We start from the raw sequence: 48879 nt of genomic DNA on the forward strand, positions 1-48879 counted from the left end.
AATGATGAGGCCATTGGCTTTTCAACAAGTACATGCTTGCCATGATTTAAAGCTGCAATGGCAATATCCGCATGGGTGTACGGGGGAGTGCAAACAGATACCAGATCAATATTCTCTTGTTTTACCAATTCCTGATAATCACTAAAAACAGCTGCGTCTAGATTAAATTCCTTTGCCTGTTTCTCCGCTTTTTCTGGATAAATATCACACATCGCCACAATCTTACAACGATCCTGGAATTCCAAGTACCCTCTAATATGAGCAGTTGAAATAGCTCCTGTACCTATAATCGCAACATTCATCATTTTTACACTCTCCTATTCTTTTTCATTATTCATTTTTCTTCCTAAAATGGATATGTCGTAATATCTGGAGATCATTAGAGCTTCCTGGAGTAATATTCAAACACCGAAAGGAAACGCTGTCATTTCCCTCATTAGAATATATGCTTTCCATACCCACCAGCAAACCAATTCAGGCCAAATGCCTGTTAGCGTTTTCAATTCTGGTCAAAAATTTTACGGAATAAAATCTGCCAACCCTTTGCTGATAAACTGTAAATCATGTAAGCATACTATCTTGAATGGAGGTTATTCACTAATAAATTCCACCTCACTTTTGTTTTTAGAATCAACATTTAATATACTAGTATGGTAATGTGGTTACATTATATTAGCTAGAAATGTATTTTTCAACTGATATACAATAATTTAATAAAATTTTAATATCCAATCATGTGAATATCAGCATAAATGATAGGTTATAATCTTACCATTCTCCTTATTATTAAAAGTGCTGTCACTATTAATTTTGACAGCACTTTTGCTTTTTTTAGCAGCATTTTCGTTTCAACATAAAATTTGTGCAGCGGCCATCAGTCAAACCTGATCTCCTTTTGCTCTTGACTGGACTGATAAACTCCTGTAAGAATTTTCATCATCTCAACACCGTCTTCTACTGGCGCTATTGTTTTTTCTTCCCCTTTGTTACAGCGGATAAAATGATCAATTTCATTTTGGAAGCCTTTTTGAAAATTAAAGCTTAAATGATCGATCTGTGGTGTGCTGTTCAGCATAATGTTATTTTTCTCTGTGAAAATTTCCAGTGATGGCTCAATATCCGCCCCTCCTTTATCTCCATAGAGGCTTACACTGATTTCATTCTTCTTTGTATGTAAAGCAAAACTAACATCCACCATTAATGATGCCCCATTCTCAAAACGGATGAGGGCATTTGCAGAGTCCTCCACCGTATTTTGTTCGGCATTATAATCTGCTGCTTTGTAAAAAGATTTGAATTCCACATTGGAACGGTTCCCTAATTTCTGATAAGCATTGCCGCTGACAGACTTGACCTTCGGCTTCCCCATTAAATACCAGCACAAATCGATCACATGAACCCCCAGATCGATCAATGGTCCGCCACCGGAGCGATCTGTATCAGCAAACCAGCCGCCAGGATTCCCTAATACCCTTAGACAGGAAGCTTTTGCATAATAGATTTCACCTAATTCTCCATTATCAATGAACCGCTTTAATACCTGTGTATTGGTACCAAATCTTCTGACATATCCAACTTGCAAAAATTGATCTGGAAACTTTTTCACTGCTTCCTCAACCGCTAAAGCTTCTTCCACCGTTTTGCACAGCGGCTTTTCTGTTAACACATTTTTTCCTGCATGAAGTGCGGCAATTGCTATTTCAGCATGTGAATTATTCCATGTACAAATACTGACAGCATCAATCTCATTATTCTGAAGCAATTCCCGATAATCGGTATAATAGTCGGTGATGTTCAGTTCCTCCGCTTTTTGCTTCGCACGTTCTTCATTGATATCTGCAACAGCGATTATTTCTGCATCCTGATTATGGAGATACCCTTGGATATGCTGCTTAGAAATCGACCCTAATCCAATTACACCAACTTTAATTTTACCCATCTGCTTTTCCCCCTGTAACTGATCTGTTTTTCTTTTTCATCATAGTCACTTGGGGGAGATTGTCGCAATATGTGGTTTTTGTTTATAGTTGGTGGAATTGTTTTTTGTCACCCTGTTTTAAAGCCAAAACAATATGTGAAATTTTGAAATATGTAATTTTTGATTAATACTCTTTTACTAATACAGCTGCAAGTAAAAAGCGAAAGACCCTTCTTGATTGCGAAGGGTCTTTGTGACCAAATCAACTTATTATCAATAAACATCTTTCCATTCATCAATATTGTCCGGATCAAATTTAAATGGATCTCCTAGTAAAACTTCTGTGCCATCCTCTGTTTCGGTTACTTCAAAGTTCCCAAGATCTCCTGCTTCAAATGTGTCACCAACTTCACCACTGATTTCTTCATCAGCTAAAGCTTTTGCCGCATAACCTGCAAGATAACCTAAGTCGATTGGATTCCATAAGTACATCCATGGACTTACACCATTTTCAATGTATTCTGCCATCTCACTTGGTAAACCAAGACCTGTAACAACAACTTCTCCCTGTAAACCCTTATCTGAAATTACTTTTGATGCCGCTGCAATTCCTACAGTTGTTGGTGCAATAATTGCTTTTAAATCTGGATATGATTGCAATAAAGCTTCTGTCTCTGAAACACTTTTATCTCTTAAATCATCACCATATGCAATTTCCACCAGTTCGATATTTTCATAATCAGGCTTTTCCAACTCTGTTTGCATCCACTCGATCCATAAGTTTTGATTGGACGCTTGCGATGTAGCACTTAAAATGGCAATTTGGCCTTCATGGTCAATCATTTCCGCAACCGCCTCAATTTGAATTCTGCCTATTGCCTCAGGGTCTGCCTGGTTGATGTGTACCAATCTGCTGGCTCCATTAACAGCAGAGTCTGCAGAAAGTACTTTAATTCCTCGATCCATTGCTTTAGTTAATACAGGCTGCAATCCATCATAATCATTACCAATAATCGTAATACTATCTACCTGCTGGGAAATCAGTTCCTCAATAATTTGGATTTGCCCCTCTACAGTCGGCTGATCTGGAGCTCTAAGAATCGCTTCATCTCCTGCCTCCGTTATCGCAGTTTCAAATCCTTCCATCAGTTTTTCTCCAAATGGGTTACCTGTACTTTTGAAAATAACGGCATGTCTCTGTCCATCATTGCCCTCACTGCCAGAATCCCCGCTGTTATCTTCATTACTGCCACCAGTTTGTTGTCCGCATGCTACTAGTACTGTAAGAAAAATCACCAATAAAAAACTAAAACTCCACCATTTTCTCATTACTAATTACCTCCCTATAATCTTAATTATGTTTGACTGTTGGAAAACTCAGCAAACCCTATCCATCAACCACTGGACTATTAACTGCAGCTGGCATTCCAATAGTTATGAAACCTTTTCCTTGCTGTCACTCTTACTGGACGTTTTAAATTTACCTTTCACTCTCAGGTTCGTTACTGTTACAGAAGCGATTAATAGGACACCAATCACAATCAGTAACATTTGGGCAGGGATATTAATTAGACCTAATCCATACTGTAAGTAACCAATCACAAAAACAGCCAAGATAGCCCCAAGCATTTTTCCTTTTCCCCCAGCGGTACTAATTCCTCCCAGAGCTACCATTGCAATCACATCCAATTCATACATATTGGCCACATTCGGTCTGGTACTTCCCATTCTGGCCGTCAGGAAAATGGCAGTAATTGCTGCCATCACTCCAGCTAAAGTAAAGACAATCAGTTTGATGCGATCAACCTTTACTCCTGAAAATCTGCTGGCGGTTGTATTACTTCCTATCGCATACACTTGTCTTCCAAATACTGTTTTATGCAATAATAAGGCAAAGCCAATTGCTAAAATAACAAATAATAAGAGGATAAAAGGAATTGGGCCGATGTACCCCCATCCAAAATAAGAGAACCAGGACGGGAAGCCGCCAGATGATTGATCTTCTAAAATCATATAGGCAATTCCCCGGTAAAGAATCATAGTAGATAATGTGACGATAACTGCTGATAATTCTCTGTACTTAACAAGTAAGAAACCGTTGAAGAAACCACATAAAGCACCGACTAATAAACAAACTACAATGGCTAATTCCATCGGCAGACCTGCATTAAAGGTTGTTGCCATTACAACAGAAGCCAAGGCAACTGTAGAGCCGACTGAAATGTCAATTTCTCTCATAATCATGATCATTACCATTGGAAAAACAATAAATGCTTTATCTAAAAAAGTCATTGTTGCATCTGATATACTGGTAAAGTTGAGAAAATAGGGTGAGATGGAGCTATTTACAATAAAGATAATGATTATTAAAGCGATAAGCATCCATTCCCATTGCAACATAAATCGCTTCCAGCTAAAGTTCTGTACATTATTTATGGTTCTTGTACTCATCGTCAAATCACCCTCCTCAACCGGTTATTCTTTTCAACCTTCTTTTTAATCTCTGTATTAAATAACACGGCTACCAGAATAATTACACCCTCAATGCCCATTTGCCAGAAAGGTGAGACATTTATTAAAGGTAAACCGTTATCTAGTACTCCAAGCAAAAATGCTCCTAATAAGACACCAATAACTTTACCAACACCACCATTAATGCTAACACCGCCAAGTATACAGGCAGCAATAACAGTTAATTCATAGCCGCTGGCCGTATCGCCTTGTGAGGAGGCGAATTTTGACACCCACAAAACTCCTGCAAGTCCTGATAGTCCTCCCATCAGTGTATAAACAAGCATATAAACTTTATTAGCATTGATACCGCTTATTTTCGCTGAGTCAGGATTGCTTCCAAGTGCATAAATTTGTCTTCCAGTGATCGTATTGTTGACAAAATAATAGAAAAACAGAAAAATAATAATCGCAATAAATACTAATGTATTGATACCTAATATATTGCTTGTTGCAATACCTTTAAAAGAATCCGGCATTTGATAAGCACTGACCCAATCACCACCGCCTACCCAAAAGGTCATTCCCCGAAAAGCGTTCATAAGGCCTAGTGAGGCAATAATCGGCAGGATGCCTACTTTTGATACCAATAACCCAAGAATAACTCCACATGCACTTCCTACTATAATCCCCAGTAATATCGCTAAAAATGGTGATAAACCCGGGTAAGCACTTACTGTTAATGCTGTGATCATCCCTGAAAGGGCAAGTGTAGCACCAATTGATAAGTCAATTCCTCTCGTCACAAGTACAAGCATCATACCTAAAGCTAAAATACATAAGATCGCTGTATTTTTAAGCATATCGCTTAAATTACCTAATGTTAAAAATGCTGGATTTAAGAACTGAATGACAATTGCAAGTATGATAATAAACCCAAGTAAACCTAATTCTCGAAATTTGGATACATATCTTATCAGGTTGCTTTCCATCATATTTTCACCTCTCATCAAACTACTTGGCTTTTACTTGTCTGCTTTGACATGGCAGCTTCTAAGATTGCTTCTTGGGTAGCTTGATCTTTATCTAAGAACCGGGTAATTCTTCCTTCACACATCACCGCTATCCGGTCACTAAGCCCAATCACTTCTGGCATTTCAGATGAGATCATAATAATGCCATATCCCTCACTTGCAAGATCGATCATAATTTGATAAATCGAAGATCTTGCCCCAATGTCGACACCTTTTGTTGGCTCATCAAATATAAGTACTTTTAAATCCTTTGTCAGGAGTTTTGCGACAGCCACTTTTTGTTGATTTCCACCTGATAGGGAACTGGCTAAATTAAAAATACTGTTTGTTTTCACACCAACCTGTTCTGCCAGTGTTTTTGACATTTTTCTTTCCTCTTGGTTATTAAGCCATCCTTTATGTGAAATCTTATCTAATGATGACAATGTAATATTTTGCGAAATGGACCATTGCAAGATTAAACTTTGAGTCTGACGGTCCTCTGGCAAGTAACCAATACCCAGGTTCACTGCATCTGCTGGTGTTTTGATCGTTACCTTCTCCCCTTCAAAATACACAGCACCTTCATCATATGGTTCAATCCCGAAGAGTGCCTGGCATAACTCACTTCTTCCTGCACCAACTAATCCAGTAATCCCCAGTATTTCACCTTTATGGAGTGTAAATGATATATCTTTAAACATGCCAGCCTGGCCTAATTTCTCTACACGCAGTAACTCTTCATCAATCAGCACTTGCTTTTCAGGAAAAAGCTGTTTTATCTCTCTGCCGACCATAGCTACAACTAATTTGTCATTACTGATTCCGTCAACGTCCCATGTGCCGATATACTGTGAATCTCTTAATACGGTTACCCGATCTGCAAGCCGGTACATATCTTCAAATCTGTGGGAGATAAAAATGATAGCAACGCCTTCATCTCTTAATCGTTCTGTAATTTTGTACAGCTCTTCACTTTCTCTGTGTGTTAATGCGGCAGTTGGCTCATCCATAATAATTATCTTTGCATTTGCTGATAATGCTTTGGCAATTTCTACTATTTGCTGTTTCGCAACACTCAGCGATCCCATCTCCGTTTTTGGGTTTAAATCAGAGCCAAGACTCTCTAATAATGCCTTTGCATCTGCATGCATTTCTTTCCACTGAATTTTCCGTGTGGATTTCTTGATTTTTTCATGGCCCATAAATATATTTTCCGTTACACTTAAATCAGGATAATTCGTCACATGCTGGTAAATTGCCGCAATCCCGACCTTTGTAGCCTCTTTCGGATTATGAAACACCACTTTTTCTCCATTTAGATAAACGTCCCCTTTATTTGGCAAGTGTACGCCGGTTATTACTTTAATAAAGGTTGACTTCCCAGCACCATTTTCACCCATCAAGGCATGGATTTCTCCAGCCTTTAAATTGAAATGAACATTATCTAAGGCTTTTACACCAGGGAATTCCTTTGTTATCGCTTTTAATTCCAGAACATAGTCAGACATAATTTCACCCCTCACAAACCTTTGGTAAGAAAATCTTTTTAACGTATACGCTTTCATAAACTTAGTTTATTTCATAAGATTGGTAACTTGTAGGAGATAAAATTCGGTTAAGGGGGTTATTCTTCTCTTTTCATTTCGGAGTATCTCAGCCTCTTATAGACGATGAATAAGAAAATAAAAAAACTCCCTGTATCAGGAAGTCAGATTTGATCATGCATCATTCTGTTTTTGTATTTTGAAGGTACTTCTCCATAAAATTTTTTGAATAGTTTGCTGAAATATTTTGTATCTGAATAACCTACTTTCACGGAGACTTCATTTATCTTACAATCACTGGTTAATAAAATCTCTTTTGCCTTCTCAATCCTTACTCTTGTTACATAATCAAGGACAGTTTCTCCAGATTGGGTTTTGAAATATTCACAAAAATAGGTTGGATTCATGTAAACTTGACTGGCGATCTTTGGAATCGTTATATTTTCATTAAGATGATTACGGATCCACTCTTTAGCAATTTCCATCGAATCAAGCTGCCTTATTGCTGTTTGCTTTTCCAATAACTCGAGCATTTTTTTTGTCCATTCATAAACTTCAATTTTCAGTTCACTGATCGTGGATGTTTTATTCGTTAGGTCAAATACTTCCTGTATATGATCAAATTCATGCTTCCCGCCAATTTTCGTAATGAAAAAGTTGGTCATCCTTATCCCTAATAATTGAACCGCTTTTTTAATATCAGCAGGAGAATCTAACTTTTCCACATTGCTAAGAAAACTGTTCATGTTCTTCCATACTTTATTTTTATGATTACTTTCCAATGTAAAAATGATTCGATCTATTTCATTTCCAATTGCGGTTATTTCAATAGAGGGTGTATCTTCCTTTGCATTCTCCAATAAACTTTTAGAAAATATTCTGCCACTTCCATACAATAAACGGAACTGCATATAGGTTACCAATTCATCCTTGATACTTGAAAGCACGGAAAGTTCATTAAATTGTTCGCTGACAGCAATCGAGCATGTAAAAGGAGTAAAAGCTTTAATCTTATCTTTTAAATGTTTTGCAAATAAAACTGACTCATTGACACCATCTGACTCATGATGAACAAGAATCCAAAAAGACAATTCTCTGCCTTTCCATTTCCATGTTTTCGTTCCAGCACTATTTGTCAATATTTCATCTATAATGTTTTCTACTGCATAAAACCAGGCATTCCAATCCTTTTGATCAAATGTCTTTGATTTACTCAACAAATGATCAATACTTACATACATAAGCGTGTAGGTTCCTTGTGGAAATTCTTTTGTCCAGTCCATATGGGAGATATCTATCTCATTTTGCCACATTATTTCACTAAGCTTTTGCGTTTGCTGTACATAAGAAAGTTGTGAAGCTTTCCATTTTATTTCTGCATACTGTTTCGCTTTCCCCCATTGTGTATGGATTTCTTCTTGTATTCTATCAAGCTGCTTTTTAAAATCATAGCGATCAATTGGTTTAATAAGATAATCGCTTGCTCCTTCGCGAATAGCTGTCTGGAGAAACTGGAAGTCGTCGAAACCACTGATAACAATAGAATAGAATGATAACTCTTTTTTCAACTCTTTGATCAATGTCAGGCCATCCATTTCCGGCATTTTCACATCCGTAATTAATAAATCAAAAGACTGGTCTGTTTGCTTAATTGTTTCCAGACATTCTTTCCCAGACATATAAGTACCGATTACTTCCCAGCTGTCTCCACAAGATAAAACCAGTCTTTCGATTCCTCGTCTTAACCGTGGTTCATCATCAACGATCACTACTTTTATCACTTTATCTACCATTCTCCTCAACCCCTTTATCCAATTTCTCTATTCGTTGAAGCCGGTATCTTTATAATAACTACTGTTCCTTTTTCCTTTTCACTTTCCACCCTGATTCCGTAAGCAGACCCATAGATCATTGCAATTCTCGCATGGACATTAATTAATCCAAAATTGGAACTTCTCTTTGCCATTGGATTTTGTCCAAGGGAATGATTCAGTTTTGTAAGAACTTCTTTCTCAATACCTGGACCATTATCTTCTATACGTATATGTAATTCATCATTGTTCGTTTTCTTAATGGAAATACTGATAAGAGTTGGTTCCAGTTTCTCGAGACCGTACTTGATCGAATTTTCTATGATTGGCTGCATAACAAATTTAGGCATATAAAAGATACTTGTATCGATCTGTTCATCAAAGTGAAAATCAACCCTGTCTTCAAATCTGAATTTTTGAATCGTTAAATAATCATTGATATGGTCAAGTTCCTGTGAGATAAGAACCAGCTTTTCTTTATTGTTTAATGAATACCTCAACATTTTGCCAAGCAATGTAACCATCTTGGTAACGGTTTCTTTATCTTCCTCGTCTACAGCATAACCTATTGTTTCCAGAGTGTTGTACATAAAGTGGGGATTAATTTGAGACTGCAGGGCATATAATTCCGCATCTTTTTGACGTAACTCAATTTGATAGTTTTTCTTAATTAGTTGATTGATTTTTTGAATCATAGAATTAAAACTGTTTGCTAAAATTCCAATCTCATCATTTTTATTAATCGGCAAGTCTACATTAAAGTTCCCTTGTTCCACCCGCTTCATCAGTCTGGTTAATTTATTCAGCGGACTGGAGACATTCCATGCTAGAAAAATAGAAATAATCGTACTAAGCAAAACGAAAATAATAAAAACGATAATCGTTCCATTTCTCACCATATCTGTTTCTTTGGTAAGATCTTGTAAGGCTACACTATGAAATAATGTCCAGTCCGTAGCAGATAATTCGTTTCTGCTAATCAATTGATTTTGTGCTAATTGTGTTGTTCTGAAACTTCCATTGATATTTGGGTAATTGGAATAATTTTCATCACTTTCCCCAATTAAATCCGAGTTCGTATGATAAACATTTTTTCCATTCTGATCTGCTATCCATATACTTGAAATATGATCCTTATCAAGGCTTTTTAGTGCCTCATCCAGGAAAGACAGCTGAATAGCAATAAACACTGCCCCCAATGTCTCCTGATTCTCATAATCTCTTAATTCTCGCATAAACAGAATAAATGGAACATTATTTTCGAAGGTAATATCTGTTTGAGAAGGAAGTATAATTTCTACCCTTCCTTGCAAATCAACGTCATCCCCATATATCATCGGAAAGGAATCCTTATTAAAGCCTTTATAATTCATTTTTGCACTTTTGAACATTCGTCCTTTCGACAGTACAAACACACCTAAAATGTCATTATTCCCATTATTTATATAAGTTCTTGATAAATAGCTGTTTACGATAAACTCGTCTTGTAATAAGGTTGACTTTGTCTGATAAGCGTCCTTTCGTAATATTTCAATTACCTGTGATGAATTGTAAACAGCATCAGGCAAATTTTTGAAATCATTTATTTGGTTATCAATATTGTTGTTTGCCTGTTCCAGTAATTGAGGAATATACTTGCCAACTTCGTCTTCAATTGATTTTGTATACTGACTATAGGCAATGTAACCTAAAACCGAGATCGGAATAACTGTCAGTAATATGTAAGTAAGCATCAACTTCGACATTAATTTGCTGTCTCTGAATTTTTTAAAAATCATATTGATCCACATTTTCTTTTACAAAATCAATCGGTTCCCCCATAATCACCATATCATTCATCATCCGGATTTTTCCTACTCCTGGTATATCCTGATTATCGTAAGGCAAATAATTGCTAAGAATATTCCGACTTAAAGCAACCGTTAAGTAACCGAGTTTCTTGGGACTCCATAATGTGACTACCTGAGCAGCATCATTTTTCAAGTATTCATTCATATCGTTAGGTGGTGATAAGCCAACAACCGCAATCTCGCCATTCTTACCTGCTTCTTGAACTGCCTGTGCAGCTGCCGGGGGACCTACTGAGGAATTTCCGATAATCCCTTTTAGATTGGGATAGTCTGCTATAAGCCGTTTGGCAATCGTGTAAGCCTTATGGGGATCGTCATCTGTTGCCGCAACTTCAACCAGAGACATACTAGGATAGTATTCCTTGTGCTGCACTTTTATCCATTTTAACCACTCATTCAAATTCGCTGCTGAATTAGCTCCTGTCATAATGGCAAATTCTCCTTCTTCGCCTGTGTTCCATGCAAGCGTATCCATTAAATGCCTGCCTAATGTCTCAGGGTGAACCATGTTGATAAAGAATTCTCTCCCCTCCGGCATTGTATCAGCGTCCCAAGTAATCACTCTAATATTATGCTGTTTCGCTTTTTTTAAGACAGGAACTAATTTTTCCGGATCATTAGCGGAAACAGCAATCACATCAACTTCTCCTCCTTCAATAAATTCGTTGATTATTTGTATTTGCTGGGAGGGTTCTGCAGTACGAGGACCTTTATAGATAACATGAACACCGAGATCCTTTCCTGCCTTTAGTGCCCCCTCTTCGACTGCATTAAAATAAGGAATATTAATAAGTTTTGGAATGATAGCAATAGAATATTCCGTATTCTGCTTATCCTCCACCTCTATATCGACTTCCTCACTTTTATACACAACTTTGTAGAGATCTTCTTCAGCGCCTTTGACGCAAGCGCTTACAATTAACAGCATTATAATTGAACAAAGCATCGAAAGTCCTCTTTTCATCAGCTCCCTCCATTCATTTACCTTTATCTAATCCCTAATATAATTATATCATACTCCTAAATAAATATATGTATTCACTTTTCCTGCTGCAGAAAATTAACTTGGAAATGGATGGAATGAAACAAACTGTAATAATGCAGGCATATAGTATTTAAGATGTCAAAATTAGCCCCTTTTAGTGGAGAAATCCTTCTGTGACAAATTAATTTGCCACAGAAGGGTATTAGGAATGGTTTTTGATCAATTCACCTTGTTGTCTATACTGCGCGCAACAATGGCATGTAATTTTCACTTATTCCACTTTATCTTTTGTCTGAATCAGTTATAAATCCGTCCAGTAACTCTACAGTAAGAACTCCATCAACTATCTTGAATTTGTAGCCGCCAGCCTGCAGTTCAAATCGAGCGACTTTAATTCCATGACGGTTTAATGTTTCTATAAATTTGACACCTGGAATATCTTCTGCAACAGAGACATCATCAATTGGTAAGTAAGCTGTTGCACTAGTATTGGCAGGAATCACTGCTTCATAACTGTTCAAATTCCCTTGCTTTGCTGTCCATTTTGATACAATTGTTCCATAATAGGATTCAAATTGTGATTCTACCGTATTTATACGCTCTTGATTATTATATTTTTCACCAGTATCCATTGTTGGCTGTAAAATAATGTGTTTAAAACCTGGATCTTGTTCACTTTTCTGAATTCCAGCCATATATTCAACCATCCACTCCACTACAGAGCCATAAGCATAATGGTTGAAGGAGTTCATTCCTGCGTCATCAAAGCCGTATTCAGATGTATAAGCATTCCAGCGTTCCCAAGTTGTTGTTGCTCCGAGTTTTACATGATTCAGCCATGAAGGCATTTCATCCTGCAGCAGCAAGTCATAAGATTTATTCGAAAGCTCATTTTCAGTAAGAACAGGTAACAATTCGTTCACACCCAAGAAGCCAGTAGACAATGTATTTTCACCTGCATTCTCTCTTTCTGATCGATTCTCATTCGCTATGTTTTTCAACAAATTCTCAATAAGTATCTGCTTCTGTTCTTCAGAATCATAGAGTCCCATCTTAAGTGCCCAAATAATACTTGTTTGGGAATTGTCTTTGAACAAATCAATCAGGAACGCACTCGAGAAATCATCAACACTTACAGATAGAAGGTTATTATTTTCATCCACATATTTTTCTTTTGCTAAATCTATTACACGTTGTCTTTCTTTGGCATACATTTCTGCATCAGCAGTGTGCCCTAGCAATGAAGCAATCTTCTCCATTCTCTCAGCATCAAGTGCCTGGTACATCACTGCCATAAATTCTGGAGCGGTACCTTCCATGGCAACCCAATCCCCGTAACCTGCATTCATTCCGTCTCTTATCACATTTTCCATATACTTCTTCATTGTATCGTAGGTTTCTTCCAGAATGGATACATCTCCTGTATGCATGTAGATGTCCCAAGGTAATGTAATGATGACATCAGACCAGCCTGCATTTGTTGTTGTCTTCTCATTAATTGTCGGCAAATAATCGGCGATATAGCCATTATTATTTTTTGCATAATCCTTGAGAATATCTACATAATTGTTCAGGAATGCCACTGAGTCAAAGTTGTACAGTGCAGTATCTCCAAACACCTGGATATCACCCGTCCAGCCTAAACGCTCTGATCGCCCGGGAGTATCTGTTGGTATGGAAAGGAAATTACCCCTCTGTCCCCAAAGTGCATTTTGGAATAACTTGTTCACATTCTCATTATTTGTTTCAATAGATAAGGTGTTATCAATAGAAGAAGTAATTGGCTGTCCATATACATCATGAATAACGATATCTTCTGTTGCCGTTATTTCAAGGTACTGAAACCCATGATAAGTAAACCTTGGCTGGTAGTTCTGAACTTCCTTTTCATTTAATGTATAGTGATCGGTATACCAGTTCTCATCCTTTTCTCTTCCACGTGTAATTCCTGACCAGTAAAGCGTTCCTTTCGGGCCGTCACTGCCAAAGCTGCTGTTTTCGTGGTCTCTGCCATCATTCAGCATTTCTGCTCCACGCATAGAAACTGTTGTTCCTTCTGCACCAGAAACAGAAATATGTTGAACGCCAGCGATATTCTGGCCAAGATCAATCATTAACGTTTTGCCTTTAGGAAGCTTTATATCCTCTGTTGGATCTATCACTGTACGTTTCACTTCACCTAGTGCAAGATCTTCATTGGAATAATCTATATCATTTGGATCATAGATAAAAGTGTTTTCTCCCTCGGCTGGATAAACTCTATTTTCCTCAAGCATATAGGCTGCAGCTTCACTGCTTGCTACCAGTTCACCTTCATAGTTAAAGATATCTACCTTATTCCATTCATCATCATTAAATTCAACATTATTCCAACCTGCAATATTTTCCTCAAGACGCGCATCATAAACTTCACCTTTAAAGAAATCATTCATTTTAACAGGACCGTCTGTTGTTACTTTCCACTCATTATCATTCGTCGTAATAACTTCCTGTTCGCCATTTTTATAGGTGATGACCAGTTTGGATAATAGTGCCAATTCCTTTTCTAATTCATCTCCGATTTTATAGTAAATGTTTCCTCCACCGTTACTTCCAGCTTCCCCTCCATAAAAACCGGTACCAACCATTACACCTAAGGCTACTTTGTCCTCTTTAATGTAATCTGTTACATCATAAGATTGATAGTTTGTATATTGATGGAAGTCTGTCCAGCCAGGATTAAATGTATCATCAAGTTTCGTACCATCATCTTTCTCTAACATTACCTCTTGCCCGTTAATATAAGCTTCGTATATACCCAAAGAGGTAATATACAATCTTGCTGAAGCAATTTTACCTTTCCCGTCGAGTTGTTTTTCTGTCCGGAATAACGGCAGTGTCGAAGGATCAGCCATGTATTCTACAGCTTCTCCCTGGTAATTCTTTTGAAAAGCCGTCACACCACTCAGTTCTAAAACGCCAGCGTTCAATACTGCTCCATCAAACTCTGTCACTGACTCTTGTTCTCCATCTACTTCCAGTACGATGTCACTAAAATGTGCTTCTTGCTTCGGACTCCTTCTTGAACCTTCACTCGCAGTCAAAGCGATAAATGGACCTTCTATTGCGTGACTCTTTGGTACAGTACTCACTTCTTCTCCATTTATAACTGTGACAATGTTTTCCTTGTCGGCTGATACTTTCAGATCAAAGGCTTTATTCAGGTCTACTTCTTCCGATATATCAACTGATCCAATTTCCTTTGCAACACCATCTTTTTTAATACTCTGTGTTAGTGTTGTGTCAGTCAAACTCCATACATATCCTGTGTTTTTATTCTTCATGCCCCAATCCAGGATAAAGCCGCCTTCCACGATTGTTGCATTAAGCGAAACCTCTACCTTCTCCTTAAAATAGTCCTCCGATTTATTTTTATGATAAATCCATTCCGCGCTCTCGAAATCCGTTCCTGTTTCAAAGTAAGCTGAATTTGAATTCACTTTTTTTCCATTGGAAAGGGACACTTTCACATCCCATGTGTAGCGTGACTCTAAATCAAGGGCCGGACCATCATATGGTATGCCTACTGATTTTGCATCTTCCACAACACCACTGTCCCATACTTTCTTCCCACCTGATTCTTTCACAACAATCTGGTATGATGTCTGATTGATACCAACAACATTAGATGTTAGCTTCCAACTGAACTTAACATCATCCAATTCAATTCCAATCGGGTTTTTCTGATAGTTGACCTTTAAATCTGTCAACTCTGTTTCCCCCTTACTTGCTGCATTTGAATAATTTGCTGGTTTAACGTCCATCATTGCAAGAGAAAGTACCATCATGACACATAAAAACTTACACAAGGATTTTCCAACCTTCATTTTTTTACCTCCCTTTAAAGTGTATAATACTATTAGATTTCCAGGGTTATAGAAGAAAACTGCGGAACTCAACTCCTTTTTCAAAAAGATAAGTGACTAAAATACCAACATACCTTTACATAAAGCCTTTATAGTTTTAGAAAATAACCCCCTCCTTTACAATTAAATCAGCGGTAAATTAACGGGTTTATTATTTCAGAAGTATAAGAAATATAATGTTAGCGTTGTCATTTTGAGGTGAGATAATTTTTACTATTTTCTTGTAGCTTTTGAAGATGGGTAAGTTAACTATAATAATCACATAATAGGAGATTTGTAGATAGGGGATAAGATTCTGATTAGGGGGTCAATCTTAGGAAATAATCTTGGTTATGTAAATGGCACTGCCAGAATTAAAACTGTCAGGTTAATTCCGGCAGTGCTTTTTGTAACTATTGATTAATGTATATACGATCAGGTCAATGGTATATTCAGAACACAAACAAACTTTTAGATGAGCGTTGAGAGCAAAAGATGGCAATCTTAATTATTCTTTTGAAACGCAGGTCCTTGAATAACTATTCATTTTCCCCCACCCCATCCATATAAGGCATCCGCTCATTTGTATTGATCTGCCCTTTCACTTTCCTGACCCAGCTGTCCTTGCCTTGCAGCCAGTCCCCAAATGAAAAGATAGTTGGCATCCGATTGTGACCTAATGCAATGCCCGCTTCCAGTGAATTGGTATCATATATTGATGTATGCAAAGTTCCTGCTGACTGGAGATATTTCTCTGCAAACAATTCTTTTTCTATATTATTCAACAGTTGAAAAGCTTCAGGTTTTGATAGCTGCTGCTTTTGATTTCTTAAGATGGCCATCCGTCTTTGGGAGTCTGCCAGGTGGTGACGGTTTGCTTCTGTCAACAGATCAAAGTGATTGGTGCTTCTTGTATCTTCTTTGACACGGACTGCCTGTGAAGTTGCTTCCACCACATGACGGTTTCCAAATCGATCTGCCAGCACATAGTTAAAAGCCACACGGTGTGGTACTTCTTTAAGTAATGCGATCGCTTCTTCATTGGATTGGCATTTTTCCAATATCATTCTTGTTATGATTGTCGGAATAAAACCATCGCCGGCATTTCTGCGATTAACAAAATTATAACCAGTCATCAATCCCTTTTCATTCATACCGTCTGCTCTTCCAACAATTCGCTGTGACGGGCCGATGGTTGCATATCCATTGTCTGGCTGAAATAAAACAAATCTGCCTTCATATGTTTTCGGATGATAATCGTAATTGCGAACAAGATAATGATCACCGGTTAAAATAGTACAGCCAGACTTTTTCCACTCCTGCTGATAGCCACTGAAATGCATAATAGCCTGATCAAAGGTAAGGTCCAAGCCCTCAGCAAGCCCTTGAAGCTCTTCCAGAAATGCAGGAAACAATGCCTTTATCCATTCTACCGCTTCACTAAGATTAATAGAAAAGCGTAATTTTTTTGCAATATCAGGGTTGGTATAAATCGGATGCAAGGGTGATTGTTTCAACCATTTCCCCTGCTCAAAACCGAAGGAAGCACGATCGCCTCTATATTGAATTACATCTATATAATATTTTTTCATTGTCATTTCCCTTATTTCGTTATGGTTTTGCTATAGAATGATAGCATGAATTATCTCGAATCCAAAGTTAATTGCCTATTTATGAAAATTCAGTTAGGCACTTTTGATTTCTGCTACCAGTTTACGCTACAATAGATGAGAAAAAAGTTTACCTAGTATCTGAATAGGTAGGAGGATGTATTTTGAGTTTAGACAATAATGATATATTAATTCGAATAAGATATGCACTAAATTTAAAAGACGCGAAGATGGTAGAGGTCTTTGAACTTGGCGGTGTGAACCTGACAATGGAGGAAGTACTAAAGCTGCTGATTAAGTCAAAAGACAGCTATGATGAAGATACAAATGATGACCAAATCAAGTGTAATAATAAAATGCTCGAATCCTTCTTAAATGGTCTGATTACGTATAAGAGAGGGAAACAAGAGCCAAAGCCTGGTCAAACTGAACAGCCGGCTCTTTTAACGAAAGGCAATGCAAATATCAATAATGTATTGCTGAAAAAATTGAAGATCGCCCTATCCCTGACAAGTGAAGAAATGCTGGAAATTTTTCAGATAGCTGGGGTTACGGTAACGAAAGGCGAATTAAGTGGCCTGTTACGTAAAGAAGGACACAAAAACTATAAAGAGTGCGGCGATCAATTCGCACGTGACTTTTTAAGAGGTTTAGCTTTGAAATTAAGATCATGATTTAGGATAAGGGAGACCCCAATTGTTTTTGGCAATTGGGGTTTGGTTTTGTATGAAGCAAAGATTATAAACATAATTCAATATGGCCAACTTCTTTTCCGTTATCATTTTTTATAGTGGAAGATTTCAAATCATATAATCTTTGAATCGTCTGCTCGTTACTGTAGTTTATTTTCTTTAAAATCTCTGCAATTAACAAAGGCCATAATAACTCTGTTCCGCTGTAAACCTTCAAGGCAATACTGATTTTTTCCTTTTTCAGAGCCAAGCAATAAACACCTTGAGCTCCACCTTTTGCCACAATATTTTCGTCTTCCAATAAAGTGGTGCAAATAAAATGATGAGATGCTACGATATGCGGAAAGCTGTTCATTACCTTTGCAATTTTTTCTACAGCTATTCTTGTAGTGGCATTTTGGATGCTTTCTGGATTCGCAAATTTGAGATAGGAAACAGCCATGTTATATAACGATACGGCAAAAACTGGAACACCACATCCATCGATCCCTGTGATTACTTGATCTGCCGGGGTCTCAGACAGATCTGAGACAACTGCTAAAATTTCCTGCTGGATCGGATGGTTTAGTTCATCATAATCGCTATTGAAATTTTTCTCTCTCGCATATGCCAGGAATCCCAAGTGCTTTCCGGCACAATTATGTATAAGCGCTCTCTTTTCTTTATTTGATTTAATATAGTCCATTCTTGCCTGCTCGTTTAAAGGATAGCTTTTGTTACAAATTAATTGGTTTTCGTTTAGAGACAATTTTTCTGCTAAACGTAACAGCGCCTGTTCATGATATTGTTCTCCTCGCTGGGAAGCTGTAAATAATGCCGCTTCTTCCCCTGTCAACTGATATTTTTCTATAACATTACTGCTGAAAACAGGAATTGCCTGCAGCGGCTTCATTGCTGACCGATAGTACGTTGGGTTTTGTATATCACCTTTCTTGTAAATGATCTGCTTCTCTTGATCGATTACACATATTGCTCCCTGATGTGTATTTTCAAGTGTATGATTCCGAAATTCTTTTGCAATAACAGGGAAATCCATAGCATTTCCATCCTCTCTGTAATAATATTTATTGTTAATGAAAAGTAGAAAAGAACTCTCCATAAAGATTTTTTGACTCTTGCAGACGATTGGAGCATTAACGGGAAATCTCGCTTGATGGGTACTTTGTTTTCCTCTTTATTTGCGGATTAACGGGAAATTCCGCTTGCTCGGTCCTCCGTTTTCCGCTTTATAATCGGATTAACGGGAAATCCGCTTCCTGCGTTCTCCGTTTTCCGCTTTATCGGCGGATTAACGGGAAATCTCGCTTGCTACGTCCTCCGTTTTCCGCTTTATCGGCGGATTAACGGGAAATTCCGCTTCCTGCGTCTTCCGTTTTCCGCTTTATACCCGGATTAACGGGAAATCTCGCTTGCTGCGTCTTTCGTTTTCCGCTTTATAATCGGATTAACGGGAAATACCACTTCCTGCGTCCTCCGTTTTCCGCTTTATAATCGGATTAACGGGAAATTCCGCTTCCTGCGTCCTCCGTTTTCCGCTTTATACCCGGATTAACGGGAAATCTCGCTTACTACGACTTCCGTTTTCCGCTTTATCGGCGGATTAACGGGAAATCTCGCTTGCTACGTCCTCCGTTTTCCCCTTTATACCCGGATTAACGGGAAATCTCGCTTCCTGCTTCCTCCGTTTTCCGGTTTATAATCGGATTAACGGGAAATACCACTTGCTCGGTCCTCCGTTTTCCGCTTTATATCCGGATTAACGGGAAATCCCGCTTGCTACGTCCTCCGTTTTCCGCTTTATATCCGGATTAACGAGAAAACCCGCATACTACCACTTCCCTTTTCCGCTTTAAATCCGAATTAACCTGGAAAACTACCATTTCTATTCAAAAACAAGGGTTGCACCATCTCCTCTGTGCAACCCTTCCGCAACAATCAACGCTTTATTTATACAAAATCATACATAGACTTAACAACTAATCCCTCCGGCAATTTAATCTGAGAAAAATCAACATTATCGATCACTGATTCTGTGAACAGGACTCTCTTTTTCTGACCTGGCAGCAAACTGAAATTGTTTTGATCGAAATAGCCGTCTTCCTCTGTTTCTAACCAGACATTCATCGCAAAATGCTGGCATGTTAATTCAATTGCATCCTCCACATACTCGACTGAAATTCGCGGATTCTCCAGCTCTACATCCTTTGGCTTCACTAATAAATGTTCTACTCTATCAAGCACCCTGTCTCCTGTTTTCAATGATGCCAGCAGAACAACATCGCTCCGCCCCTCAGCAATAGCAGACACGTCTTCTTGATAAATGACAACAGAGCTGTTGCCTTGTACCTCAACATTTTGCCTTGTCTCGTCAAGGAGATTTCCCTCAAAATCAAATACCTGGAAGATCAGTTCTGCCGCCTGATTTTCCAATTGATCGGAAACTGCATAAAGTGTTAACTGATCGTTCCCCTGATCCGCAATAACAACTGTCTGCTTGAAGCGGTCTTTCATATCATATTGAACCGCTTTCCATCTGCCGTAATAATCCATGCTGGACCATGAAGCAACAGGCCAGCAATCATTCATTTGCCAGTATAATGTTCCCATACATTGAGGCATATTCATCCGATGTGCTTCAACAGCCATCCGAATGGCATTTGCCTGTAGAATATGACTTAAATGCAAAAAGGCGGCAAAGTCTTTCGGCTCTTTATAGTAGAGATCCATATATGTTTTGATCAGGCGGTTGCCGGCACCATTTTTCTGGTGATGCAGCATAACCGGTGATTCCAGCTCAAAGTCTTTTTCCTCCGCATATGTCCGGACTGTCTTCTCTTCAGGGAATGACTGAAAGCCATACTCACTCATAAAGCGGCCGACATGCTCTTTATACGCTTCGAGCGGTTTTTGGCCATGCCACACATCCCAATAATGAATGTCGCCTTTTTTTACTGTATTTGATCCGGCATGCTGCTCTTCATCGGAAGAGAGTGCCTGCATCGGTGAACTTGGCCAGTAATCTTTTAACGGATCATATTCCTTTAACACATCTGGTAAAATCTGATGGAATATCTTATCATATGCCTGCCAGATTTCTTCTCGCTGTGTCATGTTATAACGCTGTTTCCAGCCCCATCCAGCTTCCTCCTGATACTGTGACCATGCTGCATCCATTTCGTTATTGCCACACCAGAGCGCGATACTGGCATAATTTCTCAAGCGTTTGACATTATCAATCGCTTCTTGTCTGACACTGTGTAAAAATGGTTCGTCTCCCGGATACATACTGCAGGCAAACATAAAATCCTGCCAGACGAGAATGCCGTGTTCATCACATAATTGATAAAACTCGTCATATTCGTAAATACCGCCTCCCCACACGCGAAGCATATTCATATTCGAAGCAGCAGCTGTGGCAATTTCATGCTGATAATTTTTCTTATCCAATCTTGTCAGAAAACTGTCATTCGGGATGTGATTGGCCCCTTTCATAAAAACAGGCACACCGTTTAATTCAAAATAAAAACTTTTTCCATACTGGTCATCTTCCTGTACCAGCCGAATGGAACGTAATCCTGTTTTCACCTTTTTACTGCTTAAAACCGTATCCTGTTCAGCAATATCGATGGAAAACTGGTACAAATAAGGATCACCTAAACCGTTACTCCACCACAAATTCGGTTCTGCAATGGAAAAAGGCACTTCCAGCGTCTGGATTCCTTTCGCTATCGAAAATTGCTCGACACGTCTGAAGCCATGTTGATCGGATACAACCAAATCTATATCCTTTTCCGCTTGTGACTCTACTTCTACAATTGCTTGTAGTTCAGCCAGATCTGCCGCAACCTTATTTTGTTTAATATATACATCTTTTATCTTCACGTCAGACCATGCTTCAATATATACCTCTTTCCAGACCCCGCTTGTGACAAAACGAGGGCCCCAATCCCAGCCATAATGATATGGCGCTTTGCGGGCAAACACACTTAATTTCTTCTCACCAGTTCCGCCATCTTCAGAATGATCATTATCTGCAGGTAAGTTGTAGCCAAGCTGATCTGGCTTATCTATGTCATGTAAAATCGGAGAATGGAAATATATCAATAACGCATTTTCACCTTCATGCACATATGGCTGTATATCAAGGTTCCATCTGCGGAACATGTTATCAGCTGTCAGCACTTTTTCATTGTTGATATACACATCTGCATAGGTGTCCAGTCCTTCAAACACTATTTCCAGCACATCTTCCTCCATATCCTGTTTGGAGAGCTGGAAGGTTGCTGTATATTCCCAGTCTTTTTTATCTACCCATTGCACATCCAATTCGTTTTTGGCGTAAAAAGGATCAGGAATCAGATTGTGTGCTAACAAATCAGTATGAACACACCCTGGAACCGTTGCTTGTCTCCAATTTTCCTCATCGGCTTGTGAGAATTGCCAATTCTGTAATACTATTTTTGCCATGTTAAACACCTCCGGACATTAATCAAAACGGATTTCTGCTTGTTTTTCACTGGACTTGTAAACACCTGTAAGGATTTTCATCATCTCGACACCATCTTCTACCGGGGAGATCGATTTTTCTTTTCCTTGGGCACTTGCAACAAAATGATCAATTTCGCTTTGGAAGCCATTGTTAAAATCAAATGTTAAGTGATCAATTTGCGGTGTGCTGTTTAACATTATGTTGTTTTTCTCTGTGAAAATTTGCAGTGATGGCTCAATATCCGCACCGCCTTTATCCCCATGCAAGCTTACACGGACTTCCTCTTTATCCGCATGCAATGTGAAACTGACATCAACGAATAAGGAAGCGCCATTTTCAAACCGGATTAATGCGTTCGCCATATCCTCTACCGTATTTTGCTTGCTGTCATAATCGGCTGCTTTGTAAAAAGATTTATATTCTATATTGGATCGGTTTCCTAATTTATTATAGGCATTGCCGCTGACAGATTGGACCTTTGGTTTTCCCATTAAGTACCAGCACAGGTCAATCACATGGACACCAAGATCGATTAACGGCCCTCCGCCTGAGCGTTCTTTATCCGCAAACCAGCCGCCAGGGTTTCCCAGAACTCTTAAACAGGATGCTTTTGCATAATAAATCTCACCTAAATCACCATTATCAATAAAGCGTTTTAATACTTGAGTATTTGTACCAAAACGTCGCACATAACCAATTTGCAAAATTTGCTCAGGGTGTTTTTTGGCTGCTTCTTCAATTGCCAATGCTTCTTCCACTGTTTTACATAAAGGCTTTTCAATTAAGACATGTTTTCCTGCTTCCAATGCTGCGATGGCAATTTCGGCATGAGAGTTATTCCATGTACAAATGCTTACCGCATCAATCTCTTTGTTTTCAAGCATTTTACGATAATCTGTATAATAAAGGTCGATGTTTAATGCTTCCGCTTTTTGTTTGGCACGACTTTCATTCATATCGGTAACTGCGATTAATTCGGCGTCCTGGCTTTTCAAATAGCCTTGAATATGCATTTCAGAGATCGAACCTAGTCCAATCACACCAACTTTGATTTTGCTCATTTCGCTTCCCTCCTAAATTTGCTCCCAAATGTTGCGGACATTTTGTATCGATATTTTGCTCGCTTTCTTGCATTCTTCCAATCCCTCGAATTCAATCGACAGATAGCCATCATAGCCGTATTCTTTGATAGTCTTCAAAATATCTTTTATATCAATGTCGCCTTGCCCTGTAATCGCACCGCGTAAATATTTGCCGCCAGATGACGAGAACCATCCCTCTCCAGGATTGTGCCAGGTAGCTGGACGAACATAGAAATCTTTGGCATGAATCATCGTCGCATTGCTGATACATTTTTTGATTGCCACTGTCGGGTCTTCATCTACACAGACAAAATTGCCGATGTCCAGTGTATGGCCGAAATTCGGGCGATTCACAAGGGAAACAATCATGTTGACCCGATCACTTGATTGAATATAAAAGCCGTGGTTCTCAATGCTTGTCACAATATCATATTGTTTCGCATAATCAGCAATCTCCTGGCACGCTTCCACGATCTTTGGCAAGTCCTGATAAAATTGTTCTGCTCCTGTTTCAGTCGGTGGCTTAAACGAAACATCATGCCTCATTCTCTTCACACCTAACGCATTGGCAATATCCACTTCTTTTTTGACTCTTTCCAGTTCTGCCGCGAAATGCTGATCATCTCCTGCTAGAAAATCTGCTCCGATCGCATAATTGGATATCTCGATACCCAGCTCTTTTGCTTTTACCACAATATCCTGAACAAGCTCTGGATTGTCCGTTAGTGTATAGCCAATCGGCACAATTTCAATATGCTCGCCGCCCTGATCCTTTGTCCACTGGATCACATCAAGGATGGTCATCTCGCCTGAATGGATCGCGTTTGCTAAACTGTAAGAACTCATTCCTAATTTCATCTTTTAGCCTCCTCCACCATAATCAATCTATTTCACTTTCGAAACGTGAAATGTACTAATTTCATAAGGTTTTAACTTGCGCTCTAAGCTGTCCATTTGTTCCGAACCAGCAACAGGTTTTTCCAATAAGTTCGTTTCTGTAATAACTGCTTCACCTTGCAGCTTCATTTGTACAGCAGTTTCGTTTCCTTCTGCCTCATATAATCTCATGACAACACCTTGTTCATTTTCCGCAAGTTTGATTGCCTCAAGAACAACACTGTCACTTTGAAACTCAACAAACGAAGCAGCAGGATCAAGATTACCTTTATGCTGATCTATCTTGACTACAGGATCATTTGTATTTATTTCATGACCTTTCTGAACCGTTTTCGCATTTCTCCAATCCCCTTGATGCGGATATAAAGAATACGCAAATTCATGTTCATGAATATCTGCTGTTACATCAGGCCATTTTGGTGAACGCAACAGCGAAAGTCTGATGTTCCGCTCTTTCACGTCATAACCATACTTGCAATCGTTTAATAAACTGACACCATAGCTGCCTTCCGATAAATCGGCCCATTTTTGTCCACATACTTCGAACTGGGCTTGTTCCCATGTCGTGTTGTTATGGGTTGGTCGAGTGACCGTACCAAACGGAATTTCATATGTGGCAAATGGTGAAAAGACATTGACAGGAAACGCCACTTTAAGTAATTTATTTGTTTCTTTCCAGTCAACATGTGTCCGGAAATGAATCAGTCTGGTTGTATGATCAAAAATCATTCGCTGTGAGACGACCGAATCATTTATCTTCCATTGAAAAAATAACTCATCAGTTAATTCGCCTGCATAGACTACTTTTGATTCTAGTAATGTTGTGTTATTTAATTTCTGTGAAGCAAACTTTGGATCAATATCCCAGGCATCCCAATCTGTCGGCAAATCATCGAACAGCTGCAATTCATTGGCGATTTGTCCCGCCTGAATCACTTCTCTGTCTGCTGATTTATCATACAAACCTGCAATAAAACCATTTTCATTAAATGTTATTTTATAGTTTGCTGTTTCCCATTTGCCGTTAAATGCTTGAGGCTCAGCAGGTTTCTGTTGTGCTGTGTCTGTCAGCCAGACTGTTTTGTAGCCAAATTGCGGAACATCCGGGATGAGTGCCTGGATTTCCAGCTCTCCTTCCTTGTTCCAGATATAATCAGCAGCATAAGCTTTTCCATCCTGATCAACGATGCTTTTGTTTGCTAACGCTTTGTCACCTTTGATTGTGATCAGACGGTCACGGTTCCAGCCAAGACTGTTGAAAATAACATAAGGCTCGCCAGGACCTTCTGTATCAATGTTTGATGCTATCTGCTGGACTGCTGTGTTTTGTAACTGTTCGCCACCCTCCACTATTTCCTGATATTGCTTGCGGGACAGCTCATAAACAGATTCAATGGATGTACCTGGAATAATATCGTGAAATTGATTTAACATAATCAGTTTCCATAATCTATTAATCTCGTCTTTTGGATATTCATTATTTAAATAAAAAGAAGCAAAAGAGTGCCAGATTTCCAGGTTACGGAATAGATGTTCAACCGTCCGGTTATATTTTTTGATATTGGCATGAGTTGTATAAGTACCGCGGTGCAGTTCCAGGTACAAATCGCCATACCATTTTGGCAGGTCCGGACTTTTTTCCGTTATTCTGTCAAAAAAGTCATGCACTTTACTGAACTTTACGTCTGGTAATCCCGGCAAGGATTCGGAACGCTTGATAGACTCGATCATTTCCCTTGTCACACCGCCGCCGCCATCACCATAGCCATAGACTAACATCCGCTCATCATATTCTTTTTTCTGGTTAAAATCATTCCACGTTTCTTTTATTTCTTTCGGTGTTGACTGCTGCCCCAATATTGTGTGTAAATAGGACAATATCGTTGTTCCGTCGATTCCTTCCCAATGAAACAGATCATAAGGAAAGCGGTTGGTGTCATTCCAGTTTAATTTCGTTGTCATAAAATAATCGATTTCTGCTTTTTTCAAAATTTGCGGCAAGCTGGCACAATAACCAAAGGTATCTGGCAGCCATTCTACCCGCGGCTTCTGGCCAAACTCTTCCTGAAAATATTTCTTACCATATAACAGCTGTCTGACTAAAGATTCACCTGATGGAATATTCAAGTCTGGTTCAACCCACATTCCGCCGATGATTTCCATTCTTCCATCTGTCACATGCTTCTTCACACGCTCAAACACTTTCGGATAATGCTTTTTGACAAATTCAAATAACTGCGGCTGGCTTTGGGCATACTCGAATTCTTCAAATTCCTCTAATAACGTACTGGCTGTCGAAAAGGTTCGGGAAGCTTTTCTGATCGTTTCTTTCATTGGCCATAACCACGCAACATCAATATGAGACTGCCCGATTGCTTTGATCGTTCCTTCTCTGTATCCTGCAAGCTTTGCTAATGTGTCGCGAATTTCCTTGTCTTCCTGCTGAACAGATGCTGGATCAATTTGGTCAAAATCTGTGATCATTTTGAACCGATTGGCTGTTGCCTCCAGTTTCTGAACGAGAACATTGGCCACTGCCTCATTGTCTTTTAACAGATTTAAAGTCGAGCAAGCGGTCTCCAACGTATACAGCAAGTCTTGCAGATCTTTTCTCACTTTTACCAATTTACTGTTGTGTAAATAGATTGGTGGTGGATTTGTTTCCGCACCAGCTACAAGGTTGAATCCTCGTAAATGATCTTCCGGAATTCCCACTGGATTAAATAATTCGATATGAAGATCTAATTTCCCTTCCTTCTGGAGAGAATCAGGAAACTGGCAAAAGGAGCGATTGCGGTCAAACCCCTGTAGTGGTGTGCCACCTACTGACAACAAACCTTCATAATGAGAGAGTTTTCCTCCAGGACCTGATGCGGCAAACACAATGCCTGTATGTTGATCAAGCAAATTCTCAGCTAACGGAACAGATGCTGTCAAAAAAGCCGTTTCTCCTGAATGAATAAGAAATTCACCTGTGGTTACTTGTTTTTCCTCAATAAATGAATACGTATCTGCATCTTCGTAGTAATATTTCTTCATATTCCAATTGTTGATTTCGATCAGATCCAGATATAGATTGCTTTTCAGCTGCCTTATCAGACGGTAAATTCGCTGCATATATATCCCCCGCTATTGAATAATTAATTTTCTTTCTTGTAAACGGTCTGGTGAATCACCAACCAGAAGCGTCACATTTCCCGGTTCGACAACGTGCTCCATTCTTACATTCCAGATCGATAAATCTTCTTCGCTTAACGATAGAGTGACTGTTGTTGACTTGCCGGCTGGGATCCATACTTTTTGGAAATCTTTCAGTTCGCTGATCCGCTGTGTCACAGAAGATTCCAGATCTTTAATATATAATTGCATCACAGCATAGCCATCATAGTTTCCGCTGTTTGTCACTTCTATTGATAGGTTCACTTTCTCCTTACTTAACGTGTCTCTTTCAATCACAAGCGGTTCTGTCTCTGCAAAATGATAGTCAAAAGAAGTATAGGACAATCCGTAGCCAAACCGGTACATGGCGTCTCCATCTCCATCATAATAATCTCGCTTTCCGCCACTATTTTTATAATTATAGTAAACTGGCAATTGACCCGAAGAAGCAGGTATGGATATTGGGAGTTTTCCACTTGGATTGACCTCACCGAATATTACTTCGGCAATGGCTTTTCCTCCTTGCTGGCCGGGATACCAGCCAATCAGGATACTATCTAAATCAGCTTCTATATTTTGAATACTATGCGGTCTTCCCTGGATAAACACACCAACCATCGGAATATTGAAAGCTGCCAGCTCTTTTACTAGTTCTTCCTGCACCCCGCCCAATTCCATCTGCGCAACATCGATATTTTCACCGCAATCCATTTGGGTCTGGTCCTCATTAACCACAGCCCCATTATCGTGAAATGCCATGCCGAACTTTCTCGCACTGGATCCGCCTAAAGCAAGGATGATCACATCTGCCTGACTGGCAATCTCTTTCGCCTGTTCAAACCCTGACACATCTTCTGAGCGGATTCCACAGCCCTGGGCATATAAGACATTCGCACTGTCACCTGCCACAGACGCAATTCCTTCTTTAACCGTAATTACCGCTCCTTTTCGCTGTGGCGGCGTATAATCACCAAGCATGTTATACACATTGTCCGCATTCGGGCCAATGACGGCGATCGTGCCTTTCTTTTTGAGTGGTAACAAGTTCGACTTATTTTTTAACAAGGTGATGCTTTCTCTGGCTATTTCCAGATTCAGCCTTGCACCTTCTTTTCTCTCAATCTCAGGTTTCTCTTCTACAGCAAAATTTTCTTCAAACAACCCTAACAGAAATTTCACTCGCAATACTCTTCTTACTGCCTCATCGACGGTTTTTTCACTAATTTTTCCATTTTCCACTGCTGACTCTATCTTGTTATAAATATCATCCCATAAGCTTAAATCAACGCCAGCTTTCAGCGCATATGCTGCAGCTAATTCTTCATCTCCTGTTAATTGAATCAGCCGGTCCAACGCTTTCCCGTCAGCCATCACCATGCCTTCAAACCCCAGCTCATCTCTTAATATATCTGTTAAGAGATGACGATTGGCGTGACATGGCACGCCATCGATTTCATGCCTGCTTTCATTGGCGGAAGATGCACCTCTCGTAATTCTCTTTCACCGATTAGAGCTGGACCTGCATTATGACCGCCAACAGCAGAACCTTGAGCAGCAAAATGTTTTAAAACAGCAATAACATCTGGTGAATCGCCTTGCATTCCTTTTACAACAGCTTCTGTCATTTTAGAAGCAAGATAGGCATCTTCGCCGAAACATTCTTCTGTTCGGCCCCATCTCGGATCTCTGGCGATATCAAGCGTTGATACCAAGCCAAGGTGGACACCTTTTTCCTTTAACTCTGCTGCTACTTGTCGAGATACTTTTTGCTGCAGCTCGGGATTCCATGTTGCCCCAGCGCCGATATGTGTTGGAAATACGGTACTGTCCAACGCCTGATGCCCATGCGGACATTCTTCTGAGAACAATACTGGAATGCCTAATCTTGTATTTTCTTTGATATATTGCTGAATCATATTGGTAACCTTTTTACAATCTTCTAATGGAATCCCATTATCGAAACTGACACCAGACCATGGATCTGCCCGGAACAGACCATACAATGCGCCGATTCCTTGAAAAGCTTCGACATGCTCTTTGAACAGATCGGTTAGTTCATAATTGTCGCCATTCTTTTTGTACACTTCCCAGCCGTATAATTTTTGATTTAACTGGCCGACTTTTTCTTTTAACGTCATTTGCTCTAACAATTGATCCACTTGTTGGTCAAGCAATCTTCTCACCACCTCTAACTAGATTTCCGTTTTTCTTGTTAGTTTAAAAACATGGGCTATTGGTGCAGTGCTTTCCACTAATACAGGCATATTAATCAGAATGCCCGTCTCATTTTGTTCAAAATCGAGCAGTTCCTCTGTTCCCATTAACTCGATTTGTGAGATTTCTTCATGAAATGGAATCACCACACTGCTGTTTTGAAATGCCTGATCATTTTCCTGATATAGACGGAAACAATAGACATGATCATCTTTCATCGTAAAGGCATAATCATCTTGATAATATGGTGCAACGATTCTAGTGCCATAAATAGCTTCACCGTAAATATTTAGCCACTCACCCATTTCCTTCATGAGTTCCTTCGCTCTTCTTGGCAGTCTGCCATCAGGCTGTGGCGGCACATTCAATGCTAGAGTCCCGCCTTTTGCGACGATTTCGATTAAGACTTGAATGATTTCTCTTAACGTTTTATATTCATCTTCATATTTAAACGAAAATGATGTTGCGATCGTGATACAGCTTTCCCATGGCACATGAATGGGATGTTCCGGAATTGTCTGCTCTGGTGTAATATAATTTTCATATAGACCGCCAACTGTCCGGTCAGCCGTTAACAGCCATGGCTGATGATTCCGCGCTTTTTCCACTACTTCGCCTAAGCGAATATCCTGGTTGCGCTTGCCAACCCACCCGGCATCCAGCCATAAGATATCGATCTTGCCGTATTTGGTCATCAGCTCCATAATCTGGTTATGGGTAAAACTGATAAACTTCTCCCACATCCATGGATATTGATCAGGATCATAGGAAGGGCCTCTCCACATCTGACTTTTTCTCTCCATCCCTGGTGCCCAGTAATATGGGGTATGCCAATCTGCTTTGGAAAAATATGCTGCAATAGCGATATCTTTTGCACGGAATGCATCAAAAACATTCCTTGTGATATCCGCATATTTGTGGGTGTGAAAAGGACAATCTTTGCCAGTGATCTTATAATCTGTTTCGTGTGTGTCCCACATGCTGAAACCATCATGGTGTTTCGTTGTGAAAATGAGATAGTTAAAGCCTGAATCTGATGCCAGTTCCGCCCATTCCTCTGGCTGAAATCTGATCGGGTTAAAGGTTTTATTCAAATCAAAATATTCTCTTTTGAAATCTTCCATGTCCTCTGTCCAGTCCACATCATCACGGGACCAGTCGCCATCATCATCACTTAATGCCCATGATTCGACTAAACCGATTTGCGAATAAGGGCCCCAATGCATCATCAAGGCAAGCTTCTGGTCTTTAAACCATTCGAGCCGCTCCTGCAGTAAGGGACTTTCTGGCTGGATCCAGTTTTCTTCTGCTGAATAATTATGCACACCTTTTTCCAATTCACTCATTTTTATCAGCCTCCTTGATTGCTAACGGGCTGCCAGGAACATACAAACTCATTCTGCTTAAGACAAATTCACTGAACATCGAGTTTGCCCAGGAAAACCATGGTCTGGTGAACTTTGTAGGATCATCGACATGAAAACCTTCGTGCATCAGATTTGTATTGGCATCTGTCTGCTTAAACAAGTTCAGGATTTCCTGTTTTTCTTTTTCCTCAATGGACGTAAGCCCTTGAATAGCTAAAGCAATATGCCAAATATATTGATCAGGTGTATGCGGGCTGCCGATTCCTTTGGCAACTTTTCCTTCGAAATAATACGGATTTTCTTCACTTAAAAGAAATTTTCTGGTATTCAGATAAATCTCATCATCGAACGAGCAATAGCCTAAATAAGGCATCGATAATAAACTCGGCACATTGGCATCATCCATCAGCACATAATTTCCCAACCCATCTGTCTCATAAGCGTAAATCTCGCCATACTCTGGATGTTGTGTAATTCCAAATGTTTTGATCCCATGATCTATTTCTGCTTTCAGTTTCTGAGCCGCCTGCATAATGGCACTATCCTGCAACACTGTTTCTGCGATTTCAATGATATAACCAAGTGCGACAACGGCAAACATGTTCGCGGGAACCAGGTAACCATATTTACATGCATCATCACTAGGACGGAAGCCGCTCCATGTCATTCCGGTATACCCTACAGGTGCGCCATAGCCATCATGGGAAAGAGTATCCTGTGCAGGGCAATTATCCCGCACAAAATAATAATCAGATTGTTCATGGTGCTGCTCTGTTTTCCATACTTTTAAGATGTTCTTTACTGCCTTCACAAACGTGGCATCAAAAGAGGAGGTATCCCCAGTGGATTTCCAGTACAGATAAGCCAGTTGAACAGGATAGCACAATGAATCGATTTCATATTTTCGTTCCCAGATCCAGTCTGTCATTTTTGTCTGGTCTTCATGATATCTCTTCCCATTTGCTTCCTCATTAAAGGCATTGGCATAGGGATCATGATTGATAAAGAAGAACTGCTTTTGGATCACCCCTAGAATCATCTTCGCGATTGCCTCATCTTTTTCTGCCAAGAGTAAATATGGCCGCACTTGTGCTGCCGAATCACGGAGCCACATTGCCGGAATGTCACCTGTTATCACAAAGGTGGACCCATCTGACTGGCGGCGGATCGTTGTTTGATAGGTGTTGACAAACGTTTGCTCAAACATATCTGCTATTTTTTTATCATTTGGATAATGCTGTTTTACTCTTTCGATTAATTGATCAATGGATGCTGTAATAGTCTGTTTCATTCTTTCACTTCCTTCTATCAGGAATGATGCCAATCGTTTTTATTTCGTACGGCTTTACCTCAATAGCTCGATCATTTGATATAGCTTCTAACTTTTCCTCGACAACATTGCTTTCATAAATCTTCTCATATCGACCATTTTTCATCAGATGTACTGTTCCAGCCTTGTTTGTCATATTAAAGCAGCGAATCATCAAATCTTCTGTTGTCTGGGAGACTTTCAGCGATGTCTGGGCTATCTGCTCATCAGCTTTACAGGAAATATATTGATAAGAACCTGGAACCTCCCCAAATTGAACAGGAATCTGCAAAACAGGCATTTCCACAGGATACTGATAGGCCTCCTGATAAACTGCTTCTGCTTTTTTATTGCCGATATGTGGCAGTATTTTGAAAGAAGCGGTTTGAGTGCCCAGGCATTGTGCTTCAGGTGTAGGGAAATATCCCCAATCTCCTAATTCACCTACTGATCTCAGTAATGTGACCGCAATCGTGTTATTGCCATCTCTTAACAACTCATATTCCTGTAATCCTTTATTCGCAATGGTGATTCCTTTCTCTTCATTATAGATACTGACAAAAGCATGCTGGTGCTGTGAATGATCCGGATTGTTCCATTCTTCCGCAGGTTGGTTCGGCCGTTTGGCAACCTCAAAGATCGAATCAGCAAAGTGCTCTTCTGCCTCTATATTTGTTGGAAACAGCACACGTAAACGGTGATCCTTCGCATTATTCTCAAACTCTGCTGTGACATCGACACCTGTTCCGTTTTTCTCCAGGCTGACCTTTGTCTTTATTGTAAACAAAACCTGTTTCGTGCTTCGTTTGGCTTTGCGCGATGTGAACCAGACAAGCTGCTGACGTTCCTGCTGTAAAAGGTCTTCCCCGCTTTCCGGCATTTCGAATTGGTGGATAATCTCATATGTTGCCCGAATCGGAGAATTCTCTGCCAATCGAATCCTTGCCTTAACATTTTCTGTTGTAATCGGCATATCTTCTGCTGGTTGTTTATACATATATTCATTGCCGACATCTCCACTATCTTCATAGATTAGAAGATTGGGAAAATGCTCATTTGTCTGCTTGTCAAAAATCGTTAATGACCCGTTTGGATTGATTTCCACTTTGAGATAACGGTTTTCCAGCGTATTTTCTTCTACCGCTATTTTAGGTGATTCGCTCACCGTTTTCTCAGCTTCAACAAAGGCAAATGTCTGATGACTAAATGGCGCAGTATCCTTCACTTCAAAAGCTGCTTTTACTCTTTTCGCCATATAAGGCTGACGGAACCTGTGCTCAGGCAAGTCATAGTCAAATACCACCTGGACATCCTCCATCTGATAATCATATTCCGTCCCATCTGCATCAACTAAAATAAAGCCATCCACACTGAATTCCTCTAATGACTTGCGATGGATTCCTTCTGAAAAGTAAACCCGTTTGAAATCTGCTTCCACTGTTACTACTCCTGTTCGCTCAACAGCTGTCGTATTAAAAACAACAAATGGTACGGCATTCTCACCATATTTAGCAAAGGAACTTGTATCGATCTTTGACCCTAATTTCTCCAGTGTTGCTTGTTTGAAACTCTCTGTCATATGCTTGCTTTTCTCGAATCTTGTCACCATTTCTCTGTGCACTTCATCAACACTGCAGCCGCAAATACTGTCATGCGGATGATTTTGCATTAATGTTTTCCAGGCATATTCTAAAATGTCATGATCGTATTTTTCCCCTAATAAATAGGCAAATGCTGCCAGAGGCTCTGCTTCTTTTTCCAATAATGTCTGTACTTCCTGATTCATCTGCTTCAGATAAACGCGCGAGGAAGCTGTGTTAACAAGTGTTCCCCAGCCATCAGTATGCTGGCTTCTTAATTCGCCTTCAATTTCTTTTAATTTTGTCTGATCTAACTGCTGATCCAATTCTTTAACATAATCATTAAAATTAGAATGAATAAATTCATACTCCGGATACAAGGCTTCCGCTGTTTTAATAGCTTTGGACAAATCTGTCTGGATCGGCTGATGGTCACAGCCATTCAGCATCAGCAAATGGTCTGAAGCTGCAAACTTCTCCATTGCCTCAATATGTCCATCCCAGTATTTACGTGCAGCCTCTGCTTCCACAGGAACTTCGTTACCATTACAATACCAGTTGGCAAACAATATGCCTGTAACGCTGGAACCATCAGGTGATGTCCACTTCATTTCAGAATAAGGAGATTCATAGATCGCCGTCTCACTGACAAGGTTATTAAACCCTGTCGGCTTCACCCCGCGGCCAAATGCTGCATGCTTGATGCCTGCCTGCTGCAATAGCTGTGCCGCTTGCCCCATATTGCCGAAAGAGTCAGGGAAATAACCAATTTGCGATACATTTCCCCACTTTTTCGCATCCTTCTGTCCATACTGCAAGTTGCGGACATTCGCCTCACTGCTTGTTAGAAATTCATCCTGCAGAATATACCATGGCCCAACATGAATTCGGCCGGCTTCAACCAAACTTTTCAATTTTGATCTCAATTCAGGTCTCACTTGCAAATAATCATCCAGAATAATCGTCTGTCCATCTAAATGGAAGCTCTGAAAGTCTGGATCTGTTTCTAATGTATCAATAAGCTTATCCATAAACTCGATTAACAGATAATGATGCTTTTCATATGGCAGGTACCATTCTCTATCCCAGTGTGTATGGGAAATAATATGAATTTTCTTTTTGTTCGGACTCAAACTGACACCTCCAGGCTAATTCTGATATTTGATCAGGATTGTTTTAATTTCATATGGTTTGACGTTAAGTGTTATTTCGTTTCCATGCTGTTCGTCTGTGATTGGGTTTTCCAGCAGATCACATTCTGCCCATGAAGAGACTGGCAGGTTGCTTTCAAGCGTAATCTTTCCTCGTTTGCCATGGAATTCGTGAAATCGGACAATCAGTCCATTGTTATCTTCCGCTTTTTTCACTGCATCAATTTCCATGTTTTCTGCATTTATTGTAAACAATGACTTTTCTTGACTGCCAAAACTTCCCTGTACTGCCCGTAGTGGTGCATTCAGGTTATAAGCAAGCTGCTGCACTTGTGACTCACGCCAGTCATGTTCATGCGGCAGCAAGGCATATGTGAAAACATGTTCACCTAAATCTGCCTCTGGATCTGGATAAACAGGTGATTTTAATAAGGAAAGTCTCATCTTGTTATCCTTAATGTCATAGCCATATTTACTGTCATTTAACAAGCTGACACCATAGCCATTCTCCGATAAATCGGCCCACTTATGCCCAACTGTTTCAAACCGTGCATAATCCCAGCTTGTATTCCAGTGTGTTGGTCTGCTCACATTTCCGTACTGAATATCATAAGTTGCTTCTGTTGCGCGGATATCGACTGGAAATGCTACCTTAAGCAGACGCTGTCTTTCCTGCCAATCCACAGCTGTCCGGAAATCAATCCTTGGGTTATCTGCATATAACACCATCTCCTGCTTGATCACTGATTTGCCGTAATGCCATTCAAAACAGACTTTTGTAAAAATTTCACCAGTTTCACCATGCATCACATCAACTAATTGTGTAACATGCTCATATTTTTCCTGATAAAAAATATCAATATCCCAAGCGTCAAACATCAATGGTTTATCTTCAAAGATTTGCAAATCATTTCCCAGCTGCCCTTGTTCCAATACTTCACGGTTTGCTCGTTTGTCCCAGATACGCGTGAGCTGGCCATGTTCATTCCATTCAATCTGATAAAATGGTGTGCTGACACTGTTGCTATCTTTTTGGAATAAAGAAGTGGATACTTTTTGTTCCTCCTCTTCAACCGTAATCGTCGCAAACCCTAATGCCGGGATATCTTTGACATAAACATAGACACCGTCCGCAGCAGATTGAGAGGCTAACAGATTACCTGCTTCATCCCGCCAGACTCCATCACTTTTACGAGAAATAAACACCCAATCAGCACGTTTCCATGAAGAACTGTTCACTATTGTCCAGGTATCTTCTTTATCATTGGCAACATGAAGTTGAAGAGCTTCCTGCGTCGTTTTCTCTACTATTTGTTCTGCTTCTGCATATTCTTTTCTTGCATCTTCATATACTTCATTGATCGAGGAGCCTGGAATAATATCATGAAACTGATTTCTTAAAATAATCTTCCAGCCTTCTGTTAATTCCTTCGCAGGATAAGAAGAATTGGTTAGGCTTGCCCAGCTGTTTAACCATTCACTTTCCCGGTAAGACAGCTCAAGCATGCGGTTGTACTTTTTCATAAAGGCTTGCGAAGTATATGTTCCTCTATGAAACTCTAAATATAATTCCCCGTCCCATGTGTGCACGTATTCCTCCGTATCAGCTACTGTTTCTCTTATTTTCTTAAAATAATCAGCTGCTTTTCCTGGTTTGGCTTGAGGAAGTCCCGGCATTTGATCCATTCGTTTTCTTACCTCTAACATCTCCCGATTGACACCACCGCCGCCATCACCATAACCATAAGCAAGCAGTAAATCCTGATTGACGTTTTTATCCTTGTACGCTTCCCACGATTCCAGCAGTATCTTCGGCTGCATATAGCCGTTGTACGTATAGTAGGTTGACTCAGGCCAGGGCTCTGTTGTTGTAATAAAATGGGTCAAAATGCTGCTCCCGTCGATTCCTTTCCAGTGAAACGTATCATGCGGCATCCGGTTATATTGATTCCAGCTTATTTTCGTTGTCATAAATGATTGGAAGCCCGCTTTTTTCAGGATTTGCGGTAATGCCCAGCTGTAACCAAACACATCTGGCAGCCATAATACTTCATTCTTTTTGTTAAATTCCTTCTGAAAGAATCTTGTACCGAGAAGGAGTTGCCTTACTAATGATTCTCCTGACGGGATGTTGCAGTCAGCCTCCACCCACATTCCGCCTTCCACTTCCCATTTTCCTTCCTCGATTTTCTGTTTGATTTTTTCATAAATCTCCGGATAATCTGCTTTGATATATTCATATAACTGTGGCTGGCTTTGTAAAAATAAATATTCCGGATATTGTTCCATTAAACGAAGCACTGTACTGAATGATCTTGCTGACTTTTCCCTGGTATGTTTTAACCGCCATAACCATGCCACATCAATATGGGTATGGCCAATACAATGAAAAATCACATCACTATGTTTCTCTAATTGACTCCAATTCTCTGACAGATAACTGCTTGAATTGTAAATGGACTGGTAAAATTCATCTGATCCTGGTGACAGCCAGTCAATCATCTGAAAAGCTTTGTTCAGTAATTGGGTTAACTGCTGTTTTTCTGTTTGGGTATCTTTTAACTGCTGAACGGTCTCCAGCATTGTCTTTGTATCAAAATAAAAACCATCTACTACCTCGTCCAGATATGCGATACTGGCATGCTTAAACCGGTAATATTGGTCTTGTGGTTTGCCTCCGCCTTCAAGTCCTGACCATAACCGCAGATCCACCTTGAGGTCTTTTCCCGCATGATCACTTGCCAAAAATACCTCTTTATGATTGGAATCTACTCCCTGATATGGCTGATTGTTGACGAATAATAATGATTCGAACCCTGAATTGCCGCCTGCGCCTGTGTCGCCAAAATCAAATCGTGCGACAACTTTTTTATTTTCCCATTCTGTCGGGATATGTAATGTTGTAGAAAGCCAAACGTACAGATCTCTGCCAGACCAGTGATCGCCCAATTGGACTGTTTGGCTTTCCTTATTATTTTCTGGAGGATATGTCCCTATCTCCCCATCATGGTCGACAAGGTAATTCCAGTTATGTAAATCCGTGACATCACGGTATCTATATTTTTCAATCTCATGTATTCTTGCATTCAGTTTTTTCTCAGTTAATAACATATCCATCATTCTCCTTATCAAAGAGATTATGTAAGAATGGCTCGTTAAAGGGGAAAAACGAGCCATTCATTTTATTTCAACCTGTTAGTTTGATGCCCATCTGTCATATGCATCTTGATAAATCTGCACATAACGTTCAATATTCATGTTTTCAATTGTTTCCACATATTCGTCCCAATTCTCTAATGGTTCCACACCTGTAATAAACTTAGCTTCCATTTGTTCCACATATGATTGTAAGTCTACTTCGATTGTATTCACTTCTTCTTGTTCTTCATCTGTTAAATAAACTAACGGATAAGCAGTTTCTGCATAAGCATCTATTTTTGCTTTTGTTTCCTCTTCGATAAACAAATCAAATTCAGATCTTGGTGCACCTTCCACTAAATCGACTAACATAGGGGTATTAATACCATATGCTGGTGTTAATGTACCACGGTAATCTTCACTGCTTTCAAATTCTTCAGGCACTTCGGTGAATACGCGATTACCATCTTCTCCTTCTTCCCATAAGTAACCTTCTGGCCCTTGGTCAAAGAAGTCTCTTCCTTCTTTCGAGTATAAATAGTCAACCCATCTGATGGAAGCTTCCGGGTTGTCATTATTGGAAGTAATTGCGAATGCTCCACGGCTGATTCCCGGACTTCCAGGCAATACGATTTCAGGTGATACGTCACTTGTTAATGGGTGGAACATTGGATTATTGATCGCTTCCTCTTCTGGCTGTCCTGTTGTAAAGAAGGAGAACCAGTCAGGGAACAGTCCTAATCTGTTTTGCTGACCTTTTGCTTTCTTTTGTTCATCTGCCTGTGCGAACGTTTCCTGGTCAAGCAATTTTTCATCATATAATTTATTCATATAAGTTAGATATTCCTTATAGTTCTCAGTCATTGGCGCATAGCGAACCGTGCCGTCAACTTCTTCAATTCCCCAGTCCTTCATCCCAAAAGCAGCGAGGAACCATCTTCTTGAACTGTTCATCTTCACATCTGTTAAAGGAATCTCATCAGCTTCACCATTGCCGTTAGGGTCTTCATCACGGAATCGTACAAGCAGGTCATATAATTCATCAGTAGATTTTGGTAATTCTTCTACTCCCACTGCATCTAACCATGCGCCGTTATACCACATTGGACCAGCAGGCCACTTTGCTGTAGGGTGCTGATTAACGGATGGCAATGCATAGATATGTCCATCAGTTGTTGTGATTGATCTTTCTAATTCAGGGTTTTCTTCCATTAATGCTTTGAAATTTGGTGCATATTCTTCTATTAAATCTTCTAGTGGTAATAAAATACCTTGCTGACCATAATCTACTTCCATACCTGGAGTTAATTCATTAGTGGAAGCACCAAAAATAATATCTGCAATCTCTCCACTGGCAAATGCTAAGTTTAGTTTTGTCTGAAAATCACTTAACGGGGGTGTCTCATATTCGAAATTGATATTGGTCATTTCCGAATACTCCTGTAATGTTGGCATATCTTCCCATTCGGCTAGTCCTGTACCTGGAGCCAACATCGATAATGTTATTTCTTCATCTACAATCGGAAATCCTTCCTTGTTCACCTCAACATCAGCAGATGCATTTTCTTCATTACCTTCTTCTTCATTTGAGGCATCTTCATTACTGCATGCTATTAATGTTGTTAAAAGAACTGCTGCCAAGACGATTAACCAGAATTTTCTTTTCATAATCTAACCCCTCTTCCTAAATATTGATTAAATTTGGTTTCTTGCAGGTATTTTATTCTCCACATCCCCCCTTTAAAGAGTCTGTTGTTTATCCTTTTAATGAACCAATCATGACACCTTTGACAAAATACTTCTGCAAAAATGGATAAACAATAATGACCGGTAAAGATGAAACAATCATGACACCGTATTTAATAATGGCGGCAAGCTGTTGGTTACTGTGAATTAACTGCGCTGTTTCTGCGGTCATATTCGCATTATTAGAGGACATGTCCTGTAATACTAATATCTCGCGTAACACAAGCTGCAATGGAAATAAATCACGATCAGAGATATAAATTAAGGCATTGAAATATCCGTTCCAGTGACCAACACCATAGAATAATGCCATTACCGCGATAATCGGTGCAGACAGTGGCAATATAATCTTAAAGAACAGCTTTAGGTTTGATGCGCCATCAATAATCGCTGCTTCTTCCAATCCTCTTGGAATCGTTGACTGGAAGAACACTCGGGCAATCACAATATTCCAGACAGCAGCGGCATTTGGCAGCACCATTGCCCAGATTGTGTCAATTAAGCCTAGATCTCTTACTACTAAATAAGTTGGGATAAGCCCACCTGTAAAAAACATTGTCAAAACAAACATTGCTGTGAAAAACCCTCTGCCATAGAAATCTTTTCTTGCCAGGGCATAGGCTGCCGGAATGGTTACCAGCAAATTAATCAAAGTTCCTAAAGCAGTGTAGACTAATGTCATTAAATACCCCTGCCAAATGCTGTCATTTCCAAAAATCAACCGGTAACCTTCAAAGGTAATATCCTTTGGCAGCAGCCACATTTCCCCTGAGTTCACATAAGTGGGATTACTGATCGATGCACTGATAATATAGATGAGCGGATAGAGCACAGCTACTAATGCAATCGTTAAAAATGAGTAGACAAAAAACTTAAATAACTTATCTGATTTTGATTCATATAATGTTGATTCCATAATTCCACCCCTTTACCATAAGCTTGTTTCACTTGTTTTGCGGGCAATTTGATTCACGACAATTAATAAAATGGCATTGATCACTGCGTTGAATAGACCTACTGCAGCAGCAAAACTGTATTGTGCGTCCAATAAACCTGCTTGATAAACAAATGTCGCAATAACATTGGAAGACTCCATATTTAATGGATTTTGCAATAGTAAGATTTTTTCAAATCCTAATGCCATAATATTTCCAAGATTCATAATAAGTAAGATAACCATCGTCGGAACGAGCGTCGGAATATTGATATACCAAATTCGCTGAAATCTTGAGGCACCGTCTACTATAGCGGCTTCATGCTGCTGTGGATCCACACCTGATAAAGCTGCCAGATAGATAATCGTCCCCCAACCGGTACTCTGCCACACACCAGACAATACATATACTGTTTTAAACCAGGCAGGATCACTCATAAAGGCAATTGGTTCCAGGCCGAAAAACCCGATAATATGATTGATAATCCCTGTTGTTGGTGACAGGAAAGCAATGATCATACCTGAGATAACCACAACAGATATAAAGTGTGGTGCATACGTTACCGTTTGGACTGTTCTCTTATAAAATCCGTCTTTCGCTTCATTTAATAAAAGTGCCAGTATAATCGGTAATGGAAAACCTACGATTAACTCATAAATACTGATGCCTAACGTATTTTTTAATAGATCCCAGAAATAATAGGAATTAAAAAACCGTTCAAAGTGTTCTAACCCTACCCATTCACTTCCTAAAAAGCCCAAGGTAGGTACATAATCTTTAAAAGCTATTTGAATACCGTACATTGGTACATAATGAAAAATAATAAAGTACAAAAATGCTGGCAGAATAAAAATGTACAGTTGCCAATTTTGAATTATTTTTCTATTCTTTTTTTTTTTCAATGTTTTTTCTTGTTTCGTTACGGCTGATCCTACACTCATTTTTTGATTCCTCCTTTTTCTGCTATCTGGTTTCATCATAGCTAATTTAAGAAAGCGTTATCAATATGTCGTTCTTGACTTTTATTGTCACTTAAAGGCCTGGAGAAAGCGTGAATCCTTTATAAATATAGGCTTTCATCAGCATTGGATATGTAGAACTTGACCTATATGTCAGGATTGACAATCAGCTGGGAATGCTGGTTTGATGGGGATTTGGTTGTTTTTGTTGCTAATGTACTAATGTAGAGAGTGCACTGCCACCGCTGGGGAAAATACTCACGTTCACCACAGGCATAAGTGCGACATCTACTCAATCAAAAATCAATTTCGTAGTGTCTTCTTTACCACGGGCACGGCTTCAGTCTCCTCAAAAAGCAAAAACCGCTTTTCTGCGGGGCCTTCAGACTCGTGCTGTTCCCGTTGGAGTCTCGCATTTTCCCCAGCTTTATTTGGTTTTCTTGACTAATGAGGGGAACGAATATCAACCTCTAGAAATAGCTTCATCTACTCTGGCTTGTTTTGATGCTATGACACGTTCATAGCTTCATAACTTCATCTTTGTTACAGAACACATTCATTAGCGGCAGCCTAATACTAAAATGTCCTCTCCCCATCTCCAGAAAAAGAAAAAATGAATCTCCCTAAATCAAGAGATTCATTTCACTATATTCATTATGCTTCTGTGCCTGTTTGCTTGCCATATACCTGACGATATTTTCCTGGGGTGATTCCTGCGATATTTTTGAATTTCCTTGTGAAGTTCGCGACATCTTTATAGCCAACATCCAATACAATCGATTTTATCGGCTTATCTGTTGTAGCCAGATCCTGCTTAACCTTTTCAATCCTTAATTGCTGGACATATTGCTTAAAATTATAGCCTGTCTGTTCTTTAATAAATCTGCTTACATAGGATGCAGACAATTGAAATTCCAATGCCAGCTTTTCCAGCGATAAATCATACAAATGATAATTTTCATCCAAGTAATGAATAATATTATTTCGTAATTGATCATTATGGCTTTTCTTATTGTTGTTCACTTCATTACAAGCCTGCTCAATAATTTCCGAAAGTTCCTCATATAAATCCTCAAACGATTGAAAATCAAACACAGCCTCTAATTGTTCTTTCTGAGGCGTCACACCCACTTCGGAGATTGTTTTAATAATCGTATTGATTATTTCATAACAGATTGCCTTCAGAAATGGTGCCGATATTTCTTTCTTATGCATACTGTCAAAAATAGAATGAAGCGATTCTTTTGCAACCTGATTATCACCATGCTTCACACTCTGGACAATTTTTAACAGTTCTTCTTTAGGGTATCCTACATTAGCTGTCTGTTCCTGCTCAATATCTTCATAATAAATACAGCTTCCTTGTGTGTAGAATAGCTTATATTCCAAAGCAGTTAATGCTTCAATATAGGACCTGTTAATAAGTGTCAGCTTGTCAACAATCGATCCAATGCTGATGACGGACTTCATACTGAGATTTTGCTGCAGCTCTTCCTGAAGCATTTCGACAAAATGATTGCGTTTTTTAACAGCAGCATTTGCCCCTCCATTGACTCTGACAATCAAAGCTATAGCGTCGACATATAACAAATCAACTCCATATACATTTACATCATCCATTGTGAAGCTATTAACAATTTCATAAACCTTCTCATGCTCCACAAGCTTTCTTGATGAGGATCGGCCATGTTCAAATGAAATAATAAAGGATGCATAATAATCACCTGATAAATGCAACTGCAATGTATCAATATAATTCTTGATCTCTGCTTCTTTTTTGAAGTCACCTTTCAATACTTTGGTTAAAAACTGATCTCGTGCAAAGGATTGATGCTGAAACACGGTCTCACTTAATTTCTCATGTTCTTCAAAAACAGAAGTGACCGTCTGTTTGATTGTTTCTAATTCGTTGATTCCCTTGTTCACTTTTCGGTTATGACTGACAGAGTCAAATAAAGAACGTATCGGGTTATATTGTTTCCGGGCAAGCAGAACCGCTAACAATCCACCTATCACAAACACACTAATACACAGCAAGATTACGAGTAATTGGGTATCAGCTAACCGCTCAAAAAACTGATTGGTTTCCATCACAATGACAAATTTCCACTGAGTTACAGACGATTCCACTGAAGCCATGGAATAGTTCTCATTATTTATTTTGATTGGATTGATTCTTTGATTCTCACTTTGCGCAAAATCCAATTCTGCAATATTGACAGTGGTATCCTTGATTGATGATGCAAGCACTTCATTATCTGCTGACAGGATATAGGCATTTCCTTTAAAATCTCCCATTACATTCTGGATTAATTCATTCAGGCTCTTTTCTTTAATTAAATATACTGCCGAGCCGTATGTGCTGTTACTGTTGAACGTTAATGGGACAAAATATGCAACAAATCGATCATTTTCCCCGTAATTTGCTTTTCTCTCAAAAGGCACATTATAAGGAATCTTCGAATGCAGCAGACCATCGAGAATAGTCATATCAATATCAAGAAAGTTGTACCTGTTTATAAAAGCAGGTATACTGTACGATCCCTCAGATGAATAGATGGTGTTACTTTGATGATAATAGATTAATAGCTCTTCTAATATCGAACTGTTGGCTTTATATTTTTTCAGTTCATCGATCGCTTCCAGCCCGTAATATTGGTGGTTAATCATATATGGTGTTAATCTCGGGTCCTGTGAAATCCTGTTGGAAATCGATTCTAATTCATTGACCCTTTCATTTGTTATATTCGCAACCTGCTGAAGCTGCGCCAGATTGGATTGCTCTATCTCTTGCTTCAGATTGCTTACAGACTGAAGGTAAATAATCGAACTCATAATAACAAATGGCACAAAGAAAACAATTAAATAAGAGAACATATAATTAATAAACAGTTTAGATTTTATCAATATGCACCCTCCTCATCAGCTTTTTCCAAACGAGGGGGTTTTACTTTTTTGTTCAACCTTTTCTTTATTTTCTTCTACTGATACACATGCCCTGTAGGAAAACCAGAGAATTGGATAAAGTGTCAGGGACACCCCTACAAAAGCAGTCAATACAGGGAGAAAACTGTATAAATAGTATAAAATAATAAGCGAAACAAACATGGCGATTGTTTCCATCGGTCTTGCCAGCGCGATCAGAAGTGCCTGTTTAAAATAATGGAAAAAAGGCAGCTCGTAACGGACAAACACGATCAGGAAGTGTGCAAAACTAGCGATACTGATGGCAATTAACAGCATAAGTATGATATGAAAATAAAAAGACTGAATATAATTTTTTGATATAAAATAGTCCATATACAAGAACAGGCTTATTAATATCCATACGAAAAATAACCCGTTTGCTTTCACAAAGTTCTTCTTATAAGCGCTCCAGAATTCCTTTAGGATTGGTACTTCTGTTCCCTCCGCAAACCACTTATGTACAATGTTCGTTAATGCTAAAGAGGCAGGAGCAATACCAAACAATCCAAGACCAAGCAGTGTAAAGGCTATCCAGCATATGTTCAAGATCATCATTTTAGCCAACCAGTAACCAAATGTATAGAAATGTCTAAAAAAACCATTCATATTTACCATGATATCTCCTCCCATTCTTTGTTGTAACAATCATAACAAAAAATCCAATTTTATCCTTCACTTATGTCAAGAAATTAGACAAAGTAAAGTGTGACTTTGAAAAGCAGATTAACTTTCGCTCCGAATGGTGACCTAAAAGAAAGCGATTCCATTATTATGTAGAGTATTTTGTAATAGAAAAAGTAGTTTGATAGGAGTTCTGACTTAACCACCCGGGCGGAAAAGGATGCCTAAAAAAACCATTCACATTCAGCAAGATATCTCCCCCTTCTTGTTGTTATCTCTATCATAACAGAAATCCAGTCAAAATAGAAAGCGATTTCACGAATAAATGGTTTTTTCAAGATAAAATAAGTCCATTTCCTTATTCATTTTTCAACGAATGGACTAATGTGGTGATGGAATGTTCATCAAAGTCCTGTTCAAAAGACTGCTCCTTCCTCACCGAACTGCCAACATGATATTGAGATGCTTTAACTTTTTCATGAATGGATCCAATATTATCGAGAGTTAACCCGCCGCCTGGCATAATATGAGGGCCGTTCATTTTATGGGATAATTCAACCAGTTCACACAGTTTGTTCACACCTGTCAAACAATCCTTTTCTCCACCGGACGTTAATATTCTTCTTATATTCTGTTTATATTTTGCCAGTGTCAGATATGCCTCCGATTGGGAAGTCACCTCATCAAAAGCTCTGTGAAATGTGATGTCTATCTCTGGAAATAAATAGGTTATCTGTGTTAAACATTCTTCATCAACGGTATGATCTTCCTTTAATGCACCAAAAACAATCCCTGTTCCGCCAAGGGTTATGACATTTTCGATATCCGCCAGTATGGCAGTCCTATCTGTTTTCGTATAGTGAAAATGATAGCCGTGCGGACGGATCATGATCTGCACAGGTATGGTGACACTTTCTAATACATTTTTTATCGTTCCATGACTTGGCGTTAATCCACCTTCACTGATAGCTGCCACAAGTTCCAGCCTGTCTGCACCTAATTCTTCTGCACGTCTCGCCTCTTCGGCATTTTGGACAATCACTTCTAATATCATTCTACCAGCTCCTTATTCAAAATCATTTCTGTCAGCAGTCTCACTCCAAATCCAGATGCACCAGGCACGTAATAACCCTGTTCTTTCCATGGTCTTACTGTATTCGCCATATCGATATGTACCCAGTCACACTCACTCGATACAAAACTTTTGAGAAACATTGCTGCAGTGATCGCTCCGCCATATGATGAACTGCTCATGTTATTGATGTGAGCCACTGTACTTTTTAAATAATCATAATAATCTTCGACAAGCGGCATTGGCCAGATATAATCCCCGCATCTTTCTCCCAATGTTTTATAATGCCATAATTGTCTTTCATTTGTGGAAAAAATACCAGCATATTTTAATCCCAAGGCTCCGCCGATAGCACCTGTCAGTGTGGCGATATCAATAATTGTTTTAGCGCCGATTTTCTGAGCATAAAGAATACCGTCAGCTAAAATGAGACGACCTTCTGCATCTGTATTCCCAACCTCAACCACTTTGCCGTTGTCATATTCAATAATATCGGAAGGCAAATACGCACGGCTGCCAGCGACATTGGTAACAAGCGGCAGGATGCCAGTCACATTAACATCAGCATCCATATCTGCTAATAACTTCATTGCACCAACTACAGCCGCCGAACCACCCATATCCATTTTCATTTCGCCAATATCTCTCGCTGTCTTCACATTGGTTCCACCTGTATCAAAGGTAACCCCTTTTCCAACAAGTGCTGTTTGACTCGCATCGGAAGGATTATTTTTGAGTGAGATGATCGCAACTCCTGCGGCATTACTGCTGCCTCTTCCCACCACCTCTGTTGCGATAAATCCCCTATCTATCAAGTCTTCCTGTCCGATAATTTCCACAGTTGCCTTGGTAGTTTTAAAAAGGGATTCTATTCTTTCTGCATAAATGGCTGGGGTAAGTTTATTGGCAGGCTCATTGCATAAATCCCGTGCGACATTCACCGCATTCGCCCGGGTGATCGCTTTTTTTGCGAGGGTAATGTATTCCCTTTTCGAAAATACAGTGGTGATGTTCTCTTTTGATTTAACGGGGGTATACTTGTTAAACTGATAGGAAGCTAGATACCAGCCTTCCATAAATGCTGTAACCAGCTCTTCTTCTGAGAAATGGCTCAATACTTCGATCAATTGGTAGAAATATATCTCCACTTCCGACACATTGATTTCTTGTACTTTTTTTCTGATTTTACCACCAAGCATTCTAACATCTTCCAGATTTTCCAAAGCATCAATATTGGCAATTAAATAATATTGTTCATCAACGAAAATAAGCTTAGGATTTCCCGTATCTTCGTGACTAATCATCCGGAATTTCGAGTCTAATTGCTTATGATTCAATACAATGGATAGCTTCATTATCATTACTCCCTTTTTAATAGAATGCTTTGCAATAATCTGTTCTGGTTGTAATGTCATGATGCCATTCATCAGTTCCTTGACTTTTTGACATAATGTGTAATCGATTTCAGTCTTCTCTATTATAACTAATTGGGTGATTGTGGATCAATAGGAGAATTGATCCATCATATAAAAGGAAATTTCATTACATTTTTCTCATTTTTATTGTGAGGTATGTGGGAAGGTGAATGAGCGCTTCAGTGTTAACAGGAAATCTTTACTGTGCTTCCTTTGGATTTCCGCTTTATCTCACTGTTAACGGGGAATCTGTGCTCGGCTTGCTCTCGTTTTCCGTTTTATTTCACTTTTAACGGGAAATCTAGCGCCTGCTTCCTTTCGTTTTCCGCTTTATCTCGCTTTTAACAGGAAAACTGCTCTCCACTTGCTCTCGTTTTCCGGTTTATCTCACTTTTAACAGGAAATCTGCTCTCCGCTTCTCTTCGTTTTCCGGTTTATCTCATTTTTAACAGGAAAACTGCTTTCTGCTTGCTCTCGTTTTCCGCTTTATTTCACTTTTAACAGGAAAACTGCGCTCGGCTTGCTCTCGTTTTCCGCTTTATCTCGCTTTTAACGGGAAATCTACTTCCTGATTGCTCTCGTTTTCCGCTTTATCTCACTTTTAACAGGAAAACTGCGCTCGGCTTGCTCTCGTTTTCCGCTTTATTTCACTTTTAACGGGAAATCTGCTCTCCGCTTGCTCTCGTTTTCCGCTTTATCTCATTTTTAACAGGAAAACTGCTTTCTGCTTGCTCTCGTTTTCCGCTTTATCTCACTTTTAACAGGAAATCTGCTCTCCGCTTCTCTTCGTTTTCCGGTTTATCTCACTTTTAACAGGAAATCTAGCGCCTGCTTCCTTTCGTTTTCCGCTTTATTTCACTGTTAACGGGGAATCTAGCGCCTGCTTCCTTTCGTTTTCCGCTTTATCTCACTGTTAACGGGAAATCTGCTCTCGGCTTGCTCTCGTTTTCCGCTTTATTTCACTTTTAACAGGAAAACTGCTTTCTGCTTGCTCTCGTTTTCCGCTTTATCTCACTG

The 48879-nt window shown here is 39.4% G+C and carries 28 protein-coding genes and 1 pseudogene; 1 reads left to right on the plus strand and 28 read right to left on the minus strand.

Annotation, left to right across the window (positions count from 1 at the left end):
• From F9U64_RS23005 to F9U64_RS11600, 11 genes are all read right to left on the minus strand, one after another.
• On the minus strand, window positions 1-305 hold a 305-nt coding region (locus tag F9U64_RS23005), incomplete at its 3' end, for a Gfo/Idh/MocA family protein (RefSeq protein WP_407647319.1).
• 569 nt (window positions 306-874) lie between these two features.
• Window positions 875-1939, minus strand: coding sequence for a Gfo/Idh/MocA family protein (locus F9U64_RS11555; RefSeq protein WP_153403560.1), 1065 nt, complete (start codon window positions 1937-1939; stop codon window positions 875-877).
• Between the two features lie 252 nt (window positions 1940-2191).
• Window positions 2192-3247, minus strand: coding sequence for a rhamnose ABC transporter substrate-binding protein (gene rhaS, locus F9U64_RS11560; RefSeq protein WP_153403562.1), 1056 nt, complete (start codon window positions 3245-3247; stop codon window positions 2192-2194).
• A 105-nt stretch (window positions 3248-3352) separates the two neighbouring features.
• Entirely contained in the window at window positions 3353-4369 is a 1017-nt protein-coding gene (locus F9U64_RS11565) for an ABC transporter permease (RefSeq protein ID WP_153403564.1), read from the minus strand.
• A 2-nt stretch (window positions 4370-4371) separates the two neighbouring features.
• A complete protein-coding gene (locus tag F9U64_RS11570; protein ID WP_228275682.1) occupies window positions 4372-5364 on the minus strand; it encodes an ABC transporter permease in 993 nt (330 codons plus the stop codon).
• Between the two features lie 14 nt (window positions 5365-5378).
• Window positions 5379-6893, minus strand: a complete 1515-nt coding sequence (locus F9U64_RS11575; RefSeq protein ID WP_153403566.1) for a sugar ABC transporter ATP-binding protein — start codon at window positions 6891-6893, stop codon at window positions 5379-5381.
• 200 nt (window positions 6894-7093) lie between these two features.
• Window positions 7094-8722 (minus strand): response regulator transcription factor, encoded by a 1629-nt coding sequence (locus tag F9U64_RS11580; RefSeq protein WP_153403568.1) that lies wholly within the window; start codon window positions 8720-8722, stop codon window positions 7094-7096.
• A 14-nt stretch (window positions 8723-8736) separates the two neighbouring features.
• Entirely contained in the window at window positions 8737-10518 is a 1782-nt protein-coding gene (locus tag F9U64_RS11585; protein WP_194287346.1) for a sensor histidine kinase, read from the minus strand.
• Window positions 10508-11554 (minus strand): autoinducer 2 ABC transporter substrate-binding protein, encoded by a 1047-nt coding sequence (locus tag F9U64_RS11590; protein WP_194287347.1) that lies wholly within the window; start codon window positions 11552-11554, stop codon window positions 10508-10510. Before F9U64_RS11590 ends, F9U64_RS11585 begins: the two co-directional genes overlap by 11 nt.
• A gap of 302 nt (window positions 11555-11856) precedes the next feature.
• The gene (locus tag F9U64_RS11595; RefSeq protein ID WP_153403572.1) at window positions 11857-15441 is read right to left on the minus strand and encodes an alpha-L-rhamnosidase; all 3585 of its coding nucleotides are present in this window, start codon (window positions 15439-15441) and stop codon (window positions 11857-11859) included.
• A 557-nt stretch (window positions 15442-15998) separates the two neighbouring features.
• Complete coding sequence (locus tag F9U64_RS11600; protein ID WP_194287348.1) at window positions 15999-17051, minus strand: C45 family autoproteolytic acyltransferase/hydrolase; 1053 nt, start codon at window positions 17049-17051, stop codon at window positions 15999-16001.
• Between the two features lie 182 nt (window positions 17052-17233).
• On the opposite strand from F9U64_RS11600, the gene F9U64_RS11605 reads away from it, so the two are divergent.
• On the plus strand, window positions 17234-17743 hold the full coding sequence (locus F9U64_RS11605; protein ID WP_153403576.1) for a YehS family protein: 510 nt from the start codon (window positions 17234-17236) through the stop codon (window positions 17741-17743).
• A 64-nt stretch (window positions 17744-17807) separates the two neighbouring features.
• Here the strand turns inward: F9U64_RS11605 and F9U64_RS11610 are convergent, their stop codons facing one another.
• The 17 genes and pseudogenes from F9U64_RS11610 to F9U64_RS11690 all read right to left on the minus strand — a co-directional run bounded on the left by F9U64_RS11610 (window position 17808) and on the right by F9U64_RS11690 (window position 47862).
• Window positions 17808-18797 (minus strand): asparaginase, encoded by a 990-nt coding sequence (locus F9U64_RS11610; protein WP_153403578.1) that lies wholly within the window; start codon window positions 18795-18797, stop codon window positions 17808-17810.
• Between the two features lie 911 nt (window positions 18798-19708).
• Window positions 19709-22228, minus strand: coding sequence for a beta-mannosidase (locus F9U64_RS11615; RefSeq protein ID WP_153403580.1), 2520 nt, complete (start codon window positions 22226-22228; stop codon window positions 19709-19711).
• Between the two features lie 18 nt (window positions 22229-22246).
• Window positions 22247-23311 (minus strand): Gfo/Idh/MocA family protein, encoded by a 1065-nt coding sequence (locus F9U64_RS11620; RefSeq protein WP_153403582.1) that lies wholly within the window; start codon window positions 23309-23311, stop codon window positions 22247-22249.
• A 12-nt stretch (window positions 23312-23323) separates the two neighbouring features.
• A complete protein-coding gene (locus F9U64_RS11625) occupies window positions 23324-24190 on the minus strand; it encodes a sugar phosphate isomerase/epimerase family protein (RefSeq protein WP_153403584.1) in 867 nt (288 codons plus the stop codon).
• Between the two features lie 27 nt (window positions 24191-24217).
• Window positions 24218-27346 carry an alpha-mannosidase gene (locus F9U64_RS11630; protein ID WP_153403586.1) on the minus strand — a complete coding sequence of 1043 codons (3129 nt, stop codon included), beginning with the start codon at window positions 27344-27346 and terminating at the stop codon, window positions 24218-24220.
• 12 nt (window positions 27347-27358) lie between these two features.
• Window positions 27359-29526 (minus strand): annotated as a pseudogene (locus F9U64_RS11635) (glycoside hydrolase family 3 N-terminal domain-containing protein).
• Window positions 29527-29580: 54 nt separating this feature from the next.
• On the minus strand, window positions 29581-30948 hold the full coding sequence (locus F9U64_RS11640; protein WP_153403588.1) for an alpha-L-fucosidase: 1368 nt from the start codon (window positions 30946-30948) through the stop codon (window positions 29581-29583).
• The gene (locus tag F9U64_RS11645; protein WP_153403590.1) at window positions 30941-32260 is read right to left on the minus strand and encodes a glycoside hydrolase family 125 protein; all 1320 of its coding nucleotides are present in this window, start codon (window positions 32258-32260) and stop codon (window positions 30941-30943) included. Before F9U64_RS11645 ends, F9U64_RS11640 begins: the two co-directional genes overlap by 8 nt.
• Before the next feature lie 4 nt (window positions 32261-32264).
• A complete protein-coding gene (locus F9U64_RS11650; RefSeq protein ID WP_228275683.1) occupies window positions 32265-34991 on the minus strand; it encodes an alpha-mannosidase in 2727 nt (908 codons plus the stop codon).
• A gap of 15 nt (window positions 34992-35006) precedes the next feature.
• Complete coding sequence (locus tag F9U64_RS11655) at window positions 35007-38120, minus strand: alpha-mannosidase (RefSeq protein ID WP_194287349.1); 3114 nt, start codon at window positions 38118-38120, stop codon at window positions 35007-35009.
• An 84-nt stretch (window positions 38121-38204) separates the two neighbouring features.
• Complete coding sequence (locus F9U64_RS11660; protein WP_153403594.1) at window positions 38205-39815, minus strand: extracellular solute-binding protein; 1611 nt, start codon at window positions 39813-39815, stop codon at window positions 38205-38207.
• Window positions 39816-39903: 88 nt separating this feature from the next.
• Window positions 39904-40809 (minus strand): carbohydrate ABC transporter permease, encoded by a 906-nt coding sequence (locus F9U64_RS11665; RefSeq protein WP_153403597.1) that lies wholly within the window; start codon window positions 40807-40809, stop codon window positions 39904-39906.
• Window positions 40810-40821: 12 nt separating this feature from the next.
• Complete coding sequence (locus tag F9U64_RS11670) at window positions 40822-41769, minus strand: ABC transporter permease (RefSeq protein WP_153403599.1); 948 nt, start codon at window positions 41767-41769, stop codon at window positions 40822-40824.
• A 672-nt stretch (window positions 41770-42441) separates the two neighbouring features.
• Window positions 42442-44694: a helix-turn-helix domain-containing protein gene (locus F9U64_RS11675; protein ID WP_153403601.1), complete on the minus strand. Its 2253-nt coding sequence runs from the start codon at window positions 44692-44694 to the stop codon at window positions 42442-42444.
• A gap of 15 nt (window positions 44695-44709) precedes the next feature.
• Window positions 44710-45369, minus strand: coding sequence for a YesL family protein (locus F9U64_RS11680; RefSeq protein WP_194287350.1), 660 nt, complete (start codon window positions 45367-45369; stop codon window positions 44710-44712).
• Between the two features lie 364 nt (window positions 45370-45733).
• Window positions 45734-46429 carry a copper homeostasis protein CutC gene (locus F9U64_RS11685; RefSeq protein ID WP_153403605.1) on the minus strand — a complete coding sequence of 232 codons (696 nt, stop codon included), beginning with the start codon at window positions 46427-46429 and terminating at the stop codon, window positions 45734-45736.
• The gene (locus F9U64_RS11690; RefSeq protein WP_194287351.1) at window positions 46426-47862 is read right to left on the minus strand and encodes a M17 family metallopeptidase; all 1437 of its coding nucleotides are present in this window, start codon (window positions 47860-47862) and stop codon (window positions 46426-46428) included. Before F9U64_RS11690 ends, F9U64_RS11685 begins: the two co-directional genes overlap by 4 nt.
• Window positions 47863-48879: the final 1017 nt, after the last annotated feature.

It is taken from the genome of Gracilibacillus oryzae, from assembly GCF_009498735.1.
GTDB lineage: Bacteria > Bacillota > Bacilli > Bacillales > Amphibacillaceae > Gracilibacillus > Gracilibacillus oryzae.

Coding starts and splice junctions, on each gene's coding strand:
- F9U64_RS11670 (WP_153403599.1), bottom strand. CDS start 41,769: ATGAGTGTAGGATCAGCCGTAACGAAACAAGAAAAAACATTGAAAAAA.
- F9U64_RS11690 (WP_194287351.1), bottom strand. CDS start 47,862: ATGACATTACAACCAGAACAGATTATTGCAAAGCATTCTATTAAAAAG.
- F9U64_RS11580 (WP_153403568.1), bottom strand. CDS start 8,722: ATGGTAGATAAAGTGATAAAAGTAGTGATCGTTGATGATGAACCACGG.
- F9U64_RS11600 (WP_194287348.1), bottom strand. CDS start 17,051: ATGAAAAAATATTATATAGATGTAATTCAATATAGAGGCGATCGTGCT.
- F9U64_RS11585 (WP_194287346.1), bottom strand. CDS start 10,518: ATGATTTTTAAAAAATTCAGAGACAGCAAATTAATGTCGAAGTTGATG.
- rhaS (WP_153403562.1), bottom strand. CDS start 3,247: ATGAGAAAATGGTGGAGTTTTAGTTTTTTATTGGTGATTTTTCTTACA.
- F9U64_RS11590 (WP_194287347.1), bottom strand. CDS start 11,554: ATGAAAAGAGGACTTTCGATGCTTTGTTCAATTATAATGCTGTTAATT.
- F9U64_RS11620 (WP_153403582.1), bottom strand. CDS start 23,311: ATGAGCAAAATCAAAGTTGGTGTGATTGGACTAGGTTCGATCTCTGAA.
- F9U64_RS11625 (WP_153403584.1), bottom strand. CDS start 24,190: ATGAAATTAGGAATGAGTTCTTACAGTTTAGCAAACGCGATCCATTCA.
- F9U64_RS11565 (WP_153403564.1), bottom strand. CDS start 4,369: ATGAGTACAAGAACCATAAATAATGTACAGAACTTTAGCTGGAAGCGA.
- F9U64_RS11660 (WP_153403594.1), bottom strand. CDS start 39,815: ATGAAAAGAAAATTCTGGTTAATCGTCTTGGCAGCAGTTCTTTTAACA.
- F9U64_RS11685 (WP_153403605.1), bottom strand. CDS start 46,429: ATGATATTAGAAGTGATTGTCCAAAATGCCGAAGAGGCGAGACGTGCA.
- F9U64_RS11615 (WP_153403580.1), bottom strand. CDS start 22,228: ATGGCAAAAATAGTATTACAGAATTGGCAATTCTCACAAGCCGATGAG.
- F9U64_RS11630 (WP_153403586.1), bottom strand. CDS start 27,346: ATGCAGCGAATTTACCGTCTGATAAGGCAGCTGAAAAGCAATCTATAT.
- F9U64_RS11595 (WP_153403572.1), bottom strand. CDS start 15,441: ATGAAGGTTGGAAAATCCTTGTGTAAGTTTTTATGTGTCATGATGGTA.
- F9U64_RS11655 (WP_194287349.1), bottom strand. CDS start 38,120: ATGTTATTAACTGAGAAAAAACTGAATGCAAGAATACATGAGATTGAA.
- F9U64_RS11575 (WP_153403566.1), bottom strand. CDS start 6,893: ATGTCTGACTATGTTCTGGAATTAAAAGCGATAACAAAGGAATTCCCT.
- F9U64_RS11570 (WP_228275682.1), bottom strand. CDS start 5,364: ATGATGGAAAGCAACCTGATAAGATATGTATCCAAATTTCGAGAATTA.
- F9U64_RS11640 (WP_153403588.1), bottom strand. CDS start 30,948: ATGAGTGAATTGGAAAAAGGTGTGCATAATTATTCAGCAGAAGAAAAC.
- F9U64_RS11555 (WP_153403560.1), bottom strand. CDS start 1,939: ATGGGTAAAATTAAAGTTGGTGTAATTGGATTAGGGTCGATTTCTAAG.
- F9U64_RS11665 (WP_153403597.1), bottom strand. CDS start 40,809: ATGGAATCAACATTATATGAATCAAAATCAGATAAGTTATTTAAGTTT.
- F9U64_RS11645 (WP_153403590.1), bottom strand. CDS start 32,260: ATGAAACAGACTATTACAGCATCCATTGATCAATTAATCGAAAGAGTA.
- F9U64_RS11610 (WP_153403578.1), bottom strand. CDS start 18,797: ATGGATTTCCCTGTTATTGCAAAAGAATTTCGGAATCATACACTTGAA.
- F9U64_RS11680 (WP_194287350.1), bottom strand. CDS start 45,369: ATGGTAAATATGAATGGTTTTTTTAGACATTTCTATACATTTGGTTAC.